42 protein-coding genes (1 of these 42 running past the window's edge) are annotated in these 57,671 nt (G+C 32.6%); 26 read left to right on the top strand and 16 right to left on the bottom strand.

Features of this window, described 5'->3' with window-relative positions:
• The 3 genes from HPY57_11330 to HPY57_11320 form a co-directional block, all read left to right on the top strand.
• On the top strand, window positions 1–562 hold the final stretch of the coding sequence (locus HPY57_11330; GenBank protein NPV12370.1) for a T9SS type A sorting domain-containing protein. Its footprint begins 575 nt before the window's first position; only the last 562 of its 1,137 coding nucleotides appear in the window; its start codon lies off the left edge, out of view; its stop codon occupies window positions 560–562.
• Entirely contained in the window at window positions 559–3,375 is a 2,817-nt protein-coding gene (locus HPY57_11325) for a T9SS type A sorting domain-containing protein (GenBank protein ID NPV12369.1), read from the top strand. The genes HPY57_11330 and HPY57_11325 overlap by 4 nt, the downstream gene beginning before the upstream one ends.
• A 116-nt stretch (window positions 3,376–3,491) precedes the next feature.
• Window positions 3,492–4,640, top strand: a complete 1,149-nt coding sequence (locus HPY57_11320; GenBank protein ID NPV12368.1) for a hypothetical protein — start codon at window positions 3,492–3,494, stop codon at window positions 4,638–4,640.
• Between the two features lie 286 nt (window positions 4,641–4,926).
• Here HPY57_11320 and HPY57_11315 read toward each other — a convergent pair whose 3' ends face one another.
• The gene (locus tag HPY57_11315) at window positions 4,927–7,566 is read right to left on the bottom strand and encodes a T9SS type A sorting domain-containing protein (protein NPV12367.1); all 2,640 of its coding nucleotides are present in this window, start codon (window positions 7,564–7,566) and stop codon (window positions 4,927–4,929) included.
• A gap of 554 nt (window positions 7,567–8,120) precedes the next feature.
• Here HPY57_11315 and HPY57_11310 point away from each other — a divergent pair.
• The 11 genes from HPY57_11310 to HPY57_11260 all read left to right on the top strand — a co-directional run bounded on the left by HPY57_11310 (window position 8,121) and on the right by HPY57_11260 (window position 22,228).
• Window positions 8,121–10,874: a TonB-dependent receptor gene (locus tag HPY57_11310; GenBank protein NPV12366.1), complete on the top strand. Its 2,754-nt coding sequence runs from the start codon at window positions 8,121–8,123 to the stop codon at window positions 10,872–10,874.
• Window positions 10,875–10,888: 14 nt separating this feature from the next.
• Entirely contained in the window at window positions 10,889–12,517 is a 1,629-nt protein-coding gene (locus HPY57_11305; protein ID NPV12365.1) for a T9SS type A sorting domain-containing protein, read from the top strand.
• A 128-nt stretch (window positions 12,518–12,645) separates the two neighbouring features.
• Window positions 12,646–13,185 carry a DUF4402 domain-containing protein gene (locus tag HPY57_11300; GenBank protein NPV12364.1) on the top strand — a complete coding sequence of 180 codons (540 nt, stop codon included), beginning with the start codon at window positions 12,646–12,648 and terminating at the stop codon, window positions 13,183–13,185.
• Entirely contained in the window at window positions 13,186–13,689 is a 504-nt protein-coding gene (locus HPY57_11295; protein NPV12363.1) for a hypothetical protein, read from the top strand.
• A gap of 6 nt (window positions 13,690–13,695) precedes the next feature.
• On the top strand, window positions 13,696–14,157 hold the full coding sequence (locus HPY57_11290) for a hypothetical protein (protein NPV12362.1): 462 nt from the start codon (window positions 13,696–13,698) through the stop codon (window positions 14,155–14,157).
• Window position 14,158: 1 nt separating this feature from the next.
• Window positions 14,159–14,989 carry a hypothetical protein gene (locus tag HPY57_11285; GenBank protein ID NPV12361.1) on the top strand — a complete coding sequence of 277 codons (831 nt, stop codon included), beginning with the start codon at window positions 14,159–14,161 and terminating at the stop codon, window positions 14,987–14,989.
• Window positions 14,955–18,560, top strand: coding sequence for a hypothetical protein (locus tag HPY57_11280; GenBank protein ID NPV12360.1), 3,606 nt, complete (start codon window positions 14,955–14,957; stop codon window positions 18,558–18,560). The genes HPY57_11285 and HPY57_11280 overlap by 35 nt, the downstream gene beginning before the upstream one ends.
• A gap of 71 nt (window positions 18,561–18,631) precedes the next feature.
• Window positions 18,632–19,171 carry a DJ-1/PfpI family protein gene (locus tag HPY57_11275; protein ID NPV12359.1) on the top strand — a complete coding sequence of 180 codons (540 nt, stop codon included), beginning with the start codon at window positions 18,632–18,634 and terminating at the stop codon, window positions 19,169–19,171.
• Window positions 19,171–20,232: a flavodoxin-dependent (E)-4-hydroxy-3-methylbut-2-enyl-diphosphate synthase gene (ispG, locus tag HPY57_11270; GenBank protein NPV12358.1), complete on the top strand. Its 1,062-nt coding sequence runs from the start codon at window positions 19,171–19,173 to the stop codon at window positions 20,230–20,232. Before HPY57_11275 ends, ispG begins: the two co-directional genes overlap by 1 nt.
• A gap of 160 nt (window positions 20,233–20,392) precedes the next feature.
• Window positions 20,393–21,496: a Nif3-like dinuclear metal center hexameric protein gene (locus HPY57_11265; protein ID NPV12357.1), complete on the top strand. Its 1,104-nt coding sequence runs from the start codon at window positions 20,393–20,395 to the stop codon at window positions 21,494–21,496.
• An 18-nt stretch (window positions 21,497–21,514) separates the two neighbouring features.
• Window positions 21,515–22,228 (top strand): hypothetical protein, encoded by a 714-nt coding sequence (locus HPY57_11260; protein ID NPV12356.1) that lies wholly within the window; start codon window positions 21,515–21,517, stop codon window positions 22,226–22,228.
• Between the two features lie 59 nt (window positions 22,229–22,287).
• Here HPY57_11260 and rocD read toward each other — a convergent pair whose 3' ends face one another.
• The gene (gene rocD / locus HPY57_11255; protein NPV12355.1) at window positions 22,288–23,493 is read right to left on the bottom strand and encodes an ornithine--oxo-acid transaminase; all 1,206 of its coding nucleotides are present in this window, start codon (window positions 23,491–23,493) and stop codon (window positions 22,288–22,290) included.
• 136 nt (window positions 23,494–23,629) lie between these two features.
• Window positions 23,630–23,800 carry a hypothetical protein gene (locus HPY57_11250; GenBank protein ID NPV12354.1) on the bottom strand — a complete coding sequence of 57 codons (171 nt, stop codon included), beginning with the start codon at window positions 23,798–23,800 and terminating at the stop codon, window positions 23,630–23,632.
• Between the two features lie 299 nt (window positions 23,801–24,099).
• Here HPY57_11250 and HPY57_11245 point away from each other — a divergent pair, with 299 nt between their 5' ends.
• The 7 genes from HPY57_11245 (at window position 24,100) to HPY57_11215 (ending at window position 31,082) form a co-directional block, all read left to right on the top strand.
• Window positions 24,100–25,371 (top strand): hypothetical protein, encoded by a 1,272-nt coding sequence (locus tag HPY57_11245; protein ID NPV12353.1) that lies wholly within the window; start codon window positions 24,100–24,102, stop codon window positions 25,369–25,371.
• A gap of 1 nt (window position 25,372) precedes the next feature.
• Window positions 25,373–26,407, top strand: coding sequence for a cytochrome C (locus tag HPY57_11240; protein NPV12352.1), 1,035 nt, complete (start codon window positions 25,373–25,375; stop codon window positions 26,405–26,407).
• Between the two features lie 15 nt (window positions 26,408–26,422).
• The gene (locus HPY57_11235; protein NPV12351.1) at window positions 26,423–27,325 is read left to right on the top strand and encodes a cytochrome c3 family protein; all 903 of its coding nucleotides are present in this window, start codon (window positions 26,423–26,425) and stop codon (window positions 27,323–27,325) included.
• 137 nt (window positions 27,326–27,462) lie between these two features.
• Window positions 27,463–28,830 carry a hypothetical protein gene (locus tag HPY57_11230; protein NPV12350.1) on the top strand — a complete coding sequence of 456 codons (1,368 nt, stop codon included), beginning with the start codon at window positions 27,463–27,465 and terminating at the stop codon, window positions 28,828–28,830.
• 446 nt (window positions 28,831–29,276) lie between these two features.
• On the top strand, window positions 29,277–29,864 hold the full coding sequence (locus tag HPY57_11225; GenBank protein ID NPV12349.1) for a rhodanese-like domain-containing protein: 588 nt from the start codon (window positions 29,277–29,279) through the stop codon (window positions 29,862–29,864).
• A gap of 186 nt (window positions 29,865–30,050) precedes the next feature.
• Window positions 30,051–30,602 (top strand): cytochrome C554, encoded by a 552-nt coding sequence (locus HPY57_11220; protein ID NPV12348.1) that lies wholly within the window; start codon window positions 30,051–30,053, stop codon window positions 30,600–30,602.
• Window positions 30,603–30,626: 24 nt separating this feature from the next.
• Complete coding sequence (locus HPY57_11215) at window positions 30,627–31,082, top strand: MarR family transcriptional regulator (protein ID NPV12347.1); 456 nt, start codon at window positions 30,627–30,629, stop codon at window positions 31,080–31,082.
• Between the two features lie 112 nt (window positions 31,083–31,194).
• Here the strand turns inward: HPY57_11215 and malQ are convergent, their stop codons facing one another.
• The 9 genes from malQ to HPY57_11170 form a co-directional block, all read right to left on the bottom strand.
• Entirely contained in the window at window positions 31,195–32,691 is a 1,497-nt protein-coding gene (gene malQ / locus HPY57_11210) for a 4-alpha-glucanotransferase (GenBank protein ID NPV12346.1), read from the bottom strand.
• Between the two features lie 153 nt (window positions 32,692–32,844).
• Window positions 32,845–35,244, bottom strand: coding sequence for a glycosyl transferase family 36 (locus HPY57_11205; protein NPV12345.1), 2,400 nt, complete (start codon window positions 35,242–35,244; stop codon window positions 32,845–32,847).
• A 151-nt stretch (window positions 35,245–35,395) separates the two neighbouring features.
• Entirely contained in the window at window positions 35,396–38,167 is a 2,772-nt protein-coding gene (locus HPY57_11200; GenBank protein ID NPV12344.1) for a hypothetical protein, read from the bottom strand.
• Between the two features lie 3 nt (window positions 38,168–38,170).
• Window positions 38,171–39,493 carry an HAD family phosphatase gene (locus tag HPY57_11195; GenBank protein ID NPV12343.1) on the bottom strand — a complete coding sequence of 441 codons (1,323 nt, stop codon included), beginning with the start codon at window positions 39,491–39,493 and terminating at the stop codon, window positions 38,171–38,173.
• Window positions 39,494–39,505: 12 nt separating this feature from the next.
• Window positions 39,506–40,948 (bottom strand): phosphoglucomutase, encoded by a 1,443-nt coding sequence (locus HPY57_11190; GenBank protein ID NPV12342.1) that lies wholly within the window; start codon window positions 40,946–40,948, stop codon window positions 39,506–39,508.
• Between the two features lie 106 nt (window positions 40,949–41,054).
• On the bottom strand, window positions 41,055–41,828 hold the full coding sequence (locus HPY57_11185) for a CDP-alcohol phosphatidyltransferase family protein (protein ID NPV12341.1): 774 nt from the start codon (window positions 41,826–41,828) through the stop codon (window positions 41,055–41,057).
• Between the two features lie 3 nt (window positions 41,829–41,831).
• Entirely contained in the window at window positions 41,832–42,428 is a 597-nt protein-coding gene (locus tag HPY57_11180) for a glycosyltransferase family 2 protein (protein NPV12340.1), read from the bottom strand.
• Entirely contained in the window at window positions 42,358–42,864 is a 507-nt protein-coding gene (locus HPY57_11175) for a hypothetical protein (protein ID NPV12339.1), read from the bottom strand. Before HPY57_11175 ends, HPY57_11180 begins: the two co-directional genes overlap by 71 nt.
• 7 nt (window positions 42,865–42,871) lie before the next feature.
• Entirely contained in the window at window positions 42,872–44,026 is a 1,155-nt protein-coding gene (locus tag HPY57_11170) for an MFS transporter (protein ID NPV12338.1), read from the bottom strand.
• A gap of 53 nt (window positions 44,027–44,079) precedes the next feature.
• Here HPY57_11170 and HPY57_11165 point away from each other — a divergent pair, with 53 nt between their 5' ends.
• The 5 genes from HPY57_11165 to priA all read left to right on the top strand — a co-directional run bounded on the left by HPY57_11165 (window position 44,080) and on the right by priA (window position 50,850).
• Window positions 44,080–44,325: a hypothetical protein gene (locus tag HPY57_11165; GenBank protein NPV12337.1), complete on the top strand. Its 246-nt coding sequence runs from the start codon at window positions 44,080–44,082 to the stop codon at window positions 44,323–44,325.
• Entirely contained in the window at window positions 44,315–46,645 is a 2,331-nt protein-coding gene (locus HPY57_11160; protein ID NPV12336.1) for a heavy metal translocating P-type ATPase, read from the top strand. The genes HPY57_11165 and HPY57_11160 overlap by 11 nt, the downstream gene beginning before the upstream one ends.
• Before the next feature lie 337 nt (window positions 46,646–46,982).
• A complete protein-coding gene (locus HPY57_11155) occupies window positions 46,983–47,444 on the top strand; it encodes a hypothetical protein (GenBank protein ID NPV12335.1) in 462 nt (153 codons plus the stop codon).
• Between the two features lie 2 nt (window positions 47,445–47,446).
• Complete coding sequence (locus HPY57_11150) at window positions 47,447–48,304, top strand: NAD(P)-dependent oxidoreductase (GenBank protein NPV12334.1); 858 nt, start codon at window positions 47,447–47,449, stop codon at window positions 48,302–48,304.
• A gap of 14 nt (window positions 48,305–48,318) precedes the next feature.
• Window positions 48,319–50,850, top strand: coding sequence for a primosomal protein N' (priA, locus tag HPY57_11145; GenBank protein NPV12333.1), 2,532 nt, complete (start codon window positions 48,319–48,321; stop codon window positions 50,848–50,850).
• A 37-nt stretch (window positions 50,851–50,887) separates the two neighbouring features.
• On the opposite strand, the gene HPY57_11140 is transcribed toward priA, so the two are convergent.
• The 4 genes from HPY57_11140 to HPY57_11125 form a co-directional block, all read right to left on the bottom strand.
• A complete protein-coding gene (locus HPY57_11140; GenBank protein ID NPV12332.1) occupies window positions 50,888–51,490 on the bottom strand; it encodes a winged helix-turn-helix transcriptional regulator in 603 nt (200 codons plus the stop codon).
• 104 nt (window positions 51,491–51,594) lie between these two features.
• Complete coding sequence (locus HPY57_11135; GenBank protein NPV12331.1) at window positions 51,595–54,276, bottom strand: S9 family peptidase; 2,682 nt, start codon at window positions 54,274–54,276, stop codon at window positions 51,595–51,597.
• An 82-nt stretch (window positions 54,277–54,358) separates the two neighbouring features.
• Entirely contained in the window at window positions 54,359–55,447 is a 1,089-nt protein-coding gene (locus tag HPY57_11130) for a M48 family metallopeptidase (GenBank protein NPV12330.1), read from the bottom strand.
• Window positions 55,448–55,455: 8 nt separating this feature from the next.
• Window positions 55,456–56,286 carry a DUF3078 domain-containing protein gene (locus HPY57_11125; protein NPV12329.1) on the bottom strand — a complete coding sequence of 277 codons (831 nt, stop codon included), beginning with the start codon at window positions 56,284–56,286 and terminating at the stop codon, window positions 55,456–55,458.
• Window positions 56,287–57,671: the final 1,385 nt, after the last annotated feature.

Genomic DNA, 57,671 nt, shown 5'->3' with positions numbered 1-57,671 from the left:
AACTTATGTTCAGGATCCACTCGATTTTATTTTTAATTATCTTTTTGAATCATATTCATATCTCGATGATTTATTGAGAGCTGATAGTATTGCAAAATCAATTGCTGGGAATACAAACAGTGAAACTTATTATTCAACTTTATGGAATTACTCACAGGATTTTACAAAATATCTCTTTCAGAAAGCCAGCGTCCGACTTGCTTCATTAATTTATACAGCCTGGATCAATGCTGGAAGTCCAGAACTTCCTCAAACATTAGTTGAAGAATTAAGTTTGATACCATCGAAATTTACTTTGTATCAGAATTATCCCAATCCCTTTAATTATTCAACACAAATTCGATTTTTTGTTCCAAAAGATTTTGTTGGTAAAATTTTGACATTTAAAGTTACTGATACACTCGGAAGAGAAATTACATCGATTAAGAATCAGATTAATTCTGATGGCTATCATCAAATAGAGTTTGATGGGAATTATCATAAGTTGAGTTCAGGCACTTACATTTATACAATTACAATTGGTGATTACTCTGAATCCAAAAAGATGGAGTATATTAAATGAAATCAAAATTATTTTTTGTTCTGATTTTTGCATTAACGTTTACAGTCAGTGCTTTTTCTCAAGTGCTTCAATGGACGCCGTACTTTGCAACAAGAAATGATGTAATCACAATTGATTATGATGTGACAAAAGGGAATGGTGCACTAATTGGTGTTTTTCCAATTTATGTTCATACTGGTGTGATTACCAACCTGAGTCGTCATCCAAATGATTGGAGATATGTAAAGACAACCTGGGGTTCACCAGCAAATCAACCACCAATTCAATATATCGGAAATAATATCTGGAGAATCACAATCAATATTCCGCAGTATTATGGAGTGCCTGATTCTGAAGATATTTTGAAACTTGCGTTTGTTTTTCGAAATGCTGATGGAAGCAAAGTTGGTCGTGATGCAGATGGAAGTGATATATTTCTTCCGCTTTATAAACCAGGTTTAAATGTTCGTTTCTTAAGTCCGATTGAAAAGGGAACTATAATTAATACAGCTCAGAATTTTACAATCACGGCAGTTTCCGCAAGTTCTGTAAATCTTAAACTTTACTTAAATGATTCTTTAATTGCTCAGACGGATACTAATTATTTAAGTCGAACGATGATGTTCTTCAATTATGGCAGATATAATTTGAGAGCTGTTGCAATTGACAGTTTAGGAAATACAAAAGTTGATTCAAATTACTTTATCGTAAGATCTCCTGTTCAAACAGTTGCACTTCCACCTGGAATTCAGGACGGAGTGAATGTAATTGATAGTAATTCTGTAATTCTTTGTCTCTATGCACCATTTAAAAATTATGTTTATGTGATTGGAGATTTCACAAACTGGGAAGTTGACCCCAACTATTATATGAAAAGGACTCCCGATGGAAATCGATACTGGATCCAGATAGATAACTTAAATCCAAATGAGGAATATGCTTATCAGTATTTTATAGATGGGAAATTGAAAGTAGCTGATCCGTTTACAGAAAAAGTTTTAGATCCTTGGAATGATCAGTACATCCCGCCATCGGTTTATCCTAATTTAAAACCTTATCCATTTGGAAAAACAACTCATCTCGTTTCGGTTTTTCAAATAAATCAACCTCAATACAGCTGGCAAATGCCATCAATTCAAAAACCGCAGAAGACTGATCTTGTTGTTTATGAATTGCTTTTGAGAGATTTTCTTGCCTCTCACGATTATAAAACTTTAGCAGATACGTTAAACTACTTAAAACAACTTGGTGTTAATGCAATTGAATTAATGCCAATTAATGAGTTTGAAGGAAACGAAAGCTGGGGTTACAACACAACATTTTATTTTGCAATGGATAAATATTACGGCACTAAAAACGACTTAAAAGCTTTTATCGATAAAGCTCATCAAATGGGATTTGCCGTTATTCTTGATGTTGTGTTCAATCACAATTTTGGTCAGTCATCTTTAGTTAGAATGTGGTGGGATGAAACCAATCAAAGACCAGCAGCAAATAGTCCTTACTTTAATCCTATTGCTAAGCATCCTTACAATGTAGGTTATGATTTTAATCACGAAAGTCTAGCAACAAAAGAGCTTGTAACTCGTGCATTAAAATTTTATTTGCAAGAATATAAAGTTGATGGATTTAGATTTGATCTTTCAAAAGGATTTACTCAAACAAATTCTGGGAATGATGTTGGTCTATGGGGACAATATGATCAATCGAGAATTAACATCTTAAAGCAATATGCTGATTCAATCTGGAAGTATGATTCAACAGCTTATGTAATTTTAGAACATTTCGCTGTTGACTCAGAAGAGCAAGTTTTGACTAATTACGGAATGCTAAGCTGGGGCAATATGAACTATAATTACAACGAAGCAACAATGGGCTGGCACGATGGAGGTAAATCGGATTTTACAAGAGTTTCTTATAAAGCTCGTGGATTTTCAAAACCACATCTTGTCGGTTATATGGAAAGTCACGACGAAGAAAGATTAATGTATAAAAATTTGATGTATGGGAATTCGAGCGGGACTTATAACATTAAGAGTCTTCCGACTGCACTTGAAAGAATCAAGCTTGCTGGTGCGTTCTTCTTTACTGTTCCAGGCCCAAAAATGATCTGGCAGTTTGGTGAACTTGGTTATGACTATTCTATTGAATACAACGGAAGAACAGGTCCAAAACCAATTCGCTGGGGTTATTTTCTCGATGCAAATCGGAATAAACTTTACAAAACTTTTGCAACTTTGATTAATCTGAAGAAAAACTATGATGTTTTTAGAACAACAAACTTTACGACTGACTTCAGCGGTGCAGTTAAAAGATTGTGGCTCAATCACGATTCAATGAATGTTGCAATTGTTGGAAATTTTGATGTTGTTCAAAGATCGGTTACTCCAAACTTTCAAAACACAGGCTGGTGGTATAATTACTTTTATGGTGACAGCATCAACGTAACCAATACTCAAATGACCATAACTCTTCAACCTGGTGAATTCAGAATTTATACTACTAAAAAATTACCTGCACCAGAACCGGGACTTTTAACATCTGTCGAATGGACTGATGAAATTCTCCCACAGAAATTTGAGCTTTATCAAAATTATCCGAATCCATTCAATCCAGTTACCCACATTATTTATGATTTACCAATTGATACAAAAGTTCAACTAAAAGTTTATGATATTCTTGGCAGAGAAGTCCGAACACTGGTTGATGAATTTCAGAAAGCAGGAGTTCACCAGAAAACTTTTGATGCGTCTGGACTTACGAGCGGAATTTATGTTTATCGAATTGTGACTGATAACTTTGTGAAAGAAAGGAAGATGATCTTGTTAAAGTGATTGAAAGTGTAAATTTTGAAAAAAGCTCTTTCAATTTCTGCAAATAAATTTCTTAAGGCTGGATTTTTCCAGCCTATAAAATTTTTAGAGGATAAAATAAACATTATTAAAATGGTATGACTTCAAGGGAAAGAGTTCTTCTTGCAATGAATTTTGAATATCCCGATCGAGTTCCTGTAATGTGTCAGATGAGTATCGGGCATATGCTTCAGCAATTGAAAGACATTTCTCCTGTAGATTTCTGGTTTGATGCTGAAACTTTTGCAAATGGACTTATTTACTTGAGAGAGCTTTATCAATTTGATGGAATTCTGGTAAGTCTGCATGGACACTTCAAAACTTGGAAAGAGATTTATAATCAAAGAGAAATAAAAGAAGATAGAGAAATTGTTTATCTCGATGATAGAAAGCTAATTTTTACAAATGAAGATTTACCATTCCCGGAATTTTACGGTGAAAGAAAATATCCCTCGATTGATGAGATAGAAGTTTCATCTCTACCAAAAGAAATTGATTACATACCTGTCTCTGGTGGATTACACTTTAAAATTGATCTGAACAATAAATTTGAAATTTTTGATTTGATCTATCAGAGAGTTGGAGATGAGTTTTCAATTCATGGAGAAGTCACTTCGCCGTTTGATTATTTACTTGATCTTCTGGGATATGAAAATGCTTTAATGTCTCTCATAGAAAATCCGGATAAATGCAAACAAATTCTTCAACATTACACGGACGGAATTTCAAAACTTGCTTTTGAGATGTGTGATAAGCCAATAGATGCAATAAAAATTTCTTCACCATTTGCAGGAGCTGGATTTATTTCACCAGAATTTTACAAAGAGTTTGTTCTGCCTTATGAATCACAAATAATTTCTGCAATTAAGTCAAAAGGTAAATTTGCTTATCTTCACACTTGCGGCGCAATTAATGATAGACTTGATTTGATGATTGAATCGGGCACATCAGGAATTGAATGTCTGGATCCTAAACCACTTGGTGATGTTGATTTAATCGATGCAAAAAGAAGATTAGGGACAAAAGTCTTCATCAAAGGAAATATAGATTCCGTAAATACTTTGCTTTTTGGAAAACCGAGGAAGATTATTGTAGATGTTTCAGAAATAATTTTGACGGGGAAAGTTAACGGCGGTTTTATACTCAGTACAGCATGTTCAATTGCTCCAAAAGTCCCAGCTGAAAATATTAAGTTACTGAAAGGTCTCGCAGAGGAATTTGGGAAATATTACAGAACAACTTTTTAGATTTTTCCAAATATCTCTTTGCCCCGAAAAATTTTTGTTTTAATATTCATCTTCAAGCTGTTTGTTAAAATACATATTGAGCGCCGATTGAGTTACAAAGACTCCTGCCTCATTCCCGTGATAACGCTAATTATAATTTCGGATTACTATAAAATCGGATTGCCATAAATGGCAATCCTGTGCAAACAAATCATCATAAATGATGATGCAGGGAATTAAAATATTTAATTAAGGTTTATAATGACTATAATTCAGAAAAGAGCATATTCATTAACAATTATAAAATTCATTTCATCAAAACCATTTTCTTAATATCAGTGAAAACTTTATTGTGTCCTGATCTTGCATTGAGTTTTAAGAAATAAATTCCGCTTGAGACTTTAGAATTTTGATTATCAATACCATTCCACTCTTCTTCATAAATGCCAGGTTCAAAAATTCTTTCGGGGAATTCATAAATTTTTTGTCCGAGTATATCATAAATTTCAATTATTACATTAGCTTTTTCAGGCAGAGAAAATTTAAATTTTGTTGAAGGATTAAACGGATTAGGATAATTCTGGTATAATCTAAAATTATCGACTATAATCCGCTCTGGATTTTCAATATTTGTCATAATGTAGGGTAACCAGCCGAAGGCGGCTGGAAAATTTGCAGGATTTTCTAAACCGAGTAAAGTTGTAAAATAGATTCTGTTTTCATTGCTGGAAGGATAAAGTTTAATTGTTCCTATATACGGATGACTGGTTCTAAAATTGAAAATATTTGATATGATACTTAAGTCATACTCTACTGGATTAGAAAAATCATTAATTGAATTTGCATAATATATTTTAGGATGGACATTATCACCTGCTATTAAGTGAACGATTCTATTTTTATCATAAGCTGCATCAATATAAAGCCTAGATGATGCTTGTGCAGGAAATGAGAGAAACTTTTTTCTAAATATGAAATTGTTATAGTGAAATTTGTAGTAGTAATAATCATAACTTCCACTTGAGGAGTAACGTTCTGGATTAAAAACAAAAGCATTATTATTATTATCTACTGCGAGCACAGGAGGCCAGCTGCTTGGAAATGATATGTTAAATTTGTTGAAGTTATTATTATAATTACCAGAATACAGGCTATAATTGCCATATCCTGTTTTAGCGAGTATATAAACAGTATCTGTTGAATAAGCTCGCACATTAACAAAGAAGTAATAACCATAAGTGATAGTGTCAACGACTATAGGAGTTTGAAATAGACCTGTAGAATTGTTTGTATAGAATAGTTTATAATCGAAGCTGTAAACACAATGAACCACACCATTTTTGTCTATATCAAAATCATGTTGAGAGTAATTGTATGAAAGAGTATCGTTTGAAATAATTTGTTGTATCCAGATCCCTGGAGAAGTTTCTCTTGTAAGATAAAGTCTTCCAAACTTTTCCGTTCCGGCTATAAATTTAATTGTATCAATGGTCATAGAAAGAATATAACTTAAACCATTTTCGTCAAATTTAAATTTATATGGTTTGTTAGATGGATTAATTTGCGGAAATTCAAATTTTAAAATTTCGCTTTCTTTATAGTTAGAGAGCAGTTCACTGTTATCATATTTAATGGGGAAAAAGTAAAATCTACCATGGTTAACATCAATTGAGTCATATTCAATAGATTTTGCTAAGTAGAGTCTATTATTACGATATAACCAAAATTGATTTTCACCGGCCGCAACCTCGAAATTTCCAATTGTAATTATATACTCATGATAAATGCTATTATTTTCAATTCTCAGTAATGTTGAACCAATGCTTTTAAGTGCATTAGTAAGTGTATTAGAAAATAAAATAAACGCTTTATTTAAGTTCAATACCCCGAGACTAACTGGTAAAATATTAATTTGAATTGAACTATCTGGTCGGTAAGTCAAATTTTGACTTGTAATCTGAATTTGGCGATACGGAGCTGACCCCGAATTAATAGGTAGATTTTGAGCAGTGTAGACATAATAATAAAGATTATTATTCAATTGATTTATGAAGTAAATATTATTTGAATTGTCGATGTATAAATCTCTTATAGATAATTTTTTATCTAAGATATTGTAAAATCTAAATTCTGCGATTAACCAATTAATATATTGGTCATTATTATTTGCAAGTGGTAAGGTTAAATAATATGGATCCCCATACATTGTTAGCACAAAAGTTTGGGTTAATAAATTATCCACAATGCCGTTACTATTTACTTTGAAAGTATTATATGTTACTTGTACGGAATCCAAAAAATTTATGTTTTTAGTATACAGAACATAAAAAAAGAGATTTTTATTTGCTGAATACTCTAGATAATCTAACCTGTACGGTGAAGTGTTATAGGGCGATAAATCAATGTTGTTTTCAAATTTATTCAGATTTGATGAAGTGGGATTTATTAATTGTATCCATTTAAGAAATGGTCCTTGACGATAGGCATAGTTTACAATTAGTTGGTTATCCGTCGTTCTCAATACACGAACATATGTTTGAAATGCACTATCAGCAGGTGTTGTTGAAACTACTACAGGGATACCATTACTGGAATTTATATAGAATAAAGACTTATACGAACTTTCTTCGATAAATCCAGCAATGTGAAATACACCGTTAATATCAATATCAAAATCCCATACTATTAGCCCCCACGAAGGGATTTGGCAAATGGGTAATGGAGCGTATATTTTATTTTCAGTAATCTTTGTTGCATATAATCTTCTATCAACACCCAATGATACAATATAGGAATTACCGTTTAAGTCATTTTTAAATTTAGAGCGTATATCGTTTGTAACAAGTGAAAGATAATTACCATAACCTGTTCCGAATACATTTATGTTTTGTGAAAGTAAAAAGGAGCAGGTTATAAAATAAACGATGAGAAATAATTTTGTTTTCATTTTTTCTCTCCGTTATGATTTTGAATTTTAAGTTTTTTAAGATGCCTTTAATTAACAAACCTCATTTAAATATTAAAAAATCAAAAAAAATTTTTCAATGAAAGAAATAAGCTGTTCTTTGGGGCCAAAAAATAGTCAGTTAAATTTAAATGACTTATAAAAAATCTAAATTGCTTCTGAGAGTTATCTGATGAAATGGTTTTTACTATTTAAACTTAAAATTTCGAACATTCTCTTATCTCTAAAAGAATTTTTCTTAGATCAAAATAATTTAGGGTTTTCTATTATCTAATTTTATTGCGTCTAACTCTTGTTAATAGGTACTTCCTAGTATAAGTAGAAATCAACCCCCCCTTGATATTTCTGCTTAAAATAATTGAAAGAAGTTAATTTTTTTAATAAATCATTTTTGAATACGTTCAGAGTAATTTTACAATTACTTAATCTAAAATTTACTTAGTGTTAACCTTTTCTTAACAAGTCACCTTTAGCTTGCAGGCAAAACCAAGGAGATAAAAATGAGAAATAAAATCAACCAAAAGTTAAAAAGTTTTATGATATTTCTTGTAACCGTTTTCTTAATATTTTTCCAGGTTGATCTTTTCTCTCAGAATAAGGGAACGATTACTGGTATTGTTGTAGATGAAGTGACTGGAGAAGCAATTATCGGCGGTAATGTTTTGATTGAAAATACATTCATTGGTGCCGCAACAGATCTTAATGGAAAGTTTACTATAAAAGAAATTGAAACTGGTTTATACAATATTAAAATAAGTCACATTGCATATCAGACAAAAATAATCAGGGATGTAAAGGTTGAAGCTAACAAAACAACTGAATTAAAAATCACATTAAGCAACAATATTATTGAAACGCAGGAGGTAGTTGTAGCTGGTAAAGTTGATAAATCTTTTGAAAGTGCCTTACTTAATCTCAGAAAGAATTCACAAAATATAATGGATGGCATCAGCTCTGAACAAATTAGAAAAACAACCGATGGGCTGACAAGTGATGTTTTAAAGCGAGTAACCGGAGTTACACTAATTGAGAATAAGTTTGTAAATGTTCGAGGCACGAGCGAGAGGTATAATGTCGCCCAATTAAACAATACAAATCTGACAAGTACAGAATCAGAGAAAAAAGCTTTCTCATTTGATCTACTTTCAGCAAGTTTAATTGAAAATGCAAATGTAATTAAGTCTTACACGCCTGATCTACCAGCTAACTTTGCAGGCGGAGTAGTTCAATTAAATACTATAAGTTTTCCAGAAGATTTGAAAGTTAATTTTAATTATTCTTCATCATATACTGACAATACTACATTAAGAAGTTTCTTTACATATCCTAATGGAACTAATTTCTGGGGATTTGATAACGGCAGCAGAGATCTTCCTTCTAATTTCCCTCACGATTTGACTAAATCAGGTTTGGCTCGAAACGAAATAAATGAACTGGCAAGAAGTTTGAAAAATGTTTGGTCACCAAATACAACAAGGGCACCATTAAATCAGAGCTTTTCATTTATGATTGGAGATGGGGCAAAACTTATTGGTCAGCAGTTTGGTTTCTTAGTTGCTTTCAATTACAAGAATGATTATAAAAATTCTTTTTCAATACTGAACGAATATGAGTCGAGCGGTGAAAAACGGTTTGAGTATTCTGGAAACAGATCTCAACTGTCAAAAAACATTGGAGGGCTTTTTAATCTTAGTTACAAAATTTCAGGTAATCATCAGTTTAGCTTGAAAAATCTTTATTCTCATACATCAGATGATGAAGTTTCACAATTACACGGTTACCAATATTCCGACGCGGGAAAAGAGCAAAAACAAACCGCTCTTAGATACATTGAAAGAGATTTGATTTCTACTCAATTAAGTGGGGAACATTACATCGCTTCATTGAATGAATTAAAAATAGACTGGAAGATTTATCTTAATAATTCAAGAAAAAATGAACCGGATTATAGAAGAATTTATTATGCAAGAGATATTGGTGAAGATTTACCTTTTGCCGCTGTTTTAGGTTTTCAGCCAAATCTTAAAAATAGCGGAAGGTTTTTCTCAAATCTTTATGATAAATCACGAGGAATATCATTTGACCTTAAAACAAAATTTTATTCTACAAAATTCAAATTGGGTATCTCTTATGATAAAGTAAAAAGAGATTTTTCATCTCGATTAATTAGTGTAATTATCAATGCACCAGGTAATGGGTTTACCGATTTCAGCTTATTGTATCTTCCTTTAGATAAAATTTTTGAATCTGAGAATTTCAGACAGAATGGATTTTCAATAGACGAATATGTTAATGGAACTAATAATTACTCTGCATCAGAAGAGATTTTCGCCAGCTATGCAATGACCGAAATTCCTGTGAAAATACTTGAACGAGATTTAAATATTATAAGCGGAGTAAGGTTAGAAAATGCTCTTCAAAAAATTAATTCGATGGATCTTAGTGGACAGATCCCAATATCAAATCATTTGAAGAAAATTGACTTGCTGCCATCAATCAATCTTCTTTATAAATTAAATGATAAGACCAATCTAAGATTATCTTACAGTCAAACACTAAATAGACCTGAACTAAGAGAACTTGCTCCGTTTGCATATTTCGATTTTGCAACTCAAACATCATTGCGTGGTAATCCCGATTTACAAAGGTCCTTCATTAAAAATTATGATTTAAGAATTGAAAGTTTTCCTGGCTTAGGGAAATTAATTTCAGCCAGCTTGTTCTATAAAAAGATTTCAAATGCAATAGAAAAAGTTGTTGTAACAGGCAGCGCACTCGGTTCTGAAAGAACATTTATGAACTCCGATGAAGCAAAAGTTTATGGTTATGAAATTGAAGGAAGATTTTCTTTTGGATTTATTAGTGATTATTTAGAAAATCTCTCTATTAATGGAAATTATACAAGAATAAAGTCACTCGTTAATGTCAAAGGAACCGAAACAACAATAGCAAGAGAAAATAGACCACTTCAGGGACAATCACCTTATGTTATCAATTTAGGTTTATTCTTTGTTGAACCAACACTTGGTACCTCACTCTCGGTTTTTTATAACCGCATTGGCGAAAGAATTGTAGAAGTTGCAACAGCATATCAAGACGATATAATTGAAAAACCGCGTGATATAATCGATTTGAAAATTTCACAGCCTCTATTTTCAGGATTTAGCTTAAGTTTTGGTATTAAGGATATCCTTGCTAAAGATGTTGAGTTTGTACAGGGTAACTTGCCGGCAAGAGTTATAAAAACAAACTCAACTTACTCATTAGGAATAAGTTATAAACTAAATTAAGGAGATACTCATTTATGAAAGTAAATACTTTACTTTTAAGTCTTGTTTTATTTTCTATTAATCTGTTTGCTCAACTCGCACCAGTTGATAGTGTAATAGAAGGTAATATTAATTCTAATGCATATTTATCGAGCACAAAGAAATATTTGTTTCGTGGTTTTGTTAATGTTAATCCTCCTGCTGTATTAACAATCGAACCAGGAACAATTATATATGGTGAAAAAGATTCAAAAGGAACTCTAATCATTAATCGTGGGGCGAAGATTATTGCAAACGGAACAAAAGAAAGACCAATAGTTTTCACAAGTCAACAACCCGTGGGGCAAAGGGGACCCGGTGATTGGGGTGGGATTATTATTGCTGGCAATGCTAGAATCAATGTACCAGGTGGAACTGCAACAATCGAAGGAGGAACAGGAACGATTTACGGTGGTGGGGCAAATCCAAATGATAACGACAATAGTGGGATTTTAAGATATGTACGTATTGAATTTCCGGGAATTGCTTTTCTGCCTGATAATGAAATAAATGGGTTAACACTTGGCGGTGTCGGTCGAGGCACTGTCATTGAATATGTGCAAGTAAGTTATTCAGGAGATGATTCTTTTGAATGGTTTGGTGGAAATGTTAATGCAAAATATCTTATCTCTTATAAAGGAGTTGACGATGATTTTGATATGGATTTCGGATTTAGTGGAAATCTACAATTTGGACTTGCAATTCGAGATCCTAACATTGCTGATATTTCTGGTTCAAATGGATTTGAAACGGATAATGATGGAACTGGCACATATAACATACCAAGAACTTTGCCCGTGATTTCTAACTTTACAATTATTGGTCCAATGCCTGATACTTCTTTCACACAATACAATCCAAATTTCAGAAGAGGTGCACATATCAGAAGAGCTGCACAAACTTCAATTTATAATTCAATTGTGATGGGATTCCCCACCGGTTTGTTGTTGGATGGTTCAGCAGTTCGTAATTCAGCAACCGGCGATACGCTTCAAATAAGAAACTCAATATGGGCTGGTTTAAGAGCTGGTAATGGAATTATTACAAATCAGAGTGGTTTTGATGCACAAGGTTGGTATGACAATCCAACCTATGGTAATCGAAGATATGTCCAGCCATCGAGTGTTGGTTTAATTGATCCATTTAATCCAACCAATCCAAATCCAGTTCCTGCAATCAACTCACCTGCAGCAAGCGGAGCCAGTTTTAACAACCCAAGATTATCTTCCTTCTTTACACAGACTACTTATGTTGGTGCATTTGATCCGAACGGACTAAGATGGGATGAAGGATGGACTAATTATAATCCACAATTTACTAATTACACAACGGGAGTTGAGGAATTTGATCTAGGAACTAAAACATTTGAGCTTTTCCAGAATTATCCAAATCCTTTTAATCCATCAACAAATATCTCTTTCATTCTTCCAGAAAGTGGAAAAACCACTTTAAAAGTTTTCAATTCGGTTGGTCAAGAAATTAAAACATTGATTGATTCTGAGCTTGAAGCTGGCAAATTGTACAATCTGAACTTTGATGCTTCAAGTTTACCGAGCGGAATTTATTATGCTCAGCTCAAGCAATCTAAAAATTCTAAGGTTTTAAAAATGGTATTGATTAAGTAACATTTCCTTGGTTGATATTACTGTGTCCCTCTTCAGTGAGGGACACGGTAATCTTATATTTTTGAATTTGAGAGTTCTTTTCTTCCCCACAAAAAATGAATATCCCTTCTTTTAATTTATTTTCAGTAATGAATTTCATAACTTTAATTATGAACTATGTTGGAAAAATAGTTATTGTTTTTGCCTTTTATCTTTCAACATTATCTGCTCAAACTACAAGCATTTCAGGATTGGCAAGAGTCATTATGGTTAAACCATTATCTATTACAGCAATTAATAATTCAATAAATTTTGGAGAGATTATTTTAACAGGCTCAGCTTTTGTTTATAACCTTCATCCTTCGCAGGGAGCCGTTTTCAGAATCGAAGGACATCCTAACAGAAATGTGATTATCTCCTATAACTATACTTCTTTATCAAATGCTCAATGGGTTGCTCAAAATGGTGGGATTGTAGGCTCATTGAATTTTACACCAAATGTTGTCCATACAGGTTCAAGCTCTGTTTATGATTTGCCAGAACAAGTAGCCAATGGTGGTTCATATCAATTGCCTGCAGTAAATAGAACAGGAATTCTTTATGTCTGGGTTGGCGGTTCATTAAACATTCAAGCAAATCAACCAATTGGCGATTATACAGGAACATTCAACATAACAGTGACTTATTAAATGAACAAACAAACTTTTTTCTTTTTACTAGTTTTAATCTTAGCGACTTATAATTTATACAGTCAGAATAATGAGCAGATTAATATTTCGGTACAGGCTTCATTAAAACGTGGTATCAGCGTGAGCAGCGAAAATAATGTTCTTGATTTTGGAGAAATTGTTTTATCCAATTCTCAACAATTTTTTACTAAGTCACCAGAAGAAGGAGTAAAATTTAAAATTATCTCTCATCCTGAAAAACCTGTCTTAGTTGATTTCAATACTATAAATCTGATAAATAATCAAAATCAAAGTGGTCCAGTTTTTATACCAAAGATCGTACATACTGGAATAAATACTGATTTTGTTAATCCAGTAGAGATACAATCAGGAGTCTATTACCAACCTCAAAATCAAAACGGAGAAGGAATATTGAATGTCTGGGTTGGAGGTTCTTTGATTGTAAATCAATCAAATTTACAAGGTGATTATTCAGGAATACTCGTAATATCAATAGCTTATTAAACAAGTATGAAAGAAATCAAGCTTATAATTTTTGTAATAACTTTATTGATTAAAACCCAAATAATATTTGGGCAGGTTGTTGTTCAAAAGCTTAGTGATTTAAACTTTGGTGAAGTTTTTATTGGTTACAGTGCAAATGTACCTGATACAGATCCAAATGCTTTAAAAATAAGTTTCTACCATACTTCAACAATTAGAGAGGATTTTCTTTTAACACTTTCTCTACCTAATTCTTTATCAAATGGAATAGATAATGTATCAATAAACTTTAATAATTATGCTTCATGGTCTAAGGTGGATGCAATAACAGGCAGGACATATTTTAATCCTTATTCTCCATTACGCATAAGAAAAATTAAGAATAATCAAAAACTTTATTTGTGGCTTGGAGGTCAAATTAACAGCACGAGCACAATTTCTCCCGGTGAATATACAGGCACCATAGTTATAACAATTGAGGTAATTTGAAATGAAAATATTTCTTTCTGTGATTCTAATTTTATTTTCATCACTAAGTATTTATTCTCAGATTTTAATTTCACCTTATATAGTTTATACAGATCAAAACAATAAGATTGGTAACTTCATCGTTCAAAATGAATCTGAAAACAATTATGAAATTTCGGTTTCATTTACTTTTGGATATCCTGTTTCTGACTCAACAGGACAAATATTAATGAAATATTTTGAAAATGACTCTTCTCAAGCATCTTCGATCAATAATTACATCAGAGCATTTCCAAAAAAGTTCATTCTTCCACCAAAGAAAAGACAGGTTATACGTTTAACAATAAAAGCGCCTGATACTCTACAACCTGGAACCTATTGGACAAGAATAATTACTTCGGCAACTCCTTATTCTGAACAAATTGATACAATGCAATCAGGTATTACTGCAAGAATTAAATTTGTTTTGAATCAGGTCACCACCTGTCTTTATAGAGTAGGTGTTGGAGAAAGCGGTGTAAAAATTTCGAACTTAGAACTCGTCCCTGACTCAGGGAAAACAAATTTGATAGTTGAACTTGAAAGAATTGGTAATTCACCTTTTATTGGGAATTTATTGGTTAAAGTAAAAGACGAGAAAGGAAATATTGTCAAAACATTAAGTGAATATATTCCGCTTTATTACAAATTATTGAAGAAAATTCAGATTGACCACTCAGATTTTGAAAAAGGAAAGAAGTATGAACTAAATATCACCGCCGTTAATACTGAGAAAGAAGATATTCCAGAAAGTTCTATTAAAATAATCTCAGTGCCAGATGAGAAAATACATATTGAGATCCCCGAAAATTAAGTTTTTGATGATTTTGCTTTTATTTCAACTATTTCTAATTCCTACTGTTCTTTTTCCAATTTTTAATTTTCAAGATTTATTAACCAGATTTCCAGGTCTTAATAGACCCATCCAATCTCAATTGGTCATTGATACTGTAAGCACATTGAATCCAACTTTCAACTGGTATAGTGTGAGCAATGCATCAAAATATCAGTTAATTATTAAAGAAGATGAACCCGGCATTGACGATAAATCTATTGCATTAATTCGAACTTTTGAGCTTACAGATACATTCTTTGTTGTTCCGGATTTAGTTTTGCAGGACGGAAAATCTTACAGCTGGAATGTTCGTGCATTTGATGGCAAAAATTGGGGCAACTTTGGTGATGAATTTTACCTGAAGGTGAATTTAAAGAAAAGACAATTTCAAGATAAACCTGTAACAATATCGCCAGGAAAATTTTCTCCTGAAAAAGAAAATATCAAAAATCTAAATCCAGTATTTAAATGGTTAAAACATAAAGATGCAGTTGGCTATGAATTAATAATATTTGAAGAAAGTAAAAGTGGTAAAAAAAGAAAAATCTTTTCAGAAGAAAATTTTGGTTTGATAAAAGATACATTTTTTGTTCTCAAAGGCAATCTTCTTAAACCTGATTTAAAATATGTCTGGCAGATCAGAGCAGTCGATAAATTTAAAAATTCATCACTTTCAGATGAACGAATCTTTTATATTACTTTACCAAAAAAAATAATCGCCCCTGAAGCAATTTATCCCGGTTACAAGGTAGAAAATAAAGAAATAGTTGCCACTACCACACCTACATTTATCTGGAAAAGGATTCCTGAGGCAGAGAGTTATTCACTTGCGATCAGTAAAAGAGATGATAAGGGAAACTATAAACTGATTTATGATACTGAACAATCATTTAAGCTGAAAGACACTGTATTCACATTACCTGCAGGAATACTTGAAAATAATTCATCATATCGCTGGAATATTAAGGCAAACCTCAATGATGGACGATCAATCTATTCTGGCAGATTGTATTTTACAGTCAATGTTTTTGAAACACCTAAATTCGATTTACCTCAAGCAGATAATTTTTCAAGTGATGAAATTGAAGAAATCTTGTTAAATCTTGAGTATGCTGGAGTTGTTAAATCTTTCATTCAAGCTGTTTCTTATAAAGATAAAATTTTTATTTCTCTCACCGATTTGCTTCAAATACTTCAGATACCTTTTACAATAGAAAACGAGAATCTTATCGAAGGAACAACTGATAATACTTCAAACTATTTTTATGTTGACTTACAAAAAAACAAAGCAAAAAATCAATACAGTGAGTTTGATATAAATGAGGACGAAAATATTGTTCAGTATGATCAGAAATACTTCTCTTTAAATTTCATTGAGAAACTTCTAAACCTGAAATTAGACTTCGACTTTTCAAATCTTATTCTTTATGTGAAAAGCGAACGACCTTTGCCAGTCTATAATGAATTTATGCTCAGACAGAAACTTTCTTCTTTTAAATTTCCAAAAGAGGAAACTGCATTGCCTTTGTTGTTCACGAGAAAAAGAAGTCTATTAAATGGATTTATTTTTGACTATAGTGTTAATCAAACGATATTAAAAAATCAGAGATCGAATTTTAATCTAAACACAGCACTTGGTGGGGAATTTCTTTACGGCGATTTTTATTATTCAAGACAGATTTTTAAAACCGCCAATTCAAAAAGTATCATAGAAGATTTTAACTGGAAGTATACACCCGACCCAAATAACTATTTAACTCAAGTAATTATTGGTGATAATTATATTGAAGGGATTAATACCTATACCTATCGTGGAATTAACTTAACCAATGAACCAGTTGAACCGAGAAAAAAACTTGGAACTTATATTTATCGGGATTTTGCAGAACCGCATAGTTATGTTGAGCTTTATTTAAACAATGAATTAATCGATTTAACTCAATCAGACGATAAAAGTAATTTTTACTTTGAGATACCTATTAAATATGGAATGTCGAATTATGAGTTTAGAATTCATACTTTAAAAGGCGAGACAAAATCTTATAGAAAAATTTTTCAAATACCTTACGATTTATTACCTGAAGGTGTCTTTAATTATAATGCAGCTTTTGGAAGATTGCGTTTTACGCAAAACAGGTTAGCTAATATCGAATTTAAGTATGGCTTAAAAGATTATTTGACTTTAAATGCTGGTTCAGAATTTTTAAGCGATACAACCGAAAAGTTTCTCAATTTTTTTGGCAAAAGCACTCTTAGACTTTCATCAAACTTATTTTTTAATGTGTTTTATTCTCCAAAAATTCAATCAAAAATTACTGCAAGTTATGTTCTTCCCGATTATGCTTCCTCTTATTTTGAATACATTAATTATAAACCTCACAAATTTTATAATCTCGCAAGATTAAAAAATTCTTATAAATCAAGTTTCTACTTTCCCATAAAATTTAAATTCAGTGAACTTGGTGTCTTCTTAAATTTTGAAAAAATAGATGCTGAAAGTTTCAAAAGAAACTTCTGGAATTTAAATTCATTTTTTCTGCTGAATTGGGTCAGTTTTAGCGCTGGTTTTAATTATGAAGATTTTAAGACAAATTCATTGCTCAAAAGAAGAGAATTAGTTTTAAGCTCTACAATTAATTTTAATAATGTAGCTCGAAGCATTCCAATCTTAAATAGAAGTTTTTTAAGCTCGAAAACGACTCTTGATATTCTCAAGAAAAAAATTTTTAGTTACTCAATTTTCTATACTGCAACTTTAACAAAAGATTTAAGATTTCAGATTAATTACGAGAATATCGTCCAGATTCCAACATCAAACTTTAATGTCAGCCTTTTCCTTGAATTACCTCAATTCAGATACATTTCTAACTCCAGTGGTAAAGATTTATACAATCATCAATTGAGTGGTTCGGTTGGTTATAGCCCTGAGATTAATCAACTCTATTTCTACCGTGAACCGCAAATAGGCAGAGCTGGCCTTTTTATTGAAGGATTCGAAGATAAAAATGGTAATGGCTTAAAAGATAAAGATGAAGAAAATATTAAAGGCGTAGATTTCATACTCAATTCTGCAGTTTATTCAACTAAACTTAAAAACGATGCAAGAATTTTCTTTGGTTTAAATCCCTATCAAGAATATTCAATTAAATTGAATGAGACGAATCTCAAATCAATAAATTATTCGTTTGAGCATTCGGATTTTAATATCTTGACAGATGGAAATAGATTAAAGGTCATACAATTACCTTACTATGAAACTGGCGAAATTGGTGGAATTGTCGTTCGATCGCTTGATAAAGAAGAAATTCCAATTTCAAATGTCAAGTTGGTTGTGAGAAATTTGAAAACAAATAAAAAATATTTGCTGTCAACTTTTAGTGATGGTTCATTCTATTTTTATGGATTGACAGCCGGAGATTATGAAATTGAAATAGACAAAAATTTTCTAGAAAAATTCTCGTTTAAGTCTGAACCTGAAAAAATTGGTTTTGAAATTAATCCAAGAATTGGCAAGCTAATAATTGAAAATCTCAGGTTTGTAATTAAGTGAAGATTTAAACTTTAGTGAGTGAGAGTTTAATAAATTGAAAAATCAACATTCGGTTAATAACTTGCATTTGTATGATAAAACATTCAGCTAAAAGTGTTGTATTCTTTATCCCTGAGAAGAATTTCCACGATACGGAGTTTTTAATTCCAAAATCCATCCTTGAAAAAAACGGAATACGAGTCTTTATTGCTTCTGAAAATAGAAATCTCTCGATCGGTCAATTTGGTTTGAGAATAAAACCGGATACTTATCTTTTTAATCTTCATCCTGAAAATTTTTCAGCAATAGTTTTAATTGGTGGCTCAGGTTCAAGAAATTACTGGAAGAATAATCTATTAATTAAAACAATTAAGAATTTTTACTCGAAAGGGAAGATAGTTGCCGCTATTTGTGGCGCTGTTGGAATTTTAGCTTCTGCAGAATTGTTGAAAGGACGAAAAGTTACCTGTTTCCCAACAGATAAAGAACAAATTAAATCAACAGGAGCAATTGTAACAGAAAATCTTATTGAATTTGATGATAACATTCTTACAGGTTCAGGTCCAGAATCTGCCGAATTATTTGGCAAGTCACTTGTTGAAATTATAACAAAATCAAAGAGGTATGTATGATTAAACGTCGAAAATCAAGAAAAGTATATGTTGGTGGAGTTCCTGTAGGTGGCGATGCACCAATTTCTGTTCAAACTATGACAAAAACGAAAACGAGTGATATTGAAGCTACTGTTCGACAAATCAAAGAAGCTGAAGAGGCTGGATGCGATATAATTCGAGTAACGGTTAATGATAAAGAAGCAGCTGAAGCAATTAAAGAAATTGTTAGAAGATCTAATATACCGATCGTTGCTGATATTCATTTTAATCACATATTTGCATTAAAAGCCATTGAAGCTGGTGTTGCAAAAGTAAGAATTAATCCTGGTAATATTGGCTCAGAAGAAAGAATAAAAGAAGTATTAACAAAGGCAAAAGAAAGAAAAATACCAATTCGTATCGGTGTAAACTCAGGGTCGCTTGAAGAGGAAATTCTTGAAAAATATGGTTATCCAACAGCAGAAGCATTGTACGAAAGTGCAATGAAGCATGTAAAAATTTGTGAGAGATATGGATTTGAAGATATTGTGATATCTGTTAAATCTACCGATGTTCGATTGATGATTGAAGCATATAGAATGATTGCTGAAAGGACTGATTATCCACTACATCTTGGTGTAACTGAAGCAGGAACTACAAGAGTAGGAACAATTAAATCAGCGGTTGGAATTGGAACTTTGCTCGCCGAAGGTATTGGGGATACAATTCGAGTTTCTTTAACTGATGATCCAGTTAAAGAAGTTGAAGTTGGTAAAGAAATTTTAAGATCACTTGGACTTGCAACTCGAAATGTAGAAATAATTGCTTGCCCAACTTGCGGCCGACTTGAAGTAGATCTATTTACCATTACAAACAAACTGGAAGAAGCTGTAAAAGACATTAAAAAGCCAGTTAAAGTTGCCCTGCTCGGATGCGTTGTTAATGGGCCTGGCGAAGCAAGTGAAGCAGATATTGGAATTGCTGCAGGGAAAGGCGTTGCAATACTTTATCGAAAAGGGGAAGTAGTGAGAAGAATCAAAGAAGAAGAGATTGTTGATGTTCTTCTTGAGGAAATAAGAAATTTTCAACCTGAAAATTAAAGATTGATAAATTTCAAAAATTAAGATATATTGAATGTGAAAGAACTATGATTGAGATAGAGGATAAAGTCAAGCCTAAAATAAAACTTAGTATAAAAATCGGTTAAAGTTTTTAAAAATGCACTTAAAAAGTGCATTTTTTTTGTTTAAAAAAGGAATTATGAAAAATTTAGAAATATTCGGTTTCATTGAAGATTGGGCGCCGAAAGGAATTGCATGGGAAAGAGATAATATTGGATTACAAATAGGTAATCCAGCTGAGGAGACAAAAGGAATTTTATTAACATTAGATTTAAGTCTGGATGCTCTGGAAAAAGCAATTAAAGAAAAGTGTAATTTGATAATTTCCCATCATCCATTATTCTTCAATCCTTTGAATAAAGTTGATTTATCTTCTGATAAAGGTAAGATAATTGAACTTGCCATCAAAAATGGAATCACAATCTATTCTTCTCATACTAATCTAGATTTCACAAAAGACGGTGTATCGTTTGTTCTTGCGAAAAAACTTGGATTGCAAAAAATTTCATTCCTTGAGAATGCACCTTGTACTCAATATAAGCTTGTCACTTTTGTCCCGGAAACTTATGTCAGTAATTTGATCAATAAACTTTCAGAAGCTGGTGCGGGTGTGATAGGTAATTATACACATTGCAGTTATCGATTAAAAGGTAAAGGAACATTTTTCGGTCTTGAAAATACAAATCCCGCAGTCGGTGTGAAAGGAAAATTGGAAGAAGTGGAAGAAATAAGATTGGAAATGATTTTTGAGAAGTGGAACTTAAACAAAGTTCTCAAAGCTCTCTTAGATAACCATCCTTACGAAGAACCTGCGTACGATATTTATCCTCTTCAAAATCGAAATGTGAACTTTGGTTTTGGTGCTGTTGGATTCCTTCCAGAGAAAATGAACTTAGAGTCTTTTGTGAGTTTAGTTAAAAAGAAGTTAAATGCACCAGTGGTGAAGTTTACTCAGGGTCAGAAAAAAATATTATTCAAAATTGCAGTTTGCGGTGGCAGTGGAAGTGATTTAATCTCCAAAGCCATTTCGGAAGGATGTGATGCTTTCGTTACAGCTGATATTAAATATCATACTTTCCTTGATTATGGTGATAAAATTTCTCTTATCGATGCGGGTCATTTTCATACTGAATTTCCTGTTTTAGATGAGCTTGAAAATCGATTACAAGAGTTTCTTCGTAAGAACAGGATTAAAATTAAAGTTCTAAAGTATCGGCAGAAGGAAAAAATTAAAAGAATTTAAAATTGAGGAGATAAAAAATTGAAACAAAGATTAAAATTATTGTGGGAACTCCAGAAAATTGATACCGAGCTTGATAAGCTCGATGAGCTGAGAGGGGAATTACCACGAGAAATTGAATTGCTTGAGTCAAGATTAAAAACTCTTAAAGATACAATTCAAGAGAAAAAACGCGAAAAAGAAAATTCTCTCAAGAAGAGAGAAGAGAACGATGACAAAATAGCTGAGTCGAAAGCTAACTTAAAGAAATACAAAGCTCAGCTTTTGCAGGTAAAAACAAATAGAGAATACGATGCTCTCACAAAAGAAATAGATTTTACGGAAGAATTAATTCAAAAGCTCGAGCAGGAAAATAACTCTCTCGCTGACTTAAGTAAAAAACTTACTCAAGAAATCGAAGAACTTGAACCTGAGCTCGATGAAATTGAAAAAGAATTAAAAGATAAGAAGAAAGATTTAGCTGAAATTGATAAGGTTACTGAAAAAGAGAGAAAAGAGCTCGAGCAAAAAAGAGAAAATCTTGTCGCAAAAATTACGAGAGCCGATTTAGCTCTTTATACAAGAATTCGTGAAGCAAAAGGAAAAGCAGTTGTTACGATAAAGCGAAATGCCTGCGAAGGCTGCTATGCGGTAATTTCTTCTCAAAAGCAGCTCGAAATTAGAAGAAATGATAAAATTTATACCTGCGAATCTTGTGGTAGAATCCTCATCTCAGCTGAAATAGAAAATCTTTAAAATATAAAAAGGTGAGTAACTGCTCTTTTGAGCAGTTAACTCTCACCTAAAATCCTTTCTTAATTTAATTCCTCTAAGACTTTTTTAATTTTTTCAAACGCCCAATCAATTTCTTCCTTTTCAATAACTAGAGGCGGAGCGAGACGAATTACATTTTCGTGAGTTTCTTTACAAAGTAATCCTTCTTCTTTTAATGCTTCGCAAAATCTTCTTGCGCCGCCTGCTTCAGGCAGAAGCTCAATTCCAATGAATAATCCTTTACCACGAATTTCTTTTATATGTTTACTTTGAATTGTTCTGAGCTTTTCTAAGAAATAATTTCCAAGCTCAAAAGATCTTTCTGGTAATTTTTCTTCCACAATAACTTTTAGTGCTTCTCTTGCAATTGCTGCAGCAAGTGGATTACCACCAAATGTACTTCCATGATCTCCCGGTTTAAATACACCAAGAATTTCTTTCGATGATAAAACAGCTGAAACTGGATAAGCTCCACCTGATAAAGCTTTGCCGATTATGACAGCATCAGGTTTAATACTTTCATATTCGTAAGCAAGTAATTTTCCGGTTCTTCCGAGTCCTGTTTGTATTTCATCTGCAATAAATAAAATGTTTGCTTCTTTACATACATCGAATGCTTCTTTCAAATAACCATCATCAGGTATGATAATTCCAGCTTCTCCTTGAATAGGTTCAACAAGGAACGCGATTGTATTCTTATTTATTGCCTTTTTCAAAGCTTCAACATCATTGTATGGAATGATAACAAAGCCTGGAGTAAATGGACCAAATCCATCTCTGTATTGTGGTTCCGTTGAAAAAGAGACTATAGTTGTTGTTCTTCCGTGAAAGTTATTTGAACAAACAATGATTTCGGCTTTGTCTTCTTCTACACCTTTAAGTTTATAACCCCATTTTCGAGCCATTTTAATTGCAGTTTCCACGGCCTCTGCACCTGAATTCATTGGAAGCATCATTTCATAACCAGTCAGTTCACAAAGTTCTTTTGCAAGCAGTGGAAGTTGATCGTTTCTAAAAGCTCTTGAAGTCAAAGTTATTTTTTCAGCTTGAGTTTTTAATGCATTGATAATTCTTGGATGACAATGTCCCTGATTTACTGCTGAATATGCTGAAAGAAAGTCCATATATTTTTTTCCTTCAACATCATAAACCCATACTCTTTCGCCTTTTGTGATGACAACATCAAGTGGATGGTAATTATGAGCGCCAAACTTTTCTTCAATCTGGATATACTCTTGAGTGGTCATAAATTGCTCCTTTTTTTCTACAAAGATAAGAAATAGGTCTTGATGAATTGAATTGAAGAAAATTGATTTAAAATAAAAAAGTCTCCTTCTAAAAATTTCTTTTGAAGGAGACTAAAAATCAGGGGAGATAGATTGTTTAGATTTTTGCTAATTCGTCTAAAGTTTTAACTTTAACGAAACGGTTTTTGAACTTGTAGGATTTTTTCTTTTCGTCAAAATAAGCTTCGACTATTTTTACATTGATCAATTCATCTTTTTTCTTCTGTGCTTTAGCAGCTTTATCAGCAAATGATGATGTCTTAGCCATAATTTCCTCTTAAATTAATTTTGCTGTTCTTAAAAAAATTTTTTCGGAGTGCAATATAGTCCAAAGTTTGAAAACAAAAAAGAAGAAAATGCAGTTTTTTAATACTTAATTATTGCCAATTGATGATTGTTTTTCAAATCTGAATTAAGATTCTTAATTGTGATAAAAAATGAATTATCAACATTGTCAAAAATTACTTTTTTTGATTAATTTTAGGTAATGCACTACGAATAAAAGTGGAATAATTCTTGAAAATTTATAATTGTCAAATTATTGACTAATAAAATAGAAGAGAGAATATGAGAAAAATCTTTACTCTTTTACTTGCCTTATTCCTTCCAATCTTTGCCCAGAATTTTAATGGTAGAATTTCTTCAACTTTCTATACTTTTGAAAGAGCTGAATCAAAAGATGTTTCAAATAAGTTTTTAAGATCTTATCAATACGGGCAATTTAATCTCAATAAAGATTGGTTTACATTAAGAACTACCCTCATAGTTGAGCAGGATTTAATCAAAAAGATTAAGTATGATCCAAGAGTGCGTTTATTTAATCTTTATGCCGAGGCTCGTGATATCTTGAATATTGCAACAATTAAAATTGGTAGACAGCCGTTATATCATTCGGTTGCCAGTGGTCTTTTTGATGGTGTAAGTTTGGATCTCAAATATTGGAAATTAAAATTGAGTGGTTATTATGGCGGGAATGTTCCTGCTTATCAAAAATTTGGTCTGATTTCTGACTGGGGAAATAATTATTTATTTGGCGGTAAGTTACAGGGTCAATTTGGAAATTTGTTTTTAGGAATTGGATATCTCAATAAAAATTATAATTCGGAAAATTACTTAACAACAAGACTTGATGAGAACTTAAACCCCATAACTGTTCTTGTTCAACCAGGAAGCACTCAATTTGAATTTGTTAATGCTGAAGCTGGTTATGATTTGAATAAAATTTCATTAAACTCAAGATTATTCTATGATTTGAATTTTGACAAGGTTTCGAGATTTGAATTTTCGGGAGATGCAAATCTTTTCAGAAACCTTAGTTTGAATTTATATTACGCTTATCGAGAACCTTTGATCAGATATAATTCATATTTTACAATTTTTGAATCTGTCGTCCAGAATAATCAAGAGATTGAAGTTGGGTTGAATTATAGATTGAATAGTTCGATTAGTTTTACGGGGAAATATGGACTTGTTAAATATAGTGATGATAATTCATCAAGGGTTTCGCTGGGGGTTGTGACTCCTTTTGGAATGGTTTCTTATGCAAAGAATTTTGGTTATGCCGGCGAGTTGGATGCTGTTTCTCTCTATTCGAATTACAGATTGTTTAACGGTTTGATGACTCCGTCACTTGGATTAGGTTATTCGAGTTATAAACTTTCTTCATCAAGTCTAAAAAATTCAACTCTTTATTTTTTAGCTGGAACAAACATTCGACCCTGGAGAATTCTCTCGTTTGACCTTCAGGCTCAATATCTGAATAATAAAATCTACAAAAATGATTTCAGATTTTTATTCAAAATAAATTACTGGTTTAATACAAACTTAAAAGTGTTGTAATATGAAAGTAAAAAATTACTACTTTAGTTTTGGAATAATCTCGCTCTTATTCCTTTTTATAACAGCTTCGCAATCTTTGCCTAATTTACTTGGTGAGAAGAAAACAAATAAGGACATAATTAAATTCTCCCATCGAATTCATGAGTCTGTTGATTGCGAAAGCTGTCATTCGGGAGTAACCGAAGCCACAAGTTTATCAATGAGATTATTGCCAGTAAAAGATGATTGTGCCAGCTGCCATGATGTCAATGATACCGATGGATGCAATACCTGTCATTATGAGAATGTTCAAGAGCCTTTAATTCAAAAGAAATCAGAATTAATTTTTAATCATAAATCTCATCTTGAACAGGGAAAGAAATGCGTTGATTGTCATAAAGGTTTGACGGAAGTTGATTACAGCTTTGAATCGGCTCTAGTTAATCCTAAGATGGAAAATTGCTACACCTGTCATAATGATAAAAAGAATGTAACCAATGCATGCGAAGCCTGTCATATTACAACGGCTAATCTCATTCCAGCTGACCATCAAAAAACAGATTTTGTCAAGTTTCATAAATTCCTTGCTTCCAAGCCAAATGCAAATTGTGTAATGTGTCATGATAATAATTCCTGTGAAAGCTGTCATGTTGGAACAAAAGTTCTAAATGAATCGAATGCACCGAACGATTTTTATCAACCATTTGTGCCTGATAATTTTATTGATGGAACAAAACAGCAGCAAGTCACTCGAGTTCATGATTTAAATTATCGTTTTACTCATGGAATGGATTTGAAAGGTAAGAACGCACAATGTCAGACTTGCCATGAAATAGAAACTTTTTGTGTGAATTGTCATAGTGCAACTGGTGGAGATATTTCATTAGGAGGAGCGCTACCGTCTTCTCACTTATCACCAAACTTTGTGAAGTTTCCTGGTACTGATGGCGGAGAACATGCAAAACTTGCAAGAAGAGATATTGAAAGATGCATTTCTTGTCATGATGTGCAGGGACAGGATCCAGTTTGTATTACCTGTCATATTCCAAAGAAATAAAAAAGTGAATGAACTATGAAAAAGATAATTTTACTTTATTCAAGTTTGTTATTTCTCTCAATAGCATTTATTTCGTGCAGCGAAATAAAATCGGATATTACAACACCAGCACCAATATCTTTACACAAAGAGGGTGTGAATAATCCTTCATCGCCCAATTTTCATGGAAAGTTAGTCGCTCAGATGAACTGGGATTTGAAATATTGTCAACAATGCCATGCCGTAAATTACACTGGCGGAACTGCAAATGCTTCCTGTCTTGAATGTCATAAACAACCAGGCGGACCTGAAGCTTGCAATACCTGTCATGGTGATTTTGCAAATCCATTACAAATTGCGCCGCCGAGAGACTTGAGCGGAGGAATTTCTGAAACTTCTCGTGGAGTTGGTGCACACACGAAACACTTGGGAGGTCAATCAATAGGCAGTGCTGTGGAATGTTCTGTGTGCCATACGATTCCGCGAGGTTTTTCTGATGCGGGGCATATTGATGGAAGTCCCTCGGCGGAAATTATCTTTACTGGACTTGCTGTGAAAGGTACTAGTCCAACTAATCAACCAGTTTATAATTACAATCAAATTTCCTGTTCTAATACTTACTGCCACGGCAATTTTAGATTTACAAAGTCTGAAAGTTCTTATCCATTTGCTTATACTCAAGATGCAATGATTGGAAACAACTCGAATCCTATTTGGAATGTTGTTGATGGAACATATTTGAAATGTAACAGCTGTCATGGTAAGTCCGAAACTGATCCATCGCCAATTGGTCATATTAATTCATCTTTAACAGACTTAAATAATAATCCTTGTGCTAATTGCCATCCAGGAGTTGTTGATTATCAGGGTCGAATTATCGATAAAGAAAAACACATTAATGGAAAAATTAATGTGTTTAACATTGAAATAGAACGTTAATTTTTAAGAGAGGATTGATCCAGGTTCAATCCTCTCAGTTTATTTTTCTCATAATCTTTGTGCTGAGGATGTTTCGAAAGGAAATTCATTTTAGAAATTTTGTAACCCACCTAAAAAATTCCCCGGAGGAAAATAATATGAAACAAAATTTTATTTCATTGCTGATTATTATCTTTTTTAGTGTATTAATTTTTGGTTGCGGTGAAGAACCAAAAACTCCAACAAGTGTTCAACAAGAACTTTCTGTCAATTCCTGTGAAGGTTGTCACACCAACTATGAATACTTGAAGAAGGTTTATTCACCAGATACAGTTTCTGCAGGTGGTGGTTGTGGTGGCGAAATTCCCCACATTGAACCTTATGATCGTGTCTTTATGGGTGGAGATGGATATAGGGCTTTTAAAGCTTCAACACATGGAAAAATTCCTTGCACAAGTTGTCATAATGGTGTAGATAATACTGGCGATAAGCGACTTGCACATTCTGGAGATTTTATAAGACATCCTTCAGAAGAAGCAATGGAAAAATGTGCTTCTTGCCATCCGAGTATTGTTTCAAAAGCTCATAATAATATCCATAATGGCTGGGGTCAAAAGAGTATGGTTGTTCTAAGATATGGTTTTGTATATACTAATGTAAACGATTTACCAGCTAAGTTTGATCAATTACCTTCACAATTAAAAGATGGTTATAAAATTAATTGTGCAAAATGTCACGGTGGATGTGGTGATTGTCATGTGAACCGTCCGAAAGCTGGTGGTGGTGGATTATTGAATGGGCATAATTTCACTAAACCAGATATGCTTAATCAATGTACAGCTTGTCATTCGAGTAGAGTTGCACATGCGTATTTTGGATTGGCACCGGGAAGCACTCCGGATGTTCATCAAACAAAAGGACTTAAATGTTTAAGTTGTCATACGACCGACGAATTACACGGGGATGGAAAGATTTATGATCAAAGATATAAAGTTCCTTCCTTACCTAAGTGCGAGAAATGTCATTCAGGAATTGCAACAAGCAATGCATATCATCAAGTTCATATAAATACTTTCAATTGTAACGTCTGTCATTCACAAAATTATAATAATTGTGGAAGCTGTCACGTTGGTGGTGAGGGTGCGAGAATACCATCATATCAGTCATTTAAAATTGGAATTAATCCAATTCCAGAAACCAAACCATATAAATATGCAACTTTAAGACGTTCTCTTATGGCTCCAGACAGCTGGAGTTTATATGGAGTTTCGAATCTTCCAAATTTTGCTGTTAGACCTACTTATAAATATGCAACACCTCATAACATACAGAGGTGGACCAGCAGAACACAAGTTTCGCCTGGTAAACCTTGCTATGATAATTGTCACATAATAAAAGAAGGAAATACATTTAGAAACAAAGAATTGTATCTATTCAACTCAGACTTGCTTGATTGGGAAAAGGAAGCAAGCAGATCAGTAACTGTGGATGGAAAGCTTCCAGCAAGCTGGGGAGTTAATAATTAAATGTTAAACAAAAAATAGGGAGAAAAATTATGAAGCAATTACAAAAACTCTTAGCATTATTACTAGTTCTAATTCTTGTTTCTTTTACAAATGGTTGTAAAGAAAAATCTTCTGAGCCCGAAACTCCAATTAACGAGGCTCAAGTACTTCTTGAATACCTTGAAGGTCCTGGCGGTGATTACATCAATTCAACAAGTTGTCCAGCAATTATATCAGCAAGTGATGTTTATACTTATTTACAAAATAATCCTTCAAAAATTTATATAATCGATGTGCGAGACTCAGCAACATTTGTTAATAAAGGTCATATTGCTGGGGCGCATAGAGTAGACATTCCAAAAGTTCTGGATCATATTAAAACCTTAAATACTTCTAATTATGATAAAATTGTAATAACCTGCTACGCTGGTCAATCAGCAGGATATGTAACAGGACTTTTGAGATTAATGGGTTATAATAATGTCTTTTCTCTTAAATATGGAATGAGCTCCTGGCATCAAGTATTTGCAGAGGGATATTGGTTAGCAAATATAGGTAACTCAAGAGCTTCACAATTTACAACTCAAGCTGCATCAAAAAATCAGCCTGGAGATCTTCCTTCAATCAATACAGGAAAGAAAACTGGTCCAGAAATTTTAGAAGCAAGAGTAAAAGAACTTTTAACCGCTGGTTGGGATCCTGCAAAAATTAGTCACAGTGGTGTTTTCACAAATCTAAGTGGATATTATATTGTTAATTACTGGCCAGTTGATCATTATAATCAGGGTCATATTCCTGGTGCTGTTCAATACACTCCAAGAAGCGATCTGAAATCCACAACTTATTTGAAGACATTGCCAACAAATAAACCAGTTGTCGTTTATTGTTACACTGGTCAAACAAGTGCTCAAGTTGTTGCTTTCTTGCGAGTTCTTGGTTATGACGCTAAATCATTGATTTATGGAACAAATGCAATGATTTATGATCAAATGCCAGGAACAAGATTTAATCCGAATACAGATATAATGAATTATCCTTATGTGACTGGACAATAACTTGTTTTAAAAAAAGGGAGGAGTGTTTTTTACTCCTCCCATATTTTTTTATAAAATTGATTTGTTAATGGGCTAAAATTTTGAAAATTATGATTAAATTTGAGTAGTAAGATTTTTGAAATTGGAATGGTTAATCCAAACAAAAAGTTTTTTAACAACAAATTTTAACAAAATCGGAGGTCAAAAATGAAAAAATTCCTCATATTAACTCTTTTCTTTAGTTTAATTTTGCTCTTTGCTGGATTTAAATTACAAGATGAACCTAAAAAACATGGTTACATAGGTGCCGAAGCTTGCGGTATGTGTCATAAGACTGATAAACAAGGTAAGCAGCTCGATATATGGAAAAATTCAGCACATTCAAAAGCCTATCAAACTTTATTGACCGAAGAGGCTGATCGAATTGCAAAAGAAAAAGGTTTTGAAACTCCTGCTGCAAAAACTGAAGCCTGCTTAAAATGCCATGCTTCCGGATATGATGTAGATGCAAGTCTCTTAGGTAAAAAATTTAAGATTGAAGATGGAGTTCAGTGTGAAACCTGTCATGGTCCTGGTTCAGATTATAAGGATATGAAAGTTATGAAGAATCGTGAAGAGGCTGTGAAGAATGGATTAATAATTTATGAAAATTATAAGGACTTATGTGTGAAATGTCATAATCCTGAGAGCCCAACATACAAAGAAATAAATTTTGATGAAGCCTGGGAAAAAATAAAACACCCGGTTCCTAAAAACTAAATTTTATTTTGTAGGGAGGATAAAATGAATAAAGATGAACTCGATGTGACAGCACGGAATTTAGCCGATCTTACCTTCAGACTTCTTGCAAGCTGTCACGAAAAAGAGGAGAGGCTGGCAAAGGCACATAATCTTACTCAAGCAGAATTTAGATGCTTGAAGAGTATGCAGGAAGGTGAAATTATTAATAACCGTGAAATCGCTAATCGTTTAAGACTGAGTGCGAGCAGATTGACAAGAATTATTGATGGACTTGTTCAAAAAGGATTTGTTGTCCGTGAGATTGATCCACTCGATAGAAGAAATATGAGATTGTATCTTTCGCCAAAAGGTGTTGAATTCGTGAAAAAGATGAATGATGATTATACTCAGATTCATAAGGAAATTCTGGAAAATATTGAGCGTGATCAACATGAGCCATTAATTACAGCAATGACTCATCTTCTTTCTGCATTGGAAAAATGGATAAGTAAGAGTTAAAAAGAATTTTAGAGCGAAGCAGTTTTATCTAGAATTTAGCAGATAAAATTGCTTCGCTTTTTTGTTTGATCAAACTTAACGGGCAAGAAGAAAATTAAGTGTTAAAAGGAAATTATCTTTCAAAAATTTTTACAAATGTTTTTATCTCTTCAATAAGTTCGTTTGTGATTTGATCCCACTTAAAACGCCAAGCCCAGTTGCCATCTGGTTTTCCAGGAAAATTCATCCGAGCATCTGAACCGAGACGCAGAAAATCTTGCAATGGAATAATAACTATATCTGCAATTGAAGAGTAAGCAAGTCTGATCATATCTTTGCAAATATCGTTTCCATTTGAGCCAGAATATTGTAGGAAAAATTCTTTTGTATCAGTTCCATCATTTTGAATTGAATTCCACCAGCCCAAAGTTGTATCGTTATCATGGGAACCTGTATAGACAACACAATTTCTGACATAATTGTGAGGAAGAAATTTTTTCTCGCCATTTGTTCCAAATGCAAATTGGAGAATTTTCATTCCAGGAAAACCAAACTTATCTCGCAACTGATAAACTTCAGGAACAAGTATTCCAAGATCTTCGGCGATGATGGGTAATTTACCAAAGTATTTTTCAAGAGTTGAAAAGAATTTTTCACCAGGTCCGAGTACCCATTCACCTTTTTCTGCTGTTGGTGCCTCACCTGGAATTTTCCAATAGTTGTAAAAACCTCTGAAGTGGTCAATCCTTATGATGTCAGTCATTTTAAGTAAAGATGTAATTCTTTTGCGCCACCAGAGATAATCATCTTTTTCCATTACATCCCATTTGTAATGTGGATTTCCCCAGCGTTGTCCCGTTGGTGAAAAATAATCTGGTGGAACTCCAGCAATAAATAATGGCTTCCCATCAGCACTGACTTCAAATAAATGTCGATTGACCCAGACATCTGCGGAATCAAATGCAACGAAAATTGGCAAATCACCAATGATTTTTATTCCCTTTGAATTTGCATAAGATTTTAATTCAAGCCATTGTTTGAAAAATAAAAACTGAACGAACTTGTGATATTCAATTTCGTCTTTTAAAAGTTTTTTGTAATGTTTAACGGCAGAAATGTTTCTTTGGGAGATTTCTTTTTCCCATTCGTTCCATGGTTTTCCATCGTGATGATCTTTTAATGCAATAAATAAAGAATAATCATCAAGCCAATCTTTTTCTTTTTCACAAAAATCCTGATACAATTTGTGAATTAAATTATTTCCGGATGTCTTAAATTCTTCATAAATCAAATCAAGAACTTCGTACTTGTATTCAATTACATCGCCATAAACAACTTTATCTTCTGGAAATTCGGGAACATCTTGCAAAACTTTTTCTGAACATATCCCATCTTCGACAAGTTTTTCGAAACTTATCAAAAGTGGATTACCAGCAAAAGCAGAAAGACATTGATACGGAGAGTCTCCAAAACTCGTTGGACCGAGTGGAAGGATTTGCCATAACTTCTGTTTAGTTTCAGCTAAGAAGTCAATAAATCGATAAGCATCTTTTCCCAGATCACCAATTCCAAATTTTGAAGGCAATGAAGTGGGATGTAATAAAATTCCTGCTGATCTTTCAAATTGCATATTCAATATTCCTCTTAAGTGTTTTTCTAAATAAATTTTAGTAAAGCTGAGATAACTTTCAAAAAATAACTAAAAAGTACTTTTCAATATACTTGAATTATTTCTGATTTATTTAGTCTTTTGTTTACAAATTATTCAACCATCTTTTTTGAATTAAATCATCACCCAGACATCAATTTTATGATTAGGGTATTTAGTTACATCAATAAAATTATCTTTAACAGGTTCATTATTAATCATCATCTTTCGGATACCTGTTGTTTTTCCGTCTGGGTTGACAACTTGCAATCTTATTATTTTACCTCTGAATTTTCTTTCAGCAGTAAATTCTTTCCAGCGAGATGGAATGTGAGGATCAATTGTAATTCCTTTTAATGAAGTCTTGAAACCAAGAATGTGATCAAGTCCAATTCTTAACATCCAGACGGCAGTTCCAGTTAACCAGGAATGACTTGCCTGACCTTCTGTCTCATGTTCGGGACTTGTTACATATTCCGCATAAATATATGGTTCGACTTCATATCTATCAATTCGATTTGAACTGTTTAAAGGATTCATTCGCATATATACATCAAAAGCCAAATCAACTTCACCATTAAGAATTGCGGCAAGAACAAACCAGCTTGAAGCATGATTAAAAATAGCTCCATTCTCTTTTTTACCGGGAACGCATCTGCTTATCAGACCAACATCCTCTTCAACTTTACGATATGCGGGTGCAACAATTTGGACGCCATTTTCCCGCAATAAATATTTTTTCACTGATTTAATGCAACGATTAGCTCTTTCTTTTGTTGCCAATCCTGAAATAATTGACCAGCTCTGAGAGTTTATAAAGATCTTTCCCTGTTCAGCTTTATGAGTTCCTATTGGTTCACCATTATCTTTAAATGCACGGATATACCAATCACCATCCCAGGCTATTTCATTTACAACTTTTCCAATATTGTTATAGACTTTTTTCCATCTTTCGAGAGTTTTTTTGTCATTACGAAATTCAAGCAACTCAAAAGTTTTGCGAATTACGTAAGCGAGGAAGAAAGCACCCCAGATGGTTTCGCCTTTTCCTTCTGGTCCAACTTTATCTAAGGTATCGTTCCAATCACCATTCATTATTTTTGGCAAACCTCTCGGCGTTGTTTGAGATATACAATAATCAATTGCATTGACCATATGTTCATAGACATTTGCTTCACCTTTATCGTAATAAGGAACAATTTCATCAAGAATAGAAAGATCGCCGGTTTCGTTTAAGTATTCAACAATTCCAAATGGAATCCAGAGTGGTGTATCTGAGTGATTGGTCTTTTCTCCCCAATCGGTAAGCTTGAAGAAATTGTGTAAAGTAGAACCATCACTGAATTGAAATCTTAAAGCTTGAAGAATTCGTTTTCGTACTCTTTCGGGATGAGTAATAACCATTCCTAAGATGTCTTGAAATTGATCTCGCATACCAGTTCCAAACAAAAGTCCGCCATGATAGTAACCAGCATTTCTTGCCATATCAAAAGTAACAGCAGCTTGATATGGATTCCATACATTCAACATTAAATTAAACTTTTCTTCTGGAGTTTTGACTTTAATTGCTGATAGATATTCATCCCAGTAATTTTTTAATTGATTAAATTTTTCATCGATCACATTTAGATTTTTTAATTGACTGATTTTCAAATGTTCAAACGGATCTTCTGACTTAGGAGCGACGCCCATTATTACAGCAAATTCAATTTCTTCCAGTGCTTTTAATTTTATTTTAGATTGAAGTGCTGCTACAGGATCGCCAGCGGTTATTTCAGTATTGTTCATTTTGCTTTTTTCAATTGCCTCGGGATTTGCCTCGGAACGCCAGCGTCCAATGAATGCATCCAAACTGCTGTCAAATCCGGACACAGGTAAAGTGGTTGTAAATACGATTCGATATTTCCAATCTAAATTCGGCTGTTCAACAGAAACTCGTCTATTCAAAACCCAGTAACGACGAGTTGCAACAAGAGCTGAATGTTTTTTGTCGAAATAAATTTCAGTAAAGTGTTTATCGTTTGGTTGATTAATTAGATCGTTTAATGCATTGCCCATTAGAAGCTCGACGAAGGAATAAATTTCGAGATTGCGAACTTTCTTTTTAAGGTTTGTTAATTTCACTCGCCAGATTTCAGCATTAGTATCCTGTGGAACAAAATAAGTTATTTCACCTCTGATACCTTCAATTTCAGTTATGATCTTTGTATAACCCTGACCATGATGGCATTCATATTTGTCATAATCTCTATCAATTGTTGGTGCCCAACTGAGCGACCAGTATTCATTTGTTTCTTTGTCTTTGATAATCACATATCGTCCAGGTCTATCCCACGGAAGACAATTATAACGCATTCTTGTTAATCGATTATCTCTTGGACTTATTAAGAAACTAAATCCGCCGCCAGTGTGCGAAATTAATCCGCCATATTCTTCATTCCAGATGTAATTAAACCATGGACGAGGAGTTCTTGGATTTGTAATTACAAATTCTCTAAAATCCTTTGTGAAATAACCGTACTTGTTTTTGAACATATTTTTCACCCTTTGAGTTTACAATTTTCTTTATCGAAATATTTTGAAATAAAAGACAGGTTTATTTTTATTTACCTTCTGAATAATAAGACTTAAGTCATTACTTGTTTGTTTAATTCAGGTGCTCTCAACTCTCAAAAGAACAGAATTTTTATTTTTCAAATTGAACTTTTAAAGAGATTATTTTTTTCGGAACGACATTAATTTTTAGCTTACTACCTACAAAATTAATGGGTTGTATTGACTTTTCTTCAAGAGTGACCAGTTCTGCTGATTTTAAATTCCATTTAAATGAAATCTCTCCGTCGATCGATTTTTCGGTTGGATTGTAAACACGCAATACAAATCCATTATTATCTTCTGCTTTTTTGAAACAACTGAAAATTAAATTATCTGGTTTAATATTGATTAAAGAAACATCATTCAAAAGATTTTCAGTAAGCTTATTTGTTTCAATTAATAGTAATGGCTGATTGAATTTGATTGCTTCTGGAAAAACTTTACCATCATCCCAATTACCTGAATGTGGATAAACAGAAATTCTGAAACTATGTTTTCCGAGGCATTGCGAGCCTTTCATTTCTAAATATTCTTCCGTTGAAGATGGAACTATGACATAACTAAAAGCACGAAGCAATGTTAAAGCAATAGTCCGATTTTTATCATCATAGACTTCATATTCTTTTAATCCATCGACTAAAAGAGCAAGTCCTTTATCACCGTCATTTACATCAACAAAATTGTGTAGTGGAAAATCATACATTGGTTGTTCAATCCAATTGCTCGCATCAATTCTTTTGATTTCTCTTTGAACTACATCAAACTGTCCTTCACCAAAATGATACTTAGCTTCAATTCCTGATGGGAATAAAATTCTCAATCGATGATTTTCACCGTCATTTTTTAAATCAATCTTTAAATCAACTCTTTTTGAATACTTAGATAAAGTCAGTTCCACATCAATTGGAATAGTAAAACTTTTTGTTTTGACTTCTTTTCCAGAAAAGATTTTCATTCTCCTTTCTGGAATTTTGAACTTGTGCTGAATTAGAACTTTTGCGAATAAGTTTCCGTTTTCAATTAATTTGATTTTGGGATTTGATTTAAGAGTTGTGACAATGGGCTTTTCTGATTTGTGTACCCAAGCGTGTCCTGATTCACCTTCATCTAAAAAGTAACCAAGATTTTTGAACTCAAATCGTAAACTTTTGTCTAAAAGATTGAATGTCCCGTTTTTGTTGATTGAAATTTTTAAATGCTCATTCTCTACAACTAATTTTCCACGATTATACTTAGCAATTTTTTCATTACTAATTTTTTTGTCAGAAGGAATGACTTTAAAAGTTTTAAATCCAATCTGTGGAATTGATTTTAGTTCAAGATATCCGAAATATCTTTTTACATCAACAAACATTGGACGATCAATCATTTGCTCGAGAACCTGTTGAGCATTTTCAATTCTTGAGATTTGAACTTCCATTTCTTTATCATTTAAATCAAAAATTTTAAGACTGCCTTTATCGTATTCTATTGGAATATCAATTACAAAAGGTACAATTTCAGTTCTTTCGTAAGAAGATGAATTAAAGCAAATCAAGTAATTTTCTTCTTTCTTCTTCTTCTCTACAAAATCGCCATTCGAGATAATGAATTGTAAAGCTTTTGAGATTAATCCAGTTGAAATTTCTTTCACCTGTTTGAAACGATTGATCATATCTTCATGAACTTGATCAAGACTACATCCGCCGATTGAGTCGTGAGATGAGTTTTGGACGAGTAATTTCCATGCTAATTCAAGATACCGATCGTCACTATCTAATCCGAGAATTGAAGCGAAGTTATAAAATGGTTCAGCGTAGAACTGTAACCACCTTTCACAATCAAAATTTTTTAACTTTAAATCCATTCTTGCGGAAGTTGTGTAGCCGTAAAGATTTCCGCTTCTTAAATCAAATTGAGTGCTTCGTCTTTCACCTTTAACCAGATTTAATTTTTTTGTATCAATTGATTGCTTAACAGCTTCGGCATAATCTTCCAATGTACTGTGAATTACATTCAGTTCAGGAAATTCTTTTTTGATGTCTTCAATGATTTTGACAGTTCCAATGTGCGGTCCGCTTGAATCGTGACCTTCCATCCATATTATGTGTGGAGTTGTAAAGTCATCGGCTTGATCACGGATAATTTTTTCAACTTGCGGTTTGATATTTTCGGGGAAATAGGTTTGAGCCGGTTTGGGATTAAAGTAATCTTGTGTAAAGAAATTTTGATCAGCAAAATGAAAGAGCAAACTTTCTCTATTCCAATCAAATTTAATTGTTGAAGGGAATTCATTAAACAGAACTGGACGATAGATATAAAAATAAAAATTGTATCTCGGCATTGTAGAAAATCTTGATGCAAGCAATTTAGTACCGTCAGCTCCTTCCCAGATAAATTCTGCTTTTGGTGAATCGAGTGAATTTACACCTCTATAAAACATTACGAAGTCAATACCAAAGTTCGCATAAATTTGAGGCAGTTGAGAAATTTGTCCCCATGAAAAAGGTGAATATCCAGTTTTACTTACCCGGCCAATCTCATTACAAATTTTGTGACCAATCAAGAGATTACGAATTAAATTTTCTCCACCAACTTGAAATTCATCGGGCAAGACAAACCATGGACCGATAAATAGTCTTTTTTCTTTTACAAGTTTTGAAATTATTTCTCTCTTGTGCGGTTTAATTTCCAGATAATCTTCAATCACAATTGATTGCGAATCAAGATGAAAAGCTTTGTAACGCGGCTCGGTTTCTAAAATTTCTATTACTCTGTCAATCATATTCACAAGCATCTGGCGGTTTATCTGAAAAGGAAACCGCCATTCACGATCCCAATGTGTGTTTGAAATTACATGAAAAACTCTCTCTGATATTTTCATAGTTCACCCAATTCTTGAAAGACAATTAAGTTTTATTACGAATTCTGGCAACCCATTCCACAATATGTAAGAGGCTGCTTGAAGATCGTGACCGCTCGTTTGCGGAAATGGGACAGCAATACAACATCCAATTCCAGCAGCTCGAATAGCAATTGTTCCACACTGACTATCTTCAAATCCTATAACTTTTGAAAAATCTTTCTTTGAGATACCGAGTTTATGCAATGCAATACTATAAAGATCTCTATGCGGTTTTAATCGAAATTCGTATGCATCGGTTGCGGTTACAACAGCGTCGTAAAAATTTTGATAAGAAGAGAATTTATTTATGATTTTTTCCTTCCGTTCAGAAGAAATATTCCAGTCTTTTATTTCTTGTTTTATTTGATCAAATACTTCAGTTAAGACAATGTCAGCTTCATAAAAAATAGATGATGTGACAACGGCAGTTTTAACTGGATTACTTTCAAAATAAGTTCCGAGTTTTTTCAATTTATTTTTTGCTTCATTAAAGTCTATTTGCAAATTGGTCTGCGGGTTTTTTCTTTTATATTCTTCAATCAATTTGTCAGAGAGTTTTTCTGCTTCTTCGCCGAGCAGACCTTTGATTAAACTCAAGGTAATTGCAACTCCCGGCAAAGGTTCAATTAATTTTTTTGAGCTTCTTTGACCCGAAGATAAATTCAAGAGATATTGATGATAATGTTGATAATAAATCTCAATTCCAATTTTTGTGAGAGTAGAGGTATCGTTCAGATTAATACGATTGAGAATATTATTTGCAAGATTTTTGAAATTCTCATTTGAAATTTTTTCTTCATTCAAATTGATTAAGAAATTTTCAAAAGCATTTTCAATATCAAAACTCTTCAATAGGTCTTTAACTTCGTTTTTTCGTTGTTCAGATCTTCCTTTTCTTAAAGTCCAGATAATCGAACTAACAAATGAATTAATCGTCTCTTCAAATTTGATCAAACTTCTGTAAGTGTTAATTAAATACTCAACATGTTTTGTTGTGCTGTTTCCAATAACATTTGGATAATCTTTTTCATTTAGTCCAATCCATTGATCTCTGGTTAATAATCCTGACATTTTCCTGATCATAAATTCAAGAGATTCAACACAGAGTTCTTCTGTTGTAGTTGTCGTTCCATCCATATCCATAACCGCAGCAATGAAATTCTCAGGATTAAAAATTTTTTTTGCCAGTGGAACGACTTCATAACCGGGGAAAATAAAATCAGGATTTTTAATTATTACAAATTCGTCTGAGAGAGAAAGCAAATTCTCAGATGCTTCTTGTGAATTTATAATTTTTATGTTCACAGGTTCTCCGAATTATGTCTGTGTTTTTTCAATTAAGTCAATTCCTGAGTTTAGAATTTCTTTGACTTCTTCATCAGAATTTGCTTCAGCGTAAAATCTGATTATGGGTTCAGTTTCCGATGCACGAATTAGAAGCCAATGATTTTCGCCTGAGAGATAAAATTTTAATCCATTAATTTCATCGTGACTGCTATTAAAAGATTCAATTTTTTTGACTTCAAAGTTTCCAATTCTTTCAGGAGGATTTTTAAATATTGCTGGAAGTTTTTTCAGTCTGTCAGGTCTTTCAAAATCAAGATCAATACGGTCGTAAAAAATCTTGCCGAATTCTCTTCTCTTTATAGCTACAAACTCCGACATTTTTCTCAAACCAGAATTTGCCAGCATTTCAAGAATAAAAAGAGATGATAGAATTCCATCTCTTTCTGGAATATGAAACTTAAAACCAAATCCGCCGCTTTCTTCGCATCCAATCGCAATATCCTCATTGATCATTTTTTCACAGATATATTTGAAACCTACCTGAACATCAAAAACTTTTCTTTCGTCTGTTTGAAATCTATATACTTTATCAGTAACAGAAGAAGTTTTTACTATGTGTCCATCAAATTTTCGTTCGTTGACGATATAATCGATTAAATAAAGAATTGTCTCCTGCGTGCTTAACCATTCGCCGTTTTCAAGCATAACTCCACAACGATCCGCATCTCCGTCTGTTGCAAGACCGACAGAGTATTTGGTAGTTGATTTTAGCTGCTCAGAGAGGGGAATTAAATTTTTTGCAATTGGTTCAGGTTGTCGGCCATTAAAATTTTCATCTGGAGTAGAAAAAATAGTTTCAGCTGAAATTCCGTTTTCATTTAAAATTTTTTGGATAAGATTCTGTCCAGCTCCGCTCATCGAATCAATTAATGGGAATAATCGAGCCTCTCTAATTTTATCGAAATCAATCAGCCGGGAAATGTGATGAAAATAAGGCTCAAACATATCAACAATTTCAATATTAGACTGATCGTAAGAATAACTTCTAAGATATAGAAACTCTTCGACCGATTTTGTTTCTTCCGTGAGAAATGGTCCGCCATAGTGTGCTTTGAATTTCACTCCATTGTATTGTGGAGGATTGTGACTTGCTGTAATCATCACACCAGCATTTAAAGATTTCTTTTTAACAAAGAATGAAAGAACGGGAGTTGGGATGATTTTATCGCTAAAATAAACATGTATTTTATTTGCCGATAAAACCTGACTGAATTTTTCCGCAAAAGATTTTGAATTTCGCCTTCCATCGTAAGCAACAGCAACTTTGGTATTGCTCAGCTCTTTTGAGTTCAGGTAATCAACAAAGGCTCGAGCAACTACGGAAATTGTTTCGTCATTAATCTCAGTATCGATTAAACCTCGCCATCCGTCCGTTCCAAAGATTATTTTCTGACCAGATTTCTTATTGTACATCATAAATATTTTAATTTTTGTTTTTCAAAAATACTTTATGATAGAAGGAAAGAAAATTATTAATCGTCAATAAATTTATGCTTTATTTATTTCTTAAGTGCCGTATTTAATGGTAAAAAATTTTCCTGATTAAAATCACTCCAATCGCCAGTAATGAATAAAAATAAATAAAGAAATCAACAATGTATTTTTCCAGACTGAATAAAATAAAGATGGAAATTAATAATAACTGAGTCCCCAAACCTAAAAATGAGGTCAATGTCATAAAAGAATTTGGAATGGTAGCTAAATTTTCTGCATCAGAATCAATTTTATGAATTATCAAATCCTGCCAGCTGTAAATCCAAACATAAAGAGTATGAAAAACTTTGAACCAGAATGGATTATCGTAAGGATAAATTTGATCAATTTTTCTTTCATCAATTCTGCTTGTTTTGTCTCCGCCGGCTTTATGACGTTTCAAAACATAATAATAATTGTAAATACTGCCTTGAAGATGAAAAAGAATAATTACAACAATCAGCTTTACAGCTGATATTTCAAATCTAATTGCCAGACTCAAAAAGATTAAAACGTTTACAAAGAAATCAACGACCGAGTCATAAAATCTTCCAACATAAGAAGGACGATTACGAGCACGTGCAAGTTCTCCATCAACTGCATCAAAAAAACTTTTGAGCAAGATTAAAATCGCAATAATAAAATTGAATTTATTAAGATAAATAAGAATTGCTGCTAAAATTCCACTGATTAGTGAAATGGTTGTAAAGAAAATGGGAGTAAGACTGGTGTTAATAACCAACTTTACCAGATGTCTTGAAAATGGTCGGCTGTAATCTGATACATCAAAAAATTTTTCAGAAGGGGGAAGTTTATCCATCTATCAATCCAGATGAATTATGTATGTTGGAAAATCCACTTTTCTAATATTGAAATGATCGAGTGCACGAACCACAAAATCAGTTTCGTAATATTCGATATCATTAAATCCGCTAAGCAGTTCAAAGACCTTTCGTCTACCAAAAAGGACTAAGTTCCCCAGAATTGATTCTTTGTCTTCCTTTGATTGAAGACGCTGATAATAATCAGGTTGCTCAAGTCTTAATTTCTCCAGATTTAATCCGCCAGTAATTAAATCAACTTCAGGATTTTGTTCAAGATAATTGAGTCTCAGTTCAATGTGAACTGGCTGAAATTCATCCTGAGGTCTTAAAAAAGTTATATAAGCACCAACGGCATTCTTTATTCCAAAATTTTTCGATGGGACTTCGCCATTATAAGCACGCTTAAAATATCTAATTCTTTTATTTATCAAAAAATATTTTTTTACGAATGTTTCTGTTCCATCTTCACTGCCGTCATCAATTATCAAGAGTTCCCATCTCATTGTTGATTGATTTAAGACCGAATCAATTGCTCGTGAAAGAAAAGATTTTTGGTTGTGTGTTCGAATTATTATTGAGACTATTGGAGTTAACATTGTAAATTTTATTTAAGTATTCTTCAAGCCGATTAAAAATTTTATTCATAACCTTTGAATGAAGCATTGCAACATTAACAAAGAAGTTAAGCATAATTACCAATGGATTCTTTATCTTTAATTCAATTTCATACATCAGTTTTGTGCCGTTTGCGGTTTCAAAGAAATACCAGATACCTTCACCTTCATAAGCTCCTGTGTAATGTACAATTATTTCTTTATTTGGAATAATTCTCATCATCTCAATTTGAAAACTTATAATTCCAGTTTTGACTTGAATTATGGATCCAACTCCTTTTGGATTAATTTTAATTAAATTGACCTTTGCATCTTCGGGGAACCATTCTTTATATGTTTCGAAATTTGATACGACCTTGAATACATCTTCAACTTTGAATGAAAGAATTTTTTGGTCAAGTGAAGTTAAGTTTCTCATAAATCTCCTATCTGTTTTCCTTTAACCTTAAAAGCAAAGCAATCGAAAGCAAAGTTAATACAATTGAGAAATAAAATGGGGCGAAGATATTCACTCTATCCCAGAGAATTCCAGCTAAAAAAGATGCAGGAAATGCAAAAAGTCCAATTATCATTTGAAATCCACCGAGTATACTCGCTCTGTATTCGACAGGTGATAATTCAGATATCAGTGTTTTATGAACAGGTTCAAATGCTGCTTTGTGAAGTCCATAAAAAACAAAACTCAGAATAAATCCAGCAACAAATGGAAATGAAATCAGAATTATAATGGAAATTATCCAGAGAATAAATGCAGACATCAATACTTTTTTTCTACCGATTTTATCTGAAAGTTTTCCAAAATAAAATGAAAACATTGATGCAAAAAAAGTAAAAATCAAATATAGTATGGGAAGCGAATAAATTGGGAAACCGTTTTTATTTGCAAAGACAAGCAAAAAAGAATAACTAAAATTGCCCAGTGAAAAAATTGCACTTATCCAGAATAAGATTTTTAAATTTTTATCAAGATTTTTAAGTGAATATCCTTTGAAAACTTTTGTCTGAAATTTTTCTTCTTTAAGAAAGGTTAAAATTATAATTACTCCAATTAAAGATGGAATTGCAGCAAGTAAAAAAAGATACTTATAACCTAAAATTGGGAATAAAATCATACAGAGTATAATTCCAACGACTGCACCAAGATTATCCATACTTCGAAGAATTCCAAAATTTTTTCCACGTGTTTGATCGCTTGAAACATCGGCAATGAGAGCATCTCTTGGGGCACTTCGAATTTTTCCTGAGCGATCTAAAATTCTAAAAAATAAAACTGGATGATAACTTGTCGAAAGAGCATAGCCAATTCTTGAAATTGCACCGAATAAATATCCAAGCCAGATGAAAATCTTTCTTTTTCTAAATTTATCAGAGAGATAACCAGAAAGGGCTTGCGAAATTGAAACAATTGCATCACCTAATCCATCAATTAAACCAACAATTGTCATATTTGCTTTTAAATATTCTGTTAGAAAGGTGGGCCAGATGGGATAAATTATGTCAGATCCAAGGTCGTTTAGAAAAGATGCAATTGAAAAAATTCGAACAGTTTTCTTTTCTTTTTGTGAATTAATTTCGTTCATAATTTTTTCTTATAAATTTATTAACTTTAAATAACAAAAGGTGAAAAATTATTATGCAAATTACAGAACAAAAAAGAATGATTGAAGAATTGAAATATTACAAAAACAAAATGTCCCGTGAAGATCTTTACAACTTTGAAATGTATGAAAAGAGAACAAAAGATGATGAAGATTTAGATCGACTATCATTTCAAAAATTGAAAGAGATTTATTCGAAATATGTGAAGAAAAAAAGTAAAAGCGATTTCGACCATCTTTTTAAGAAAAAAGATAGTGGTGAAAATTTAAATGAGAATTGATAAGCAAGAAGTTGAAAAATCCTTTCAAGTTGGCGGAGTTGATTGCCCCGTTTGTGCAACCGAAGTTCAAAAAGAACTTTCAAAACTCGATGGAATTATATCGGCAAATATTGATATTGAAAGTTCAAAGATTTCGGTTAAAATTAAATCTTATCAAACTTCAATCGAGGATGTAGAAAAAACTCTATCCCAACTTGGGTTGCAAATTCATAAAGAGGGCAGCAGACAAACTTCGATTTTTTATGTTGAAGGAATGGATTGTGCAAATGAAGAGCGAGTGGTCCGAGAAGCTTTGAAAGTTATAGATGGAATTGATGATATAAAGTTTGATCTGGTTAATCAGCGATTAATTGTTGTTCATCGAATCGCGGAAGGTAAAATTATTCAGGCACTTCGATCAATTGGATTTAATGCAGAGATTTATCATAATAAACTTCATTTGAAATCAGCTCATCAAAAGAAAAAAACTTACCAGATATTTTTTATCGCTCTTTCGAGTTTGTTTGTAATTGCTGGAATGATTTCAGAATATTTAGAATTACCAGCATCAATAACTATCGCATTATTTGCAATCTCAGTTTTGAGCGGCGGATACAAAATCTTTCATAAGGCGTTTTTATCTGCGAAGAAATTAATTATAGATATAAATGTTTTGATGTCGCTTGCTGTATTTGGTGCATTAATAATCGGTAAATATGCGGAAGCAGCGGTTGTAATGTTGCTTTATGCAGTTTCTCTTCAACTTGAAAGTTTTTCAATTGACAAAGCCAAAAGCTCAATTAATAAACTGATCGCTTTAATTCCTGAGTATTCAACGGTCAAACGAGGGAATGATTTTATTGCAATTCCTACAACTGAAGTTAGAATAGGCGATTTAATTTTAATTAAACCTGGTGAAAAAATTCCAGTCGATGGAATTGTTATTGATGGCTCATCAGTGATAAATCAATCGCCAATTACAGGAGAATCGAAATTAATCGCAAAAGTTAGAGGTGACCACTGCTATGCAGGAACAATAAACCAGAAAGGCACACTGATAATTGAAGCAACTTCAACTTATAAAGATTCTCACTTCTCAAAAATTCTTGCTTTACTCGAAGAGGCAACAACAAATTCAAAATCGGAACTTCAACGAGTTGTTGATGTCTTTGCGAAATATTACACTCCAGTGGTTGTCTTTCTTGCCTTCGTAATTTCTTTATATTCTTATTTTATTGATCAACAGGAATTGTACTCTTCAATTTACAAAGGATTAATTTTGTTGGTCATATCATGTCCTTGCGCTCTTGTAATTTCAACACCCGTTGCAATACTTTCTTCTTTAGCAAGGGCAGCTAAATTTGGCGCATTATTCAAAGGTGGAATTTTTCTCGAAAATTTACATCGTGTAGATGCTGTCGCATTCGACAAAACTGGAACTTTAACTGAAGGAAATTTGAAGATTGAGAAAATTATTCCTCTGAAAGATATAAGTGAAGACGATTTAATCCAGATTGCTTATAACCTTGAGATTAGATCTGAACACTCGATAGCAGATGCAATTGTCAATTATGCAAAAGAGAAAAATTTTGAAGCTGAGGTTATTGAAGATTTTAAAGTTGAGGTAGGTGCAGTCTCGGGAATTTATAAAAATAGAAAATATAAAATTGGTCAACCAAAGTTATTTCAGAAATTATTAAAAGATGATCAAAAACAGATTGTGAATAATTTGGAAGAGACTGGTTATACAGTTATAGTATTAATTGAAGAGGATACACCAATTGGATTGATTTGTTTAATTGATTCATTGCGTGAGAGCATAAAGAAAACAGTAGAATCTTTGCGAAAAGAAGGAGTGAAAGAATTTTTCATTCTCAGTGGTGATAATAAAAGCATTGTTGAAAAAGTTGCTTCAGAAGTTGGCATCGAAAAATATTTTGCCGAGTTGAAACCTTCTGATAAAGTAGAATTAATTGATGACTTGAGAAAAAATTATCCAATGATTGCAATGATTGGAGATGGATTAAATGATGCACCGGCTTTGAAAAAAGCATCAATTGGAATAGCTATGGGGAAAATTGGAGTAGATGCAACTATTGAAAGCTCTGATATAACTTTAATTGGAGATGATATCGCAAAACTTCCAAAACTATTCAGATTGAGCAGAAAGACAGTAAAAACAATAAAAGAAAACATTTCACTCTCGATCTCAATCAAATTTGCTTTTGTTATTCTTGCATTTTTAGGATATGCCTCAATGTGGGGAGCCATTTTTGCTGATATGGGCACTTCTTTGATAGTAATTTTTAACAGCTTGAGGTTGTTGAAAACTGAAATTTGAAAATCTTAGTTGAAAGAAGATTTTTTATTCAAAGTGATTTTAATAATTCATCGCATAACTTGAACCACATTTATTCCGTTTTAATTGTTTTGTTTGCATCAAATTATCCAAATTCACATAGACGCTAACTGATTTATAAGCTCATTGAGGCAAGACTTTTACTAATTAAGGCGCGAAATTCTCTCCTTATAGACCTTTTTGTTTTCATTAAATCTAAGTCATAAGTTTTTCCTCTTAAATTGATTTTCCTTTCTATATCCAAAAATTTCCTTCAATCAACTAAACTCCATCTTCGTAAATTTGCAGAGAAAATTATCAATTAAGCACAGGAATTTTCATGAAGAACTTATCACTTCTGATTGCTTTCTTCATTTTATCTTTTACAGGTTGTGAAAGCAAAAAAATTGATGGAATTTATGCAAGCAATGAAGGACCATACTTTAAATTCACAAAAGGAAAAATTTTTGAATTTGGAATACCTGGCGATACAAGTCCATTAAAAGGTAATTTTACACTTGAAAATGATAGATTAAATCTAATAGCCAATTCTATAATGCTTGAAAGTTATGCAACAACTAACTTTATCTGTCATATCGCAAATGATACACTTTTTGTAGATGTGCTGGAAATAGTTCATCCGAAATTTGAAATTTATATCGATAAAAATCTAAATTTTGCTCGAACAAGAAAAGACACAATCGTAAATGAATTTAAACTAAGTTCTCCCGAAGCAGAGGAAGAACTTTTCATTTATTATAAACTTGTTCATGATAAGTTTATTAAAAGGAAAGGAGATTAAATATGAAAATTTCAGTAATTGGTGCTGGCTTAATGGGTGGAGCCATTGCTCAAAAATTATTCGAACATAAAAATGATGTTATTGTTTTCAATCGCACAAAAGAAAAGTTAGAAAAACTAAAATCATTGGTAATTAAAATTGCAGAAACTCCTCTTGAAGCCTTAGAAAACTCAAATGTGATAATCTTAATGTTAGCCGATGCCAATGCAATTAATTCGGTTTTAATAAATGATGATGTTTTAAATAAAGTAGGCGGTAAACTTATTATTCAAATGGGAACAATCTTGCCAGAAGAAAGCAAAACATTCCAGAAAATTTTCGAAGAAAAAGGAGCTGAGTACTTTGAAGCTCCAGTCCTTGGAAGCGTTCCACAAATTTTAAGTGAAAATTTGATTGTTTTAGTCGGTTCAACAAAAGAACAATTTGAAAAACACAGAGGAATTTTTTCTGCTTTCAGTAAAGATGTTTATCATATTGGTGAAATTGGAAAAGCAGCCGCAATTAAGCTCGCCTTCAATAATTTAATTGCATCGCTTATCCCGGCTTTTTCATTAAGTTTTGGTATTGTGAAGAAAACAAACATAAATCCTGAAATATTTATGGAAATATTGAGAAAGAGCGCACTTTACGCACCGACATTTGACAGTAAATTACCAATGATAATGCAAGAAGATTTCTCTAAAGCCAATTTCCCAGCAAAACATATGTTGAAAGATGGAAGATTAATTGAACAATATGCTTCTCAACTTAATTTGAATACGAAAGTAATAAATGCTTTGAATTCTGTTCTTGAAGAAACAGTTAAATCAGGTTATGCTGAGCAAGATTACTCATCAGTATACAAAGCAATTGTGAAATAAATCAATTTCAAATAATGAAAGAATCTCGATCTCCGAAAAAATTAGTCGAACTTGTTTTTGCTATACCAACAGAGAGGACATTTTACTATTCAGTTCCAGATGAACTAATCGATCTTGCTCAAGTTGGTGTTAGAGCTGTTGCTCCCATAGGCAAAAGAATTTTAACAGGATTTATTGTTAATGTAATTGATGAAAAAGAGTATCAAAAAGAACTGGAAAAAATTTCATTTAAAGAATTAAAAGAGATTGAAGACATCTTAGATCCAATTCCTTTTTTCGATGAAAAGTTTTTGAATTTTGCACGATGGGTGGCAGATTATTACTTTGCCTCACTGGGTGAAGTACTGGAAGCAGCTGTACCAGCAGGGACAGATATTGAATCAAAAAAAGTCATTGTTGTTGATCCAAATTATATTTTCGAAGAGATTAAAAACACAGATCCAAAACGTACCAATTATCTCAAACTACTCAGATTGCTTTCTGAAAAAGAAGAACATTCTTTTTCTGAGCTTAAGAAGAAATTGAAGAAAGAAGGAATTCAATCAAACATAAATTATTACCTCAGTAAACTTGAGAAAAAAGGTCTTGCCTCAATTTTTCTTGAAAAGCGAAAACCAATTGTTAAAGTAAAAAAAGAAAAAGTAGTTGAATTAGGTGATTTAAGCATTGAAGAATTTTCTGAGCTTGTAAGCAAACTTGAAAAAAGATCTATTAAACAAGTTAATGTTCTGGTTACGCTTTTTGCTTCAAAGGATAAAAAGATGCGTCAAGCTGAGTTAATTGAAAAAACAAAGGCAAGTGCTCAAGTGATCAAAGCTCTTGCAAAAAAGAAATTTGTGAAAATCTCTGAAGTCGAAGTTAAGAGAGAATATGTTGAGTTGTATCAGGAAGAGAAAAGAGATTTCAAATTGACTGAAGATCAAACCAAAGCAATTGACATAATTTCGAAATCAATCGATGAAAATAAATTTGAAATTTTCCTTATTCATGGCGTTACAGCAAGCGGCAAGACTCAGATTTATCTTGAATTGATTGATAAAATAATTCAATTGGGAAAAACAGCTCTCTATCTTGTACCTGAAATTGCACTGACACCGCAAATCATACGAAGAATTAAAAATAGATTTGGAAATCTGGTTGGAGTACTTCACAGCAGACTTTCACCAGGGGAAAGATTTGATGAATGGCGTTCGGTAATTAAGCAAGAATATAAAATTGTTCTCGGACCACGTTCCGCAGTTTTTGCTCCGCTTAAGAATATTGGATTAATTATCGTAGACGAGGAACATGATTCATCTTACAAACAGTCAGAAAGTTCACCATATTATCATGGCAGAGATACGGCAATAATGCGAGGTAAAGTCGAGAACGCAGTCGTGGTTTTAGGTTCTGCTACTCCATCACTTGAGTCTTATTTTAATGCTTTGAGCGGGAAGTATAAACTAATCGAACTTAAAAAGAGAATTGATAATGCATTAATGCCAGTGATTAATTTAATTGATTTAAGGAAAGAGAAAGAAGAAAACCGAATGGTTGGATCTTTTTCTCAAACAATGATAGATAAAATCAAGTGGACGCTGGCGAAAAATGAAAAGGTTATTATTCTCCAGAACAGAAGAGGATTTGCAACTTATGTAATTTGTCCAGATTGCGGATACACTGAGTTGTGTAAAAATTGTTCAGTGACTTTAACCTATCATCTTGTGAAAAAGGAATATGTTTGTCATTACTGCAATTATTCAAAGAAAGAATTATCAGCTTGTCCTGTTTGTGGAAGTCTTGAAATTAAATATAAAGGTATCGGCACTCAACGTGTAGAAGATGAGCTTGAACAAATTATTCCAGGTTCAAAAATCGCCCGAATGGATTTGGATACAACTCAGAAAAAATATTCTTTCAGTCGAATATTAAATGACTTCGGAGAGGGTAAGTATAATATTCTGCTCGGTACACAGATGGTCGCTAAAGGACTTGATTTCCCTGATGTAACTTTTGTCGGCGTAATTTCAGCGGAATCGACGATGCTAATTCCTGACTTTCGTTCGTCGGAAAAAACTTTTCAACTTTTATCTCAAGTGGCGGGTCGCGCCGGCAGAAGTCAATTGCAAGGTGAAGTTGCAATTCAAACATACAGGCCAGAGAGTTACACTCTTCAGTATGTGCAGCAAAATGATTATTACGGTTTTTATCAAAGAGAAATTATCGAACGAGAACAGGCAAAATATCCGCCGTTTTATAAATTAGCTTTAATTGAATTTAAGAGTCCAAATATCAATCAGGTGAAAAGAGCAGCCACTGAATTTCACAAATTTTTGAATTATGATAAAAAAATCATTCAGGTACTTGGACCAGCTCCTGCTTATATTTCCAAAATTTCTGGAAGATATCGCTGGCATATAATTATTAAGAGTAATCGAGCTTATGATCCAAATGGCGCTTATCTTCACAGTGTGCTAAAAAAAGCTTTAAATGAATTTCATCTGAAAGTAAAAAAAATTTCTAATGTCCGATTAATTGTTGATATTGATCCTGTCTCTACTATTTGATTACTGCGGAGCTAGTGGTAGTTAAATATAATTTTGCTCAACTGATGGCTTGATGTTCCGGGCAGTCTATCCTTAAATCTTTTAGTTTTAATTTCATCTCAAGAAGATTACAATAAAATTCTCCATCCTCTTTCTTTAGATAAACACAGGTAAAGCACATCCTTTGTGTGATTACAATTTCCTGAGAGTTTAATTCATTTATTATTTGTAAAAGAGATGACAATAAGGTTTCTTTCTCAGCCGAATTTAATTTTGTGACTGTTTTAAGCAAAGGTTGAACAAATGATGCTGCTTCTGAAAAAACTTTTTCACCTTTGCGGGTTAAGTATAAATGACTAATTCTTTTGTCAGTTGAATTCGTAATCTTTTTAATCAAATTTTTTTGGATTAGTATCTTAACGGCATCACTGATTGTTGGAGGAGACATATTAAATTCTTCAGCGAGATAATTTACAGTACAAAACTCAGGCTTGTGATATTTTATGAAAATTAAAATTTGAATTTGAATTGGACTTAGTTTTACAATCTTCGCTTTTTCCCATAATAGAACTCGGAAAGATTCAGAAATTCTCTCCAATGCGGCAACAATTTTTCCATCAATAGTTTTGTTTTGATTTTCGGGATTAAAGATTGAGTTCATTTTTTATCATTGAATTGTTGTAGATAATTGGTTATAACTAATTTAAAATAAAAAACGGTGACCAAAATTCAGTCACCGTTTTGCTGCATCTAAAAATCAAATTTTTAATCCGTCAGTTCATAAATTAAATAACCACCACCAGCCTGTGGAGGTAATTTTGTTTGAACTTTGACAAGCGTTTGATCTTTTACATCATACCAGAGAGATTGTTTAATCTCGTTATCACTCTGAGATATCAAGTTTACTTTATAAGCTTCAAATTCTTTTTCGCCAATTTTTACTTTTTCTTTATCTGCAACTTCCAATAGATACTTTTCAGCTTGACCTGACATAAAATCAAATTGTTGCAATTCAGTTTTATAACCAACGCTCAAAGGCAGAGTTGAAATCGCAAGCTCAGTTCCAGCACCTCCAGATAGAACAGGTTTCTCAACATTTGCATTAATCGGCATTTCTTGAGGACCGAATTTTATCAAGCCTGTCACTTTGTCTTTTTCAAATTTCAATGAAATAGAGCCCTGTCCCTGAACAAGGTATCTTCTTATTGGGAATAATGTTTTTGCATCGAGATCAAGAGTATCGTAGGCGCTCATAATTCCTTCAGTCTGTTCAATAATTCTAATTACATCTTTCCCTTCAAAAATTGCTTTTTCAATTTTCCTGTTAATTTCCAGATGATATTTCTGTCCCATCAATTCAAAATCAGATTGATAATTTAATTCTCCGATAAACATTTTATCAGGATTGAATTCAAGTTTTGAAATTTCTGACTTATCAAAATCAACTTTCTTGGGTGCTTCAACTTTTGAAATATCAACTATTAGTTCGTCAAGTTTTTTCTGAATTTCTTCTCGAACATCTTCCTGCACTCTTCCCTTTAAATGTTTGGCAAAGAATTTTTCCATTGCAGTGAACATAGCAAGTCGATTTAGTTCGTTTAAGTAACCGTGTCCTTCGTCAGGAGCGAGCATATACTCAACATCTCTTCCCAGGTCTCTCAATGCTGCAACAATCTGATCAGACTCTGCCTTTTTAACTCTCGGGTCATTTGCACCTTGAACGACATATAATGGAGCTTTAATTTCAGTTGCATAATTAAGCGGTGATTGTTCTTCTAACATCTTTCGTTCTTCAGGATTATCTTTAGCACCAACTCGGATTGCGAAAGTTTTTTGTACGGGTTTCCAATATGGCGGAATTGAATTCAAAAGTGTAATGATGTTTGATGGTCCAACAATATCAAAACCGCATGCATACAAATCTGGTGTGAATGCAAGTCCTGCGAGAGTTGCATATCCTCCGTAAGAACCACCAGCAATTGCAACTCGCTTCGGATCAGCAATTCCTTCTTTAATTAAAAAATTCACGGCGTCGGTAATATCGTGCTGCATCGAACCACGACCCCATTGTTTATTTCCGGCATTTAAGTATTTTTTGCCGTAACCAGTTGAGCCTCTAAAGTTGGGTTGAAATACAGCATAACCTCTATTCGCTAAAAATTGAGCAATTGGGTTGTAACCCCAGTTGTCTCTTGCCCATGGACCACCATGAATTAACATTACTACTGGTAAGTTCTTTGGTTCAAGTCCTTTTGGAATAGTTAAATAACCATAAATTGTCATTCCATCTCTTGCTGTGTATTTAACTGGCTTCATTTCAGAGAGCCATTCACTTGGAAGATTTGGTCTTGACTTATAAACAAATTGTGCTTTACCTGTTCTTCTATCAAATAAATAAACTGATCCAGGATCAATATCACTTGAAACAGAAACTAACCACAAATTTTCATCGTTTGTGATTGACATAAAACCAATATTGCCATCAGGGACTTGAGTTAATAATGTTTCAAAATCTTTTTTGAATTTCTTTTCTTTTGGATAATAACGGACTTTCTCGCCAACATAGTAAGTCATCAAAAGTTCATTAGTTATGTCAGAGAAGAGCGCACCGGCAAAATCAACTTCATCAAGCGGGTCTTTATCAATTAACTTTGTTTTGCCTGTCTTCAAATCAAAAAGTTCAAGCTGGATTTTATCTCTTTTCGAACCTTTGTTTGTGGCTAAGTAAAATGATTTTCCATCCTTTGAAAAACGGACAGGGTAGGCAGTCTCTTCGAAATTTACTTCATAAATTTTAATGAGTTTTCCATTTTCAAGTTTTAGAATTTCTGTTCCGCCATCTTCAGTTTGACGAATTGCCAGTCTTAAATTTCCATCCAGATCAGTTTCCCAGCCTGCGATGTTTTCTTTGTTTTCATAGAGAAGTTTTCGTTCTCCTGTTAGGATATTTAGTCTATAAACATCGTGTAGAGATGGGTCTCGATCGTTTAATGCAACAATAATTTCTTTGGGTGTCTTCTTAGGTACATCAATTATCATTGCTCGAACATTTTCGTAGGGAGTTAAATTTTTGGCAGGCGGGACAGGATCACCAGGTTCAAATGGATTTACTGCATAAATGCGGAAATTCTCATCACCATCTTTATCCTGAACATACAAAATAAATTTTGAATCTTCCGACCAGAAATAATTTGTAACCGCTCTTTTGGTGTCAGCAGTTATTGGTCTTGCGTTTTCGAAAGGTTCATCAACTTTTTTAATCCAAATATTTCTGATTTTATTATACTGTTTCAGAAAGGTGAGATATTTCCCATCGGGAGAAAGTTGGGCACCTGATATTTCAGGATCGCCAAAGAAAAGTTCTCGATCTATTATCGGTGGCTGCTGTGAATATGAATTATTTAACATAACTAATACTAAAATAATTAGAGTTAAAATTCTCTTCATCTGAATGACTCCACTTTTGTTTTTTATTTGTTGCAATTTAATAATTACTGACCTTGATACGAAAAAGGAATACGAAAGTTTTTCAAGAAATTTGTTTTATTCGTTTAATTCTTTTTTGAATGGAAGGATGGCTGTAGAAAATGAATTCTATTATTGGGTTTGGATTTTCATCAGCTAAGTTTATTCTGGAAAGTTTTTGAAGAGATGAGATAAATGAATTTTTATCACCTGTTGATTTTACAGCGAACTCATCAGCTTCATACTCAAATTTTCTCGATACGGAATTTGTTACGGGCATCATTATTAAAGAAAAGATACTCATAATCAAGAAAAGAATGGGCAGTGCTGATATCTGATCAACAGATTTGAAACCCAACCCGAAGATTAAGGAAATGTAAAGTTGATTAACTAAATAAAAAGTAATTGTTGTAACTATAAAGCCAATTAAAACATTTTTTATGATATGTCTCTTTTTATAATGACCCAGTTCATGAGCAAATACTGTTAGAATTTCATCGTCTGTGAAATTTTCAATTAAAGTATCGCTCAGTATAATTCTTTTGGATTTAAAAATTCCTGTAAAACCCGCATTAGCTTTTTTTGTTGTTTTGCTCAGGTTAAATGTATAAATACCTTCGAAGTTAATTCCGAATTTTTTGCAAAGTTCGGTCAATTTGTTTTTTAGGTTTTCATCATTTAGCGGATTGAATTTGTAAAAGATTGGAAAGATTAAAGTCGGAGCAATTCGGGCAAGTAAAATTGAAAAGAAAAATACAGCGATTGCGATAAACAACCACCAGAGTTCGTAATTTTTTAATAGATAGTAAAAAAGAAGAATAAGAGGCAAAGAAATTAAAAACGAAACAGCAGTGGATTTTAGTTTTTCTATAACCCAATCCCAGAATCGCTGATTTGATAATTTGAATTTGTGTTCAATAATATAACCTGAATAGAAACTTAAAGGAATTGAGTAGATAGAGTTTAATATTCCAATGCTCAGTGAAAAAAGAATGAACGCAATGTAATCGTTTGAGGTGTACTCATAAATTTTTGTTTCGAGAAATTTTGAAAGCGGTGTAAATATCAAAACAATGATTAGAAGTAAATTTAGTATTAAACTTATGATTTCAATTGTAATTTTAATTTTATTATAAACTTTTGATTTATCCATTTATCTACTCAGAGTAAATTGTAAATTAATCCGAGTTGAATAGCTTCTTTAACTTGTGTTCTGAGAGTTTGTTTTCTCTCGTAAACTACAAGAACGTTAAGATTAACATTTATATAATCATTTACTTTCGCGACGATTAGATTATCCCAACGAACATCCCAATACTTCATATTTTCAAATCTTGAAAAGAGGCGAAGTGAACCTTTGTAATTAATATTTTCCATCAATTTAAATTCACTTGAAGTTACACTCTCAATTCCTGTTTCCAGTTTGAAAGCCTCTACCTTATCCTTTGTTGCTGGATTATCAGAAAATTTTCTTTGACGATTCGTAAAAACTTCCTGAAGAGCAATTCCTAATCGGGTTTTGATTCCCTTTACTTTATCGTAAGTGAAGCCTAAAGTTTGAGTAACATAACCTGGATCAAAGAAATCTGCAATTCGTTCTGGAGTTTTTGTTTTATATGAATAACCTGTTGTGATTGGACTTCTGATTGAATTACTGATAAATGGATCGACAGCCCAGCCGATATTTTTTGAAATCACAGTTTCGATGAAGAATTCGTTGTCGTTTGTTCTAAAATCTTGTGTTCCGAGTTTAGTTCTTCCGAATGCAAATTTGAATGTGTTTTTAGTTGTCCATTTTTCCGATTTAGTTGAAACGATCAGATTACCGAGCAGTGTCCAGGTAAAAGAATTTTCACCACCTTGTGCCCAATTGGTAAATGCAATCTGACTGATATTGATTCCTGCATTGGCTTTTGTCGTAATGATGACTTTTGATGTGTCCTGTGCAAAGCAAAATCCTGTTATTAAAAAAAATAAAAAGAATTTTTTCATTGATCACCTCTATTGTTGAAAAAACTTTTACAAAATTAATTAAATCAAAGGAAGTGATTATTTACGAATTATGAATGATTTGAAATTAGTATATGGAATTCAAACTGCTTTTAATAATGGGAGTTTGTTTTATGCAAATTCTGAATCGTTATAGAATGTATCAATTAAAAAAATTATGGTCTTTAGTGCTGAATTAACAAAATGATTTCGTTCAGTTCATTGGATAAAGTGTGATGAAAATAATCAAAAATTCAAAAAGTTATTTTCCAGGGTTTAATGAATTTAATGTGGGGGAAGAATTTTTTTGAATTTATCGTGATTTTAAAACCAAATATTAATTGTAATAGAGATATGATAAAAAGTTGGAAGTTCCTCTAGAATTTTGATTTTATGTTGGATTGATTTTTTCTTTTCGAGTAATTCATTAATAATTCAATTCAATTCAATTAAAAGATTAGCAACCCATAACCAGGAAGTGGTGAAATTTTTATAACAAAAAAATTAAATAAGATTAAGTAAAAATCCTAAGGAGTGATATTGGGGGATTAATGATAAAAATAGATTAATCAAAAATTACAATCGTTCGTTTGTTTTCAGATAATGTCATCCCTTCAGGATTTTGTTCTTTGGCGGGACGTGCAATTTTTATCTATAATAATTTCATCCCTTTGGGATTTTGTTTTTTTGTGGACGCTTGTTTTTTTCTATAATAATTTCATCCATTCTGGATTTTATTTTTAATTCGCGGAAATTAAATCAAGTTTTTTTGGAAGAATTTTCTCAACTCCGAAGGAGTTGAATATGATTAGCCCCGAGTTGCACTCGGGGAAATAATGTCAAAAGATGTTTCCAACCCTGAAGGGGTTGAATGTGAATTTCAAAATTTTTTTAATGTCTTATCGGAAATGGAATTTTTTAGATCAATTAAAACAAATTCTCTTGTAATTGAACCCCTTCAGGGTTCTTTGTTTTTTGTTCTCATTTACCCCCAATGTGATTGGGGGTTATTCACATTAAACCCCTTCGGGGTTTTTATATTCATTTTTGTTTTATGTGTAATTGTTTTTTCTATAATAATTTCATTCATTCTGGATTTGATTTTTTATTCGGCACTTAATTCGTTCTACAAATAGGTCGTCGCTACGCGACTTTATTTTTGGCTGTTCAACATTTTTCCTACAAAGAGGTCGTTGCTACGCGACTTTTTTTGATGTCGTTCATCATTTTTTCTACAAAGAGGTTGTCGCTATGCGACTTAAATTTTTATCCAAAGTACATTCTTCACTACAAATAGGTCGTTGCTCTGCACCTTCACATTTTCATAAATAATTATTTAGTGCATCAACCAGGTTACAGTTATGCGATTTCTTTTAAAATGTCTGTAG

Source organism: Ignavibacteria bacterium, from assembly GCA_013177855.1.
Taxonomy (GTDB): domain Bacteria; phylum Bacteroidota; class Ignavibacteria; order Ch128b; family Ch128b; genus Ch128b.
This window is presented reverse-complemented; position numbering and strand designations above follow the sequence as displayed.

Coding starts and splice junctions, on each gene's coding strand:
- HPY57_11325 (NPV12369.1), top strand. CDS start 559: ATGAAATCAAAATTATTTTTTGTTCTGATTTTTGCATTAACGTTTACA.
- HPY57_11320 (NPV12368.1), top strand. CDS start 3,492: ATGACTTCAAGGGAAAGAGTTCTTCTTGCAATGAATTTTGAATATCCC.
- HPY57_11315 (NPV12367.1), bottom strand. CDS start 7,566: ATGAAAACAAAATTATTTCTCATCGTTTATTTTATAACCTGCTCCTTT.
- HPY57_11310 (NPV12366.1), top strand. CDS start 8,121: ATGATATTTCTTGTAACCGTTTTCTTAATATTTTTCCAGGTTGATCTT.
- HPY57_11305 (NPV12365.1), top strand. CDS start 10,889: ATGAAAGTAAATACTTTACTTTTAAGTCTTGTTTTATTTTCTATTAAT.
- HPY57_11300 (NPV12364.1), top strand. CDS start 12,646: ATGAATTTCATAACTTTAATTATGAACTATGTTGGAAAAATAGTTATT.
- HPY57_11295 (NPV12363.1), top strand. CDS start 13,186: ATGAACAAACAAACTTTTTTCTTTTTACTAGTTTTAATCTTAGCGACT.
- HPY57_11290 (NPV12362.1), top strand. CDS start 13,696: ATGAAAGAAATCAAGCTTATAATTTTTGTAATAACTTTATTGATTAAA.
- HPY57_11285 (NPV12361.1), top strand. CDS start 14,159: ATGAAAATATTTCTTTCTGTGATTCTAATTTTATTTTCATCACTAAGT.
- HPY57_11280 (NPV12360.1), top strand. CDS start 14,955: ATGAGAAAATACATATTGAGATCCCCGAAAATTAAGTTTTTGATGATT.
- HPY57_11275 (NPV12359.1), top strand. CDS start 18,632: ATGATAAAACATTCAGCTAAAAGTGTTGTATTCTTTATCCCTGAGAAG.
- HPY57_11265 (NPV12357.1), top strand. CDS start 20,393: ATGAAAAATTTAGAAATATTCGGTTTCATTGAAGATTGGGCGCCGAAA.
- rocD (NPV12355.1), bottom strand. CDS start 23,493: ATGACCACTCAAGAGTATATCCAGATTGAAGAAAAGTTTGGCGCTCAT.
- HPY57_11250 (NPV12354.1), bottom strand. CDS start 23,800: ATGGCTAAGACATCATCATTTGCTGATAAAGCTGCTAAAGCACAGAAG.
- HPY57_11245 (NPV12353.1), top strand. CDS start 24,100: ATGAGAAAAATCTTTACTCTTTTACTTGCCTTATTCCTTCCAATCTTT.
- HPY57_11240 (NPV12352.1), top strand. CDS start 25,373: ATGAAAGTAAAAAATTACTACTTTAGTTTTGGAATAATCTCGCTCTTA.
- HPY57_11235 (NPV12351.1), top strand. CDS start 26,423: ATGAAAAAGATAATTTTACTTTATTCAAGTTTGTTATTTCTCTCAATA.
- HPY57_11230 (NPV12350.1), top strand. CDS start 27,463: ATGAAACAAAATTTTATTTCATTGCTGATTATTATCTTTTTTAGTGTA.
- HPY57_11225 (NPV12349.1), top strand. CDS start 29,277: ATGGGTTATAATAATGTCTTTTCTCTTAAATATGGAATGAGCTCCTGG.
- HPY57_11220 (NPV12348.1), top strand. CDS start 30,051: ATGAAAAAATTCCTCATATTAACTCTTTTCTTTAGTTTAATTTTGCTC.
- HPY57_11215 (NPV12347.1), top strand. CDS start 30,627: ATGAATAAAGATGAACTCGATGTGACAGCACGGAATTTAGCCGATCTT.
- malQ (NPV12346.1), bottom strand. CDS start 32,691: ATGCAATTTGAAAGATCAGCAGGAATTTTATTACATCCCACTTCATTG.
- HPY57_11205 (NPV12345.1), bottom strand. CDS start 35,244: ATGTTCAAAAACAAGTACGGTTATTTCACAAAGGATTTTAGAGAATTT.
- HPY57_11200 (NPV12344.1), bottom strand. CDS start 38,167: ATGAAAATATCAGAGAGAGTTTTTCATGTAATTTCAAACACACATTGG.
- HPY57_11190 (NPV12342.1), bottom strand. CDS start 40,948: ATGTACAATAAGAAATCTGGTCAGAAAATAATCTTTGGAACGGACGGA.
- HPY57_11185 (NPV12341.1), bottom strand. CDS start 41,828: ATGGATAAACTTCCCCCTTCTGAAAAATTTTTTGATGTATCAGATTAC.
- HPY57_11180 (NPV12340.1), bottom strand. CDS start 42,428: ATGTTAACTCCAATAGTCTCAATAATAATTCGAACACACAACCAAAAA.
- HPY57_11175 (NPV12339.1), bottom strand. CDS start 42,864: ATGAGAAACTTAACTTCACTTGACCAAAAAATTCTTTCATTCAAAGTT.
- HPY57_11170 (NPV12338.1), bottom strand. CDS start 44,026: ATGAACGAAATTAATTCACAAAAAGAAAAGAAAACTGTTCGAATTTTT.
- HPY57_11165 (NPV12337.1), top strand. CDS start 44,080: ATGCAAATTACAGAACAAAAAAGAATGATTGAAGAATTGAAATATTAC.
- HPY57_11160 (NPV12336.1), top strand. CDS start 44,315: ATGAGAATTGATAAGCAAGAAGTTGAAAAATCCTTTCAAGTTGGCGGA.
- HPY57_11155 (NPV12335.1), top strand. CDS start 46,983: ATGAAGAACTTATCACTTCTGATTGCTTTCTTCATTTTATCTTTTACA.
- HPY57_11150 (NPV12334.1), top strand. CDS start 47,447: ATGAAAATTTCAGTAATTGGTGCTGGCTTAATGGGTGGAGCCATTGCT.
- priA (NPV12333.1), top strand. CDS start 48,319: ATGAAAGAATCTCGATCTCCGAAAAAATTAGTCGAACTTGTTTTTGCT.
- HPY57_11140 (NPV12332.1), bottom strand. CDS start 51,490: ATGAACTCAATCTTTAATCCCGAAAATCAAAACAAAACTATTGATGGA.
- HPY57_11135 (NPV12331.1), bottom strand. CDS start 54,276: ATGAAGAGAATTTTAACTCTAATTATTTTAGTATTAGTTATGTTAAAT.
- HPY57_11130 (NPV12330.1), bottom strand. CDS start 55,447: ATGGATAAATCAAAAGTTTATAATAAAATTAAAATTACAATTGAAATC.
- HPY57_11125 (NPV12329.1), bottom strand. CDS start 56,286: ATGAAAAAATTCTTTTTATTTTTTTTAATAACAGGATTTTGCTTTGCA.